Raw genomic sequence first — 57,671 nt, 5'->3', positions numbered from 1 at the left:
CACAATTAGCAAAGGTTGATTTTAACAACCTAAAGTTTGGACAAATTTTATCTGACCATATGTTAGTGGCGGATTACGATGATGGTGAATGGAAAGAGGTCAAGATTGTCCCTTATGCTAACCTTAGTCTGAGCCCTGCCACTTCAGCCCTTCACTACGGGCAGGCTATTTTTGAAGGCATTAAGGCGTATAAATTTGAAGACGGTCGTGTTAGCATTTTTCGGCCGGACAGAAATTTTGACCGCTTTAATAAGTCTGCCGTCCGGTTGGAAATGCCTGAAGTCCCTCGAGAGATCTTTATGGACGGGCTAAAGAAATTGATTGATATTGATCGCAGTTTTGTGCCACCAACTACCGGTGCGTCCCTTTATATTCGCCCGTTTATGTTCGGTACAGAACCGGCTTTAGGTGTTCATCCCTCAAAGTCCTATAAATTTGTGATTATTACGGGGCCGGTTGGCGCCTACTACAATAAGCCATTACGTGTAAAAGTAGAAACCTATTTTACCCGAGCTGCAGCGGGAGGTGTTGGCTTCTCCAAAAATGCCGGCAACTACGCCCTTTCGCTCTATCCTACTCGGTTAGCACAGGACGAGGGCTTCGATCAACTAATTTGGACAGATGCCAAGGAGCATAAATACATTGAGGAAGCAGGCACTGCCAATTTAGTATTTATGTTGGGAGATACGCTTATAACCCCAGGGTCTGAAACTGTTTTACAAGGCGTTACCCGTCACAGCATTATGGATCTAGCTAAGAGCTGGGGAATCAAAACCGAAACACGGGATGTAAGTGTCCAAGAATTAATCGAAGGCATAGAGACAGGCAAGGTAAGTGAAGCTTTTGCTGCCGGTACTGCTGCTACTTTGACACCAATCTCGGAGATAGGATATGAAGGTAAGATTTATAAGCTCAGCGACCCCGCCACCCGTGAGTTTTCGAACAAGGTATTGGACTATCTTAACCAGTTACGTTACGGTAAAGTTGAAGATCCTTTCGGTTGGAACTTCATTGTAGGATAAAGCTAACCATCGGCTATCGGAATCAGCTGATAGCCGATGACTAATCATTGACGTTTAAGACTGTCTTGTTGTTCTTTTTTTTCCTTTTTATGGAATATTCCTTTAAAGAACTTTTTGAGCTTTCCAACTGCCTTATCAGCCTCTTCTGCCGTAGCTGTTAATTTAGCCTCCCGCTTCTTATCAATTCCGACGCTAGCCTTGACCCCTTCAAAGAGGCTCTTCCATAGGAAATTAAAGAAGGAAGCGGTTAAAGGTCGCCTATAATTAATAGGCCCGGGATGGAATTTCTCGTTCGCGTCGGGATTACTATCATTGATCAGAAATTTATTTGTTAGGATTGACACCATTCCATTTTTAGATTTTGACCCATCGCTCTCTTTGGTTATTATCTGTACCGCCAAGTTTCTATAAAAGAAGTCGACTCGTCCCACTGCTTTGTACTCATTCGCTTTTACATTAAAATGGAGTCGATCAAAATATCCCGACGATACCTCTACCATTGCCAGCGGTTTTGTTAACGGATTTAATGCTTTGGCATTCATTGCAGTTAATGAACCTTTATAAGTAAAAGCCCCGAGCTTATCAAGCATATTAAACCCGAAATTAATATGGAGTTTACCGTTGTTCATGAATTTCGAGTGAATATCAGCGGTCATATAGGGATTATGGATCAGCGCCAGCGAATCGTTCGTTATATTATAAAAAGTGCCATGCGTATTGTGAAAACTTACTGTTCCAATTTGCCCGCTTTTCAGATTATATTCTTGATAAGTAACCAGCGCTTCTTTTAGCGTGAGTGTGTCTATTTTAATCGGAAAAGCCAGTTTTCTTAACTCCTGGTGCGGGAATTTTCCGATTTTTTCTTTTGCTTTCTTCTTCGGATAGGCTGTATTTTGGTAGATTTCAACTTTTGATTTTCCAAGTACAACTTCGCCTGCATATAATCTCTGTTGTTTTAAAAATTTAAACAGGTCAATGTGCTTGATACTGATGGTATCAAATCGCAATTCAAAACGCTCTTTCGCTATTTTCGTTTTTTTATGGAAATCCACTTTACTATAACGGGGCATCATTTGCAAACCACTTAATACCATCGTTCGATTAGTGGAGGTAAATTGAATTCCCTTTAGGTCGATATAATATAAACTATCACCGGTGGCAATGCGGTAGTCATTCATTTTAAAATCTACCGAGCGAGCATTATAAAAGCGCAAGCTATCTTCCTGAGAGGTGGAATCTACGCGCAGATCGGTGATGTTGATATTTACATTTTTCAAACGCGTCGTCTTCTCCTTCTTTTCGTTTCGATTGGTATAGGCAATATTTACGTTTTCGAATGCGATATGTTCAACGGTTAACTCATTTAGTATTTTTGAAATCTTTTGATATAGGGTACGTTGATCCTTCGGCTGAACCTTATCATTGTACGCCTGCGTTTGATTGACCACCTTAATATCCGGGTTTTCAATCATGATTTCATCAATATTGAGCTTCCTTTCTGTGTAAATTCGTTTGGGGTGAAAATCATGAATAGCTAACCGGGCTACGGAAATATCGTATATATTATCCGGGGCTTTTCGCTGCGCTTTCAATTCATTGTATACATTAGTATCGGGCGTGAGCTTAAAATTATACAGATAAGCATTTCCTGTTACCATGTTGAAGTCAAGATCATCATAAGAGACCTGGTATAAGCTGTCGCTCGAGCTCAAAACGATCTCGTGTATCTTTTCATTTAAAATAGGTCGCCAGTGATTTCCCAGATACCATAGACCAGCGATAACAACGAGTATCAGCGTTAACAAAATGCCGATCACCCACTTCCAAACGGGTTTCATAGATTTATTTCTTTCGAATGTATAATATGCAATCCATAACCTAAATATAGGCAAAAAGTTTGCGCTCACTTATCATATCTCCGGCAAGCCTAAATTAACTTTTAATCCGGAATAGAGCGCTTTCCACATTAAATTAAAAAAAGTCTTTTCCTGCGGGTGTTTATAATAGTGCCGCGCAATACGAGGCGGCTTCCCATCCTTTGAAGGATTGTTCGCTTCTATTGCTAACCAGTTTATAAACAAGGAGAGAAAGCCTTTTTTCTCCAGTTTACCACTACTTGCATCCAATACGGCCACTTTCAAATCATTATATAACATTTCGGTTTCGACATTAGCGCCATAACGATTTGCCGTTATATTGAATCGAACGGAATTCACATAACCCTTTTCAGCTCTCGCTAAAGTAATAGGCTCGAGCAATTGGTTATAAAAGCTTGCCGGTGCTCCTCCCAAAACCCCTCTATAGTGAAATGCGCCAAGCGTATCAAGCATATTAAAATCTACATTCAATGTGAGTTTTGGTTTTCCTAAAAAGAATGTTGAGAAAGATCCTTTAATCCAGGGATTTTGTTTAAGCTGCAGACTATCGTTGCTAACATGTTGCAAATGAACATTTAAGTTGTTAAAGAACACCAATCCTGCTCTACCGGATTTTGGGTTTAGTTCCTTGTAATACACATCCGTGTTTCTGATATGGATATTGTTAATTGTAATCGGTACTTTTAAACGTTGAAAAGCAAGGGATGGAAAATTATTTGACGCTATCGTCTTTTTTTCCCGCATCCCTTTGTCGGCATACACACGGATAATTGCTTGATTAACAACAAGGCTATCCATTTTTAAACATCCTTCGTCCAGCCACCGTTTCAGATCTAGCCCACTAGCCTCAATCTTCGGAAAAAACATGTCATAACGATCTCTTTTATATTTTAGCGTCTTTGACCATTGCTTCTCCGTGTATTTAGGAACAACTGAAAACGAATCAATACCAAGCGTATTTTTTTCAGTAGAAATATCTAAACGGGCTAGTTGCAATTTATATAGCTCATCGTTCGATAAGTAGATTACTTTCTTGCCATAAAAACGAAAGCTCTCCACAAGTCCAAGCCTTGTCAAATCCTGCTGTTTAGCCCACTGGCCTAATTTAATATTACTTGCATGAAAATTAATATTTTTTAGCCAAGTTTCCTTCTTCGACTGCATATCGATGGTGCGGTATTGAATTCCTGACAGGGTAATTTTCTTTATAACGATTTTATTTTTTATAGCCCGCAATTGCTGTCTTATATTTTTTCCATTTTTTTCCGTTTTAGATGAGATCTTGTATTGTATAATGATTGGCTGACTTACAATTACATCGGAGGTATTGATCTCTTTATGCCAAAGGAGCTTCAATAGCTTAAATCCGGCAATACTTATGTACTTTGCTTTTAGCTCAAACAAAGTTGTCTGTCCTCCTTTTTTCAATCTCCCATTCCTGGCCGTATCCGGTATTAAGTGAATATTCTTGGCTATAAACTGGCCTCTCCATAAGTTTACCTTAGTATATCCGAAATGGATTTGATATAGCCCTTCACTTTCTTTGCTTATGGCTGATTGTAAACGTTTAGGCAGCTTATCTTCAATAATTTGCTCTGCAATTAAAGCGCTTATTAAAAAAACAAGGAGGGCGAATCCTACCCATAACCACCCTTTCGTACCCCTTCTTTTTCCTTTTATTGGTTCTGGCATATAGTATGATTAACACGTCCTAATTGCAAGTAAATGCTACCTTGACGAATAGGTTTAATATTACTAGTAAAATAAAAACACATCTAAGTTAAATATCTTCTTTTCGATTAACACCGATTTATACAGATTGTTCGCAAAGGTTGGTAATGTCACTTCATTCAAGCAAGAAGTAGCCTGATGATCGTATTTTAGTATTCGTCTATACCGCGGCGCTGTTAATGCTATGAATAACCACCTTTCCAACAATAGCTGACAAAGTGTCATTAAAACCAAAATTATTTCGTAGTTTTGTAGCCTTAAATCATGGCCATGATAGAGACAGAAATGAGTTTAAAAGAACACGACGAATCGCGGCAAGGCGAAGCAGTAATGTTATCTGATAATAAAGAGCAAAATGGACGCAAACTTTATATTGAAAGTTATGGTTGTCAAATGAACTTTGCTGATAGTGAAATCGTTGCTTCTATACTACTGGATAAAGGTTTCAGCACTACTCCCGATTATAAAGAAGCGGATGTAGTTTTTATCAATACATGTTCCATTCGAGAAAACGCAGAACAACGCGTGCGCAACCGCCTAAAAGAATTTGAATCCGCTAAACTAAAAAAGCCGGGAATGATTGTAGGTGTACTGGGATGTATGGCCGAGCGTTTAAAATCAAAATTCTTAGAGGAGGAAAAGCTAGTTGATGTAGTTGTTGGACCGGACGCCTATCGGGATTTACCCAATTTAATCGAAAAAGTAGATGATGGTAGCCGGGCTGTTAATGTGTTACTCTCGCGCGAAGAAACCTATGCTGATATCAATCCGGTACGATTAAATACCAATGGCGTTACTGCGTTTATATCGATCATGCGCGGTTGCGACAATATGTGTTCCTTCTGTGTAGTACCTTTTACCCGTGGGAGAGAACGCAGCCGTGACCCCTATTCTATTGTTAAGGAAGCGCGAGACTTATTTAAAGCCGGTTATCGGGAAGTTACTTTGTTAGGACAGAATGTGGACTCCTATAAATGGTCGCCTCAAGAAGACGATGCTGCTGCAAATCATACGACGATTACTTTTGCAAAATTACTGGAAATGGTGGCAGCTGTTGACCCCTTACTCCGCGTACGATTTTCCACCTCGCATCCCAAAGATATTACCGATGAAGTACTATATAGCATCGCTAGGCATGAGAACATTTGTAACTATATACATCTACCCGTTCAATCAGGCAATAGCCGGATACTGGAACTAATGAACCGCACTTATGATCGCGCATGGTACATGGAACGTATTGACACCATAAAACGAATTATCCCTGACTGTGCGATATCGACAGATGTGATTACCGGTTTTTGCAGCGAAACGGAAGAAGAACATCAGGATACACTTTCCATGATGGACTATGTGCAATACGATTATGCTTATATGTTTGCCTATTCGGAACGTCCCGGAACACTGGCTGCCAAGCGTTACGCTGATGACATTCCGGAAGAGATAAAGAAGAGAAGATTAACAGAAGTAGTAGAGAAACAACGGGCACACAGTCTTTTCAGGTTACAGCAACAGGTCGGAAAGATACACAAAGTTTTGATAGAAGGTTTTTCAAAAAGATCTGACAAGGACTATTGCGGCCGTAATGATCAAAATGCTATGGTTGTTTTTCCCGTTGATGCCCGATATAAAGTTGGCGACTATGTCAATGTAATGGCAGAGACATGCACATCAGCAACCTTAATCGGTAAGATTGTTGGATAACGCATCTATATGTATCCAGTAGGATTGGCAATTCAATTCTGTGTGGCGTAAAATATTAGTAGAACAAATGGATATACAAGATATTAAGAATAGATTTGGTATTATCGGCAATTCGCCTTTATTAAATAGAGCCATTGATGTCGCTAGACAGGTGGCTCCAACCGACATCTCTATTTTAATCACCGGGGAAAGTGGCAGTGGTAAAGAAGTATTTTCGCATATTATCCATCAATTAAGTAGCCGAAAACACGGTGCTTTTATTGCTGTAAACTGCGGTGCTATCCCCGAAGGAACGATTGATTCCGAACTATTTGGACATGAAAAGGGTTCCTTTACAGGTGCCCACGAAGCAAGGAAAGGTTATTTTGAGGTGGTCAACGGTGGGACCATCTTTTTAGATGAAGTGGCCGAGCTCCCTTTAAGTACGCAAGCGCGTTTATTACGTGTGCTTGAATCCGGTGAGTACTTACGGGTAGGCTCGTCGAAGGTACAGAAAACCAATGTGCGAGTGATTGCCGCAACCAATGTAGATGTTTATGATGCGGTAAAGGCCAACAAATTCAGAGAGGACTTGTACTATCGTTTAAATACTGTTCCGTTACGGATCCCGCCGTTACGAGACAGAAGGGAAGATATTCATTTACTTTTTCGCAAGTTTGTTGCGGATTTTACGGACAAATATAGAAGTCCGAGTATTCAGCTTACCGATGATGCCCAACAATTGTTAAGCAATTACAATTGGCCGGGTAATGTAAGGCAATTAAAAAATATTGCGGAGCAGATCGCCGTACTTGAAAAGGAGCGAGTGATTACTGCACAGATATTACAAAGCTATTTACCCAACGAGCGGACAAGCACCTTACCTATGCGGTTAGAGAACAAAGCCAACGAAGATTTTTCAGAGAGAGACTTGCTGTATAAGGTTTTGTTTGACATGAAGAAAGATATGGTGGAATTAAAAAAATTAGTTGTTGAGCTATTAAAAAATGGCATCAATTCCAATACTATTTCCGACAATTCTCCGTACTTAAACCAATTATATCGGGAAGTGCAGCCAAATACATCATCAAGCAATGAAACCTTCTCGCCATTAACGATCCATCAACCCCCTGCAAATAAAGAGAATTTTGAAATCGCTCCCCATGCAGAAGAAATAGAAGAATCGTTATCGTTAGTAGAAAAGGAATCCGATTTAATTAAAAGGGCCTTAAAAAAATATAAAGGTAAGCGAAAATTAGCGGCTCAAGAACTTGGAATTTCAGAGCGTACGCTGTATCGTAAAATCAAAGATTTGAATTTAAGTTAAGAGTTCACGATTGCCAGAAAGTAAAAAGATGCTTAGAGCTGTTAGATTATCATTTTTATTGGTCCCGTTTTTAGTGCTTCTCCAGTCGTGTGGAGTATATAAACTTAACGGGGCATCCATTCCCGAAGGAATGAAAACCTTTAATGTGCAATTTTTCGAAAATTCTGCTCCCATTGTAGTGCCTTATTTAAGTCAGCAATTCACCGAGGCATTAAAAGAGCGTATTCGCAACCAATCGCGATTAAGCCAAGTGACCTCCGAGGGCGATGCCATTTTTGAGGGACGCATTACCGGCTATGCCATTACTTCGGCAGCGGTTGGGGGTCAAGATCGCGCGCAGGCCAATCGTTTATCGATTACGGTGAGTGTAAAATACGTTGATAACATCAAGCCGGACAACAGCTTTGAACAGAGCTTTACACGCTATCAGGATTTCACCGGTACAGTGCAGGCGCAGGAGCAAACGCTTATTGAAGCAATCAATAGACAGTTAACCGAAGATATTTTTAACCGCGCTTTTGCCAATTGGTAAGCGTAAAATCGTCGACAGTGGAGCAACAATCATTAAGACATAAATTTAATGGATTACTGGCAGATTCTACCCAGATGAAGCAAGAAGATTTGGCATTACTTCTGCAAGCCTATCCTTACAGTCATATCTTATGGTTTTTAGAAGCTAAACGCTGTTCACAGGACAAGGGTGATCAACAAGCTATCTTTAAGAAGGCAGCGCTATTTGCAAGCGATCCGGAACAGCTCTATAACTTTATTTACAATTCTCCTTTAAATGACCTTACGTTAAGTCAGGACGATGCTGTCGCAAAACTCGATCAGGTTTTGGGGCAAGACCGCCTTAAGGAACATGCCGTGGAAAGTGCGTTTATTTCCGAAGCAGCCATTGTAGAAGAAGATGTAATTGATGAAACCATTGAATCTGTGGACGAGCCTGAGGTTATATATACAGAAGAAGACCAAAGAGTACCAACAGGTGTAGCTCCCCCTTCTCCTGAAGAAACAGAAGCCTCCAAAGAAGATGTTTCGAAATATGACGACGATTTAATGCCGTACACGTTTGTATGGTGGCTTCACAAAACTCGTTTAGCTTATGCGGACACTTATCAACCTTATGCCACAAACCGAAAGCCTTCGTTAAAAAAATTACAAAACGATATTAGTGATTTGGTGTTAGATCAGCAGATCCGAGAAAACATCTTTCATCTGCAGGAGCCTGAAGAAAAGCTAAGTATTAAGGAAAGCAGAACCATTACTTTTAAGGTTCCGAAAAAAACCGATGAGATTATCGAACGCTTTATTAAAGAAGAACCGCAGATTCGACCTCCCCAAGCCAGTCAGATCACACTCGAGAATAAGGCTAGGCAAAGTGCCGAAGATCAATCTAACTTTGTTTCGGAGACCTTGGCTCAAATCTATGAAGAGCAGGGGCTTTATCATAAGGCAATCGATACTTACATGAAATTAAGTTTGAAATATCCCAAAAAAAGTGCTTATTTTGCCGACCGTATTAAAGCGTTAGAAAGTAGAATTAATTAACCACATAAAGAAATGTATACATTACTTATCGTATTAACCATTTTAGCCTGTGTGCTTTTGGTATTTATTGTTTTAATCCAGAATCCGAAAGGAGGCGGCTTAGCCTCAGGTTTTGCCGGGTCCAACAACCTCATGGGCGTGCAACGCACAGGAGATATTTTGGAAAAAGGGACATGGGTTTTGGTAATTGCGATTATGGTGTTTTCGCTATTGTTGAATATTACGAACCCGGGCGCGGGTACTGGTTCTAATCCCGGATTAGAACTGCAAAAACAAATTACACCGACGGCTACACCGACTGCTCCTTTACAGAAACCGGCGACGACCCCGGCTACTCCGCAAGGGCAGAAACCAGCGTCTGTCGACACTACCAAGTAATTATATTAAAACCCATAAAAAACAAAAGGGCATTGCACATTCTGCACTGCCCTTTTTTCTGCCAAATATTCAGCCAAGCTGACAAGTTGAAAATAAATTTCTATTATCACGAGCCTTCGAAATGAAAAAATGACAACAAAAATCGTCTTTTTGATTTTGGCACAGTTCATGACTTAAAATTTCCCGGAAACGTTAATCTAATATTAAAAACAATAATATCTAGTACAATTATGGCATTAAGTATCAAACCGATTGGAGACAGAGTAGTAGTAGAAGCTGCTGCTGCTGAAGAGAAAACTGCATCAGGTATCTACATTCCTGACACCGCCAAGGAAAAACCGCAACGCGGAACCGTTGTTGCTGTTGGCGAGGGGAAAAAAGATGAGCCTATTACTGTTAAAGTGGGCGACCAAGTGCTGTACGGTAAGTATGCCGGAACAGAAATAACCTACGAAGGAAAAGAGTATTTAATTATGCGCGAATCCGACATCTATGCTATAATCTAGTCAGTATAGCTTTTTAGAATAGATTAAAACGAACATTAACCATTAAAAGCGCGTATAATTAACTAGAGAAGATCGATGTACGCAATTTTAAACTTTAAAAACTATGTCAAAACAGGTAAAATATAACGTAGAAGCGCGTGATGCCTTAAAAAAAGGTGTTGACATCTTAGCAAATGCTGTCAAAGTAACATTAGGTCCAAAAGGACGCAATGTAATTATTGAGAAAAAATTTGGTTCGCCTGCCATTACTAAAGATGGTGTTACTGTAGCGAAAGAAATCGATTTAAAAGATGCGCTAGAGAACATGGGTGCACAGATGGTGAAAGAAGTAGCTTCTAAAACCGCTGACCAAGCAGGGGACGGAACAACAACGGCTACAGTTTTAGCACAAGCCATTGTGACTGCTGGTATTAAGAACGTTGCAGCCGGTGCTAATCCAATGGATTTGAAACGCGGTATCGACAAGGCTGTTGCTACTATTGTTGAAAACTTAAAAGCACAATCGCAAACAGTAGGAGAAGACAATAGTAAAATTAAACAAGTTGCTACTATCTCTGCAAACAATGACGAAGTCATTGGTGAATTGATTGCAGAAGCGATGGAAAAAGTTGGAAAAGACGGTGTTATTACTGTAGAAGAAGCGAAAGGTACTGAGACAGAAGTAAAGACCGTAGAGGGTATGCAATTTGACCGCGGTTATTTGTCGCCTTATTTTGCTACCAACACGGAAAAGATGGAGGCCGAGCTTGAGAATCCTTACATATTGATCTATGACAAAAAAATCAGCAATATGAAAGAGTTGCTTCCGATTCTGGAAAAGCAAGTACAGACAGGCAAGCCGCTATTGATTATCGCTGAAGATTTGGATGGCGAAGCATTAGCTACATTGGTAGTTAATAAAATTCGTGGTTCATTAAAAGTTGCTGCCGTTAAAGCTCCTGGCTTTGGCGACCGTCGTAAGGCTATGCTTGAGGACATCGCGATCTTAACAGGTGGTACCGTAATCTCGGAAGAAAGAGGTTACAAACTAGAAAATGCAGACCTTTCTTACTTAGGACAAGCTGAAAAAGTTGTTGTTGACAAAGACAACACTACTATTATCAACGGTTCAGGTGAGGTAGAAACCATTAAAGGTCGCGTTAACCAAATCAAAGCGCAAATCGAGACGACTACATCTGACTATGACCGTGAAAAACTGCAAGAGCGTTTAGCGAAATTAGCAGGCGGTGTGGCTGTACTTTATGTTGGTGCTGCTACAGAAGTAGAAATGAAAGAGAAGAAAGACCGTGTAGATGATGCTCTTCACGCAACACGCGCAGCTGTTGAAGAAGGTATTGTTGCAGGTGGTGGTGTAGCCTTTATCCGCGCTATTGAGTCTCTTGAAAATCTTAAGGGAGAAAGTGAAGATGAAACTACAGGTATCAACATTATTAAACGTGCTATCGAAGAGCCGTTGCGTACAATCTGCAACAATGCCGGCGTAGAAGGTTCTATTGTTGTACAGAAAGTAAAAGAAGGTAGCGGTGATTTCGGTTACAACGCTCGCTTTGACAGATATGAAAATCTAATTAGCGCAGGTGTAATTGATCCTACGAAGGTTTCACGTGTTGCCTTGGAAAACGCAGCTTCAATCGCTTCGATGCTCTTAACGACCGAATGTGTATTAGCAGATGAGCCAGAAGATGAGAAAGCTGGTGCCGGTGCTCCTCCAATGGGTGGCGGCATGGGCGGCATGATGTAATATAAATCATTCCCATAAAAAAAGCCATGGTATAAATATCATGGCTTTTTTTATGGGAAATATGTTATTTAGTTGTTAGCATCAGCACTTTCCAAGTTACTGCTTCGGCAGTTAGCTAATACGTTTCACTATCGGGCGGGATACCGAAGTTATAATCACTTCGCCTATTTTTTCCGGATTTTGCAGTATGGCTTTTCTTTGTAGACTTTCTTATCCACGACGTAATGGCATCGACCCCTTGAGCGAGGCGTTCTTTATTAAAGAACCCAGCAGCTTGGCTTGAGAGCAACCCCATTAAAATACGTTTGACATAACCTGCTTTTCTAAAAAAGACGCGATTAACAAGGAAAGGTAACCCTACCCGCAAGCTCTTTGTCAGCCAATCGCCTTGAAAAGCTCCCCCTTTTGTACCAATCTTGCTAAACAAGCTCGCCGTATTGGGAAGAAAGGCAAACATGTTTTGAAAAAAATGAACGGGCTTATTGATTTTATTCTTCAGGATCCCAAACTGATGCTCCAAATAGGCTTCCTGTTCCATCTTTACTGTCTTCAATCGTGCAATTTCAGCTTGTAGCTCTTCTATATTAGTTATTTTGTTCTTCATCGTCATCGTCTTTACGTAGACTAATAAAAATTTTTATAAAAACATTGGCGATCATCTTTTTGATCGTTTGTCTAAATGCTGCTACAAGCAATATGAGTAAGATGAACACCAATCCGGTGACGGCAAAGCCCAATGCGTAGCTATCTAAAAGCTCCCCAATAAAAAAAGCGAGCGCCATACTTAGATAGAATACCACAAAAAAAGCAAATAAGAGGCTTATACCACTAACAGCAATTCCGGGAAGTATTTTGGAAATGCGTCCAACAAATTTTAGATAAGCTAAGTCAGTATAGTTTTCTACATATTCTTTTAGCTTCTGGACAACACCTTTAATTGAAAATGTATCTTTTTCTTCCATAGATAATATTTTTCCATTATAGATGCTATCAACATCTATAATGGATTTCATTTATATTCACGCATGTTCTTCCAATGCTTCTTCCACGCTCGCCTCGCCTTTATTCACTTTTGACTTGATTGTAGACACTAAACGTTCTTTCAAATCATTAAACTGCTCCACCTGTTCTGCTGTGCGCTCTTTAATTGCGTCGCCCAAATCTTTTAAGGAGTCGCTTAGTTTATCTCTAGTATCAGAGCCTTTTTCAGGTGCGAATAAGATTCCTAACGCTGCACCCGCAGCCAAGCCTGCTAGCAAAGCAGCTACTATTTTACCATTATCATTCATGACTTTTAAAAAATTAATGTTAATTATCAATTAATAGTTTTTAAAGGCTACCTGAAGCGACCTTATATATATACAAAATAACAAGCAAACAGTTTGCCAACAATACTAATTGTCATTACTTTTTTTCCTTAAGCGCATTTCAGCCAACTTGTTTGTTTCATAAATTTTCACAGTGATCAAGAAATAAGAAAGCAGCAATGGCCCGAAAACAAGCCCCATAATGCCGAACATGGGAATTCCTATAATAACCCCTACAATGGTAATAATGGGATGGATATCGCCCACACGCTTTGCAATTACCAAGCGAAGTACATTATCGATATTCGACACTAAAAGGATGCCCCATAGCAGCATGGCGATTGCATTGAATGTATCGCCGTCTATAAATTTTATGATACAAGCAGGAATAAAAACCATGGGAGCACCTACCACTGGAATAAAAGACAGGATAACGCAAATCACTCCCCAAAATAGAGGATCAGCGAAATCAAACATCCAATATCCAAAGGCGACGGCACCTCCCTGTATTACGGCAATCAGACCTTGACCTAGCACATTCGAATAGGTAATATTTCTTAATTCCACACCGAAGCGTATTGCGTTCTCATCCGAGAATGGGGAATAACGCAATACACCTTTCTCAAACTCCCTACAACCTACAAACAGAAAATATAGTAGAAAATACATGACCGAGATGTCGAGCAAAATATTGGCGGCACCACTTAAAATAGAAGTCATCAGATTTCCCGCATAAGCCACCCCTCGTTGCAGGTTATTCGTTATCAAATCAGGCTGTTGTAATTTGTCTCCTAAAAAGCGGTTAATCTCATCGATTACCCGTTGGATTTTATCAGGATGTTTGGTGAGCTCTATTACTCGTTTGGCAATCATGTTAATGAGGCCATAAAAAGGGAATACAATAATAAAAAAAGAAGCAATGATGATCAATACCGCTGAAATTGATTTCCGCCATTTCAGTTGCTCTGTTAAGTACAGATTTAGCGATCTGAAGATGGTGTACATAATCATAGTTGCCAGCAAGGCACCGAAAATGCCTCGTAAAGAATATAGAATAAATGCACCTAGCACAACGATAATCACTAAAGTGATATTATTCCGCTGTTTCTGATCGAACAAAGCTAAAGACATGCTTTTTTTAAATTCAAAATTAAAAATTAAAAATTAAAAAACTTGCCTCCCGTAGGGATGGTAAAAACTGACCTGGGTAATCAGGTGAGCTCATTTATGGTTATAAAAAGTAAAAGCAGTTATGCAAATACTTGATATCTCATTATTCTTTAGGAAATTGGGGTTGTCGTCTTTCAAGAAATGCAGCTACGCCCTCCTGAAAGTCAGCGGTTGCGAAGCATTTAGCAAATTCATTAATTTCAACATTAAACCCTTGCTCACCAGCTACTAGGGAGGCATTAATTGCTCGAATGGCTGCGGCTACGGCACGTGGTGATCGCTTTGCTATGTCATTAATGATCTCTTCCGACTTGCTAATTACTTCGTCAGCCGGTACCACATGGTTAACTAAACCAATCTGCAAAGCCTTTTCAGCATTAATCATATTTCCGGTTAGTATCAGCTCCATCGCATTTCCCCTGCCTACTAACTGGGTTAAACGCTGCGTTCCCCCATATCCCGGGATTAGCCCAAGAGAAACCTCAGGCAAGCCCAAACGTGCGGTATGACTAGCAATGCGTATATGGCAGGCCATTGCAATCTCAAGCCCACCACCCAATGCGAACCCATTGATAGCCGCTACAATGGGCTTTTCTGCATGATGAATTAAGTTAAAAACCTCCAATTGCCCCTTAGTTGCCAGATCTCGACCCTGCGATTCGTCAAAGCCGGCAAATTCGCTGATATCGGCCCCTGCCACAAAAGCTTTTTCTCCGGCCCCGGTAATAACTATACCGGTTACGTTTTTATCCTGCAAACCTGTTGTAATTGCCTGGTTTAATTCTCGCAGCGTATCTCTATTCAATGCATTAAGCTTCTGTTCACGATTGATGGTTATTTTCAAAATCTCTCCCTCAATCGTCGTTAACAAATATTGATATGTCATATGAATTTCAGTTTAGTTCCTAACAATCAAACGAGCGAATGTTTTTAAATTCTGATAAATATAAAGCCTTCTCGCTTCGTTTTATATATAAAACTTCTGTTTTGACATTTTTCTTGGTATCCTGTTATTAAATTGTCAGAATAGTTAAAATATTTCTTACAATGAATGAGTTTTAAGATATTTATTGTATTTTTGTCACACAATAAATTCGGGGCAATTGTCGTTTTCAAAAAAACGTCTTTTGACTCTAAATGGAAAAGAGAAAAGTGGAGAGTATATGAAGTTGAGAAAGAGCATTTTAGTGCCCAGTATTATTTTTTTATTTTTAGCAATCGTTATTAATACCAGTTGGCGATCCATCCATTCACCCAGACCTATAAACCATAAGGTTTTTAACAAAAAAAAGAAGACCAATCGCGGTTCGCTCTTATCCAACACGTTTGAATCTGTTTACGAGCATGTGCAAAAGCTTGCACCTACATTAGATAGCGTCGTATTCAGGCAAGCGTATATTGGCTATTTGAATTTAAGAGAACAAGGAAAGACCGATTCACCCATTTTGACCATCGCAGACCTCAGCATACACAGTAGTAAGCCTCGTTTGTGGATTATTGACTTGGAGCGGGATAGTCTATTGTTAAATACCTTTGTCGCGCATGGCCGCGGGAGCGGTATTCAAGAGGCTAGGTTGTTTTCCGATCGCCCGAATTCGAATCAGAGTAGTTTAGGATTTTATTTAACGGGAGAAACGTATCAAGGAAAGCATGGTCGGTCGTTAAAATTAGACGGCTTAGATCGTGGATTTAATACAAACGCGCGAGCGCGGGGCATTGTGCTCCATGGCGCTTGGTATGTAGGGGCCAATATATTGAAAGGCCAAGACCGAATGGGAGTAAGCCAAGGCTGTCCAGCCGTATCCGAACCTTTAAAAGATAAAATCATTGATCTGATCAAAAACAAATCGGTTCTTTATATATACGGTAAATCAGCAAAATACCAGTCCGCCTATCTAAATGAGCAGACAGCAACACAAAGCTTAATGGCGGCCAACATGGATGAATCCAAATCAGAAATACCCGATTCAATGTCATTAGCCGAAGCAGGCAACCTACTTTAGCGATCGGTACAATAGGGAGTCTAGTTTATATACGTCCGGATAAAACTTTAAAGTGGAAGAACTATCCATTTTACAAGTAACATAGTCTAATACCACGGGAACTTGTGGCTTAAGTCCAATTGTTTTGGCTACAGGTTCCTCACTAGACATCTCTTCCTTGATGAGGTCGTATTTTTCGCCTTCGCCAAATAAAGCACGTGCCAGATCCAGCGGCTTTTCTACCCTTACGCATCCATGACTGGCAGCACGCATTGATCTACTGAACACTGCCTTTGCCGGTGTATCGTGCAGATAGACGCTGCTTCCATTTTTAAACAGAAACTTAATAAGTCCGAGTGAATTAGTGTTCCCAGGCTGTTGCTTAAAGCTATAAGGCAGGTTTTCTTCATTATATACGCTCCAGTCGATCGTATCCGGATTTGCGATTTTTACGCCCCTTCTATACACATCCATTCCATGATTGGCCAGATAATATTTGTCGGCCTTCGCCTGTACTAATATCTCCTTCTTTGCAATACTTGTTGGTATATTCCAAATCGGATTCACTTGTACACTATGAATTTTACTTGCCAGCATCGGGGTTTCGTGACCGTCTGCCTTTCCTACAACCACCTTCATTTGACCCTTTGTGCTTCCGTCACGGATAATATATAATTGATAAGCTGGAATATTCACATATATCAAATGGGTGCTGTCCATTTTGTACTTCCATCGCAAACGTTCCATATTTGCGATCAACGCTATCTTTTTTGCTCCATGGTTCTCATTAATCAAAGCTTTTTGCATCGCTCTGTAAGCACCACTTTTAGGCTGTATACTATCTAGGTAATGCTGCAAATTTTCAACGCTCAGAACCCGGTCAAAGGACACGCTATCGGGTCTGCTTACAGGAATATAATAACGAGGTAATACTTTCCTTGGATTCGTCACCCCATACTCCAATGCAAAAGCATATCGAGTAAGCGCCTCCGCCGCGAGCAGCTCCGCACGAACAATACATGCATAGGCTTCATCGACCTTCATATCCTTTCGACCCGACAGCCGAACAAGTGCATCGTATAGGGTATCCGCTTTATACGATCGGGTTGAAAGGCCATGTTCTTCGACACGCTTTAGAAAATCTATCAAACGAAAAAGTGAAGAATCCGCGTAAAACTTGGTAATTAGTACCGGCTCAAAATTTGCGTTTGTATAGAAGCGGGTTAAATACTTTGGATTCTTAAATAGATTTGTGTTTGTCTCCAAATAGTTTTTAAAGTAAGTATGTAACGAATCGGTGTTTACTTCTTTATAAACTTTATTTTTGGTTTGCTTAAATAACAGATCTCCGATAGGCGAGCCCGATTGTCTGCAAGCTGCCAGTAATACAAAAAATAAGATATAGAAAAGCTGTTGAGGTAAAGTTTTGTGCATAGACAAATTCTGGCTTTTTGTCTTTATTAAGACATAAATCATGCCGATTATTTTGCAACACTTTCGGGAAGCACACAAATTCCCACGTCGCTAACTCCTTTTAAAGGACTATCTCGCATGTTTTGCTCAATTTTAAAATAATAAGTCCCTGTATCGGGAAAATGATAGTTGGTATTGTAAGCAATCTGATAACTATACAAGCTTCCGATACCTTTGCCCAGCCAACGGCCGTCTTTATCGGCCACCTGCAGCTCGATCCGTTTGCTGCTCGGTTTATGTTTTGCACTTCTTTGATGTACCAAAACAAATAGATTTGCGTATCGGTACTCCGACGTCAAGCGTACATTCACTTTCAATCGATAGGGTATCGTATTATCTTTTACTTCAACTTTAAACGCTGGTGTAAAGGCATAATTCCATGCCTGGTTGGGTACGGGTCTAAACTCGTCGACCAATGCGCCATGATTACACGAAAGCATACAGCTCATCATAGCCACCAAGCAAATAAGGTTACGAATTTTAGGGTTTTTCACCATTTGATGCCCCTCCCTCCTTATTTGTTCGTTTACCTCTGTATCGTCTGCGACTGTTTTTTGTTTTTTGCGCGTTTGCCGCGTCCTTAGCCGCTCCTTTATCCCCCCCTCCCGCATGATCCGCTGAAACCTTGCTTTCTTTTTTTGGAGAAGTGGCTGTCTTCTGTTGCAGTTTCTGTCCGGAATTTAGTGTCTGTCCGGCATCTGTCTGTCTATCGGAGGCTGGTTGTTTGTTTTTATTTCTTTTCTTGGACGGACGTTTCTTCTTTTTGCTTTTGTCATCTAAACGAGTTAAGCTATCCTGTCCTACTACATTTTCATAGTCGTAAGTTACCGGTTTAACAATGGCTACCTCTTCCTTAATCTCCACCAGATCATCTGGTTTGATGCCCTCTTTATTTCCTTCAGCTATTATACGCACCTGATCTATTTCGAGGGGAATCCAGTTTTCATCTTCCGGAAAGGAAAACCACATTAGTCTCCTAAAGATATCCGTTTTCTGCAAACGTGCGGTACCTCTTTTTGTTTCCAAGCGGTCAATATCGTTAGGAATATCTTTTAAGGCGTCCATATAGGTATCCAATTCATAGTTGAGACAACATTTGAGCTTTCCGCACTGGCCAGCTAATTTCAGCGTATTCAGCGATAAATTCTGATATCGTGCAGCAGCGGTGGAGACCGTTTTAAAATCGGTCAACCAAGTGGAACAGCAAAGTTCTCTTCCGCAAGACCCGATGCCTCCCAAACGACTTGCTTCTTGCCGCATACCAATTTGGCGCATCTCAATACGAATACGAAAAGCTTCCGCCATCTTTTTAATGAGTTCTCTAAAGTCGACCCGGCCCTCAGCTGTATAGTAAAAAGTTGCTTTTGTCTTATCTCCTTGATAGTCTACATCACTTAACTTCATGGACAACCCTAAATCAAGAGCCAATTTTCGCGCACGATGCATAGTTTCCCATTCTAAGTCTTTAGCCGCCTGATATTTATCCATATCATTATTGGTTGCCTTACGAAATATCTTGCGTTCAACGCTATTAGGGTCAACCTTGTTCTTTTTAAGTTGCAAGCGAACTAGTTCACCTGTGAGTGAGACAAAGCCAATATCGTAACCGCCTGTTGCCGTTTCTACTGCAACAGGTTCGCCCATTTCCAGATAAAGATTATCCTGATTGATATAAAAGTCTTTTCGAGATCCTTTAAATCTTACTTCTACAATGTTAAACGGTATATAATTTGTTGGCATATCCATATGGCTTAGCCAATCGTACACATCCAATTTATTGCATCCATTCGTCATGCATGAACCGTTGCTCTGGCAACCTGCAGGGGCACAACCTCCTCCGGATGAACAATTATCACATCCCATATTTCTATATATTGAGTCCCGTTTATCACGGGAGCGTTTAGTGTTTAAATAATAAAACTAATTGCAAAGATACATCTAAAAATAAGATTTTAGGGTTTGCATTGCGTTCTACGTAATAACTTGTTTTTTCAAATATGCTGACACAAGCTTCCAATTTAGCCGTTTCATAAAGCGGGCTAAACTTTTCAACAAAAGACATTTCCGCCTCCGGTAGGTGTACGAGCGTTTTTGCACCCTCTTTAAATAACACTACATCACGCATCATTTGAATAGCGTAAAGTAAGAAACTTTTTTGATTTTCACGTCCAAGCTTGGACAAATCTTCTTCAACCAGTTGCAAAAGATCGAGTACACGTGCGCCAAAACAGAAGCGCAACCATTGTACAAAAAGCTGAAAATATCCCCCGCCCGGATCATCGGACAAAAGGGACAGCGCTTGCTGCACATTACCCTCGCTAATATAAGCCAGCTGCAAAGCCTTTTCATGTGACACACCCTTTTCACGAACCAAAAACTCCGCCAGACTAGCTTTATCAAGTGCATTTACTTTTACTAATTGAGTTCGGGATATAATGGTGTTCAGTAATTGATCCTGATTTTGCGTTACCAGCAAGAATAGCGTTTTTTCAGGCGGCTCCTCAATCAACTTAAGTAAGGTATTCCCTTCTTTATCCAAAAATTCGGGCAACCACATAATAAGCACCTTATAGGGAGCTTCAAAAGCTTTGAGACTTAATTTTTGGATAATGTGATGGCATTCAGCAATGTTGATATTCGCCTGTTTATTTCCTGCATCCAGGCTACTTCGCCAGGTTTCCAGATTGAGGTAGGGATTTCTCAGGAAACTGTTTCGCCATTGATCAATGAAAGTACTGGCCGTGTCCTCTTTATGCGACGCAAAAAAGGGGTAGGAAAAGTGCAGATCGGGATGAATAATCTTCGCATATTTTCTACACGAACTGCAACTACCGCAGCTATCGTTCTCTTGCTTGTTTTCACAATTAATGTATTGCGCGTAGGCGACAGCAAGTGGTAAACTTCCGCTTCCTTCGGGACCAAGAAAAAGTTGCGCGTGGCTTACTCTATTTTCCTTTACCGTATTGATCAGGTGCGCTTTTACTTTTTCCTGTCCTATTATATCTTTAAACTGCATATTTTCCTTTATGGGCTTGTACTACTCGCTCTTGGCCTTCTTAAGCCTAAAATAGATTAGCTTTCCGTATCTTTGCGAACAGATGTTCAAAAATAAGAATTTATGCGGATAATGGCTTTTGATTATGGCACAAAGCGAATAGGTGTCGCAGTGACAGATCCTTTACAAATTATCGCGACCGCTTTAACCACCATTCATCCAAAAGATGTTATTGAATACCTGAAAAAATATGTATCACAGGAACAGGTGGAATCTTTTGTCGTAGGTATGCCCAAGCAACTGGATGGATCTGATTCTCAATCGGCCGTACATGTAAAAGGTTTTATTAATTTACTGAAGAAGTCCTTTCCTCAAATGCCAATCGTTACCATGGACGAGCGGTTCACCTCAAAAATGGCCTCGGCCAGTATTGCAGAAAGCGGACTAAGACGATCAAAAAGACAAGAAAAAGGCTTAGTGGATGCCATTTCTGCTGTCATTATCTTGCAAGATTATCTTAAGACGATTCAGTCTTAATAACAGACCATTATTATGTTCTCAAAAAAACGTTCTCTTAATACTAGCACAATAGCAGATTAAAAGCGCTTCTCGAAAGAATCTTTGTATAGCTATAATTTATATTGTGGTATTCGAAAATACCGAGCATTTTATATAAGTTTGCTTCATGGAGATAATGGATAACTTGCTCAATGCCTATTTAACGAGTACCTGTGATGATGAGCCTCCCCTTTTGAAAGCAATTAATCGGGAGACTTATTTAAAGGAAACTCAGCCTCATATGCTTTCCGGACATTTCCAGGGGCGTTTTTTGAGTTTAATAAGCCACCTCTTAGCTCCGAAAAGAATTTTAGAGATTGGCACCTTCACAGGTTATGCGAGTCTTTGTTTAGCAGAGGGGCTTGTTTCTGATGGGATCTTGCATACCATTGATATCAACGAAGAGTTGGCTGAACGAGTTCAGGGGTATTTCGATGCTTCACCTTACGGTGCCAAAATACGTTACCATATTGGCGAAGCCCTGCAGATTATACCGACACTTGAGGAAACCTTCGACCTAGTCTTCATCGATGCTGATAAAAAGAATAACCTTAATTATTTTGAACTCGTGCTTGACAAAGTTAGAAGAGGCGGGCTGATTATGATCGACAATGTACTTTGGAAGGGAAAAATTACAGACGCATCACCGGATAAACAAACCGAGCAAATCATTGAACTCAACAAAACCATCGCACAAGACAAACGGGTACAGAAATTGATTTTACCAATCCGTGATGGTATATTCCTTATCAGAAAATTATAGTAAATGAAAACCCTTCGGTTTCCCATATTCTTGTTTTTCCTTTTTTTCTTGTCGCAAACCAGCTATGCGCAAGGGGGGGCGCATGCCTATATAGAGGCTCACAAAGAGTGGGCTATCGACGCGATGGAAAAATTTGGTATTCCGGCCAGTATTATTTTAGCGGTAGCTATGCATGAAAGCGCGAATGGTAGTAGTAAGGTTGCAATCCATCTCAATAATCATTTCGGCATTCGTGGTGCCAATAACAGCAGAAAAATCCGATCGTCTTACAAGGGCTATGATAGCGTTAAGGCTTCTTACGATGATTTCATTAATTACCTCAAAACCCGTAAGCAATTTCGGTCGCTTTTTGATCGATACAGTGCGTATGATTATCATTCTTGGGCCTATGGCATCATGCACGGTGGTTACGCAGGTAGCAAGGCCTGGGCAGCCCACATTGTTGCCATTATCAAGAAACATCAACTTTTTTTATTTGACAATAGACCAGCGGATTATATAGAGCCGCAGGATGCCCCTTTCGAAGAGAAATCCACTGCTTCCGAAAGCAATCTACGCTATACGGTAAAAAAAGGCGATACGTTGGGAGCAATTGCCAAACGATACAAAACCTCCGTTAGCCGTATTAAAACCAAAAATCAACTTCGGAGTGACCGGCTAAGAATTGGTCAACATTTAAAAATTTAACGTAGATCGCAAAATGAACAAGCAGCTGCAGCATATCGCTTTACCATCGTTCGTATACCTCATTCTTTTTTTTTGTATTTCCTTGAGCCTAACATCTTGCCTACCTAAGCAAAAAGTGCTACAGAGTTCCAAAACTCGACAACAGGGATCGTACGGAAGCAACAACGAGGGACGGCCGCATAATCATCCGCATCGGCCGAGTAACAAGCCTGCCGTGATAAGCGCTTCTGCACAAGATTATATCAGTCGTTATAAAACGATTGCTATTCAAGAGATGAACACTTACGGGATACCCGCCAGCATCACGTTGGCACAAGGCCTTTTAGAGTCGGCTAACGGAAATAGTACATTGGCTAGAGAAGCCAACAATCACTTTGGTATCAAATGTACCCCCGATTGGAAAGGTGAATCGTTTTTTAAGGATGATGACGCTATCAATGACTGTTTCCGCGTGTATCGTTCACCGGAAGACTCTTTTCGAGATCATTCTGAATTCCTCTTACGAAAACGCTACGCTCCTTTATTTGAGCTTGACAAAGACGACTATACCGGGTGGGCTAAAGGGCTGAAAAAGGCCGGTTATGCCACCAATCCTCGCTATGCAGAATTATTGATCGATTTGATTGAACGTTATGGACTATATGAATACGATCGTGGAGAAAAAGCACCGGAGAAAATAAACAGGGAAGAACGGGTATTAGTTGAAATTGCTGATAACAGTCCGAAAGAACCTGAAAAAGCCGAAGCCAAACCACCGGTAGAAATGAAAATACATGAGGTGCGACAAGGCGATACAATTTACAGTATCAGTAAACGTTACGGGCTCACCACCGACGAACTAAAAAATCTTAACAGCTTGGATAGCGATGATCTCGTTGTTGGACAATTGCTCCTCGTTTCGAAATAAAATCAATAAATTCCCGTTAGTCGTGTTAAAAAGTGCAAAATGTTTTTCAATGACATAGGCCATTCCCTATCTTTGTTAACTTGAAAATTCTTGCAACCATAATCGTTTTACTATTAGCTTCCATCTTCTTTGCTTCGGCACAAGAGCGGGAAGGTATTGTATTTGACAGTTATACCAAACAACGGATTGCACGCGTCTATATCTACAATACAGCGAACGACGAGATGAAGTATAATGATAAGCGCGGAGAATTTGCAATTAAAGCGAGTCCGGGCGACACCCTGATTGCCATTGTTAAAGGCTACCATGCCGATACGTTAATCGTAAAGAAAGATCCCGTCATTGTTTTTAACTTACAACGATCGACTATCTGGCTAGATGAAGTAAGTATTATTGCGAAGCGTTCACCTGCGGAAATACTTGAAGATCGTAAACGGGAATACAGTTCGGCTTATCGAAAGGGAAATCCGGGCAGTTTATTATCGACCGGACCTACCGGAGCAGGCCTAAGTATTGATGCGCTGTACTCTTTATTGAGTCGACAGGGTAAAAATGCACGTTTTTTACAGGAGCTTATCCAACGTGAATACGAAAACAATATGATCGATGCCCGATTTACGCAAGCTATGGTAAAGCGCTTGACTAATCTAACAGGCGTAGCTTTAGAAGACTTTATGCATCAATATCGGCCATCATACCACTTTATTATGCAAGCCAATGATTATGAGCTGGGCAAGTATATACAGAGCTCCTATAATATGTACCGTAAAAACCCCAGTGCATATCGACTACAGCCATTACCCAGAGTGCAGCCTAACAAAGAAGAGGTAAAGATCGAACGATTGGATTCCAATTAGAGGCATTATTATTGCTTAAGAAAAGCAGATAAAATGCTTCCGACGATACGGGCATTAGTTTGGGTCGGAAATTATACGACCGAAGAGAGCCTCATCGTACAGTTTTCGGTAATTATGTGCTTGGCATATAAGATCATTTTATCTAAGTTTGTGGTTTGGATTGGAGTCAGCTGAGCATAAAGTATTCGGCAAAGGCAAACCAGCGTTAACAATAAAACTATTCTGATGAACGTACGACATTTACTTGTTGCATTTATTCTCACGGGCGCATTTTTCTTCGCTAACGCGCAAAATTATGATCTCAATGATCTTCGCCAGGCCCCGCCAAAAAACAGCCTACCCGTTAGAACTCCCCAAATGGGCATTCATGATGTCGAGGTACAAAATCCTAATTTGGATCTAAAAGTCAATTATTGGCGGAATTGGACGACTTTTGGAGTTAACGCCAACCAAGCTTCCTTTAGCGATAACTGGCAAAATGGTGGGGTAAACTCTATCGCTTTAGGGGCTGCCTTTAACACCAAGTTTGACTATACACGCGAGAACAAAAACTTCACATCCGAACTGGATTTGAAGTACGGAAAAGTAAAGAACAAGGATCAGTTGGCAAGGAAAGCGAATGACCGTATACTTTGGGATAATAAATATGCCATTAAGTTTGCTAAGAAATGGTCTTTCTTTGCTTCCCTAACTTTCGAGTCTCAATTCGACAAGGGCTTTTCTTATAAAACAGTCAACGGGAAAGATACCATAGATAGGAGAATATCGAATTTTATGGCACCTGGCTATTTAACAGAGTCTATGGGTATCGAAGTACAACCTTTTACGGGGCTTTCCATTCGCTTTGGTACAGGCACAGCACGTCAAACATTTATCGCCGATGACAACGTACTATATCCTGATGACGCAACATTAAATGATCCCGCAGCATTGGCAGAATATAAAAGGTTCGGTGTCGAGTGGCCAAAGAAATTCCGTAACGAACTTGCGTTTCAGATCGTCGCAAACTTGGACCGCAATCTAAGTGACAATATCAATATTAAGGCCCGCTATGCCTTCTTTGCTAATTATGGCCAATGGGGTGATGCCAGTCACCGCTTGGATGCTACATTGACAGCGCGGGTTACCAGAGTCATAAGCGTAACGTTAAATGGTATTGCATTATATGACCCGCTCCAGGAGGAAGCAGACGGAAAATTACAAACAGCGCAATCTCTAGCAATTGGTCTTTTATACAAATTTCCTCGATAATGTTAAAAACCGTTCATTTTGTATATGCAATCATAAGTTTGCTATTGCTAGGCGCCTGCGCTTCAAAAAAGAAATTTGCAGAGACTAATAAAATATATGAAAAGCAGGTAGAACAATTGGCTGAAGTAATTAAGCAACCTTTACCGACTCCGCAGCACATGGCTTCTGCCGGATTGCCGTCTCCGGGAGTAGAAGGCCAGCGAAAAGATTTTGAGTGGGTGGGCACCGTTAATTTCAATATGCGCAAACCCAATTTTGTTATTTTACATCATACAGCTCAAGACAGTATTCAGCAAACCTTACGGACGTTTACGCTAGAACGTACACAAGTAAGTGCTCATTATATCATTGATAAAGAAGGTAAAGTTTATCAATTGCTCAACGATTATTTACGAGCTTGGCATGCGGGTAATGGAAGGTGGGGATCCGTTACGGATATGAATTCCGCATCTATAGGTGTCGAAATGGACAACAACGGTGTTGAACCTTACACTGAGCCACAGATAAACAATTTGCTCGTATTACTGGATACCCTCAAAGCTAATTATAAGATTCCTTCAGAAAACTTCATTGGCCATGGTGATATCGCTCCGGGACGCAAAGTAGATCCCGGCATCAATTTTCCATGGAAACGCTTAGCAGAAAAAGGGTTTGGTTTGTGGTATGACGACGTACTGCAAGCACCCCCCACCACTTTCAACCCGCTAGATGGTTTGCGTATTCTAGGCTATGATACCCGAAATGCTTCAGCCGCAATCTTAGCTTTTAAGAGACATTTTATACCTGAGGAAACCACTGAAGAGTGGACTCCTTTTGCACTTAGCGTGCTTTACAATCTTTATATCAAGAAAACAACCTTATAAAAAAGGAATCATCTCTTACCCAGATGGCTCCTTTTTTATAAGGCTCCAATTAATTACTTAAGCTTCTTTCTGTGATTCTTTCGCCCATGTGTCGCGTAAGCCAACCGTGCGATTAAACACCAATCGATCCGGTGTTGATCGTGTATCGAGCGTAAAATAACCCTTACGAATAAATTGATACCCCTTCCCCGGTACGGCATTTAATAAATCAGGTTCAATATAGACCTTTTCTAAAATCTCAAGACTATCCGGATTAATAGATTCTTTAAAATCACCGGTTGTGGCTAAAGGGTTTTCAGCCTTAAATAAACGATCGTAAAGTCTTACCTCCGCTGTTTTCGCATGTGGTACACTTACCCAGTGAATTGTTCCTTTCACTTTTAGGCCACTTGTGTCCTCTCCACTTTTTGAGTTTGGAATATAGCTACAATGGATTTCTGTGACATTACCGTCTCCATCTTTTACGAAACTATCACATGTAACGATATAAGCATGCTTTAAACGAACACTTAATCCAGGGCCTAAACGAAAGAATTTCTTAGGCGCATTTTCCATAAAATCCTCGCGTTCAATCCATAGTTCACGACTAAAAGGAATCACTCTTTCCCCCTCACCACCTTCCACCTCCGGATTGTTTTCTCCATGTAACAGTTCTTCTTTTTCCTCCGGATAGTTTGTTATAATCAGTTTTACCGGATCCAGCACCGCCATTCTACGCCAAGCCGTTTTGTTTAAATCTTCGCGGATGCAAAATTCCAACAGGCCTACGTCAATTACGTTTTCCCGCTTTGCTACCCCAATTCGCTCGCAAAAATTACGGATACTTGCAGGCGTATATCCTCGTCTTCTTAATCCGCTGATGGTAGGCATTCGAGGATCATCCCATCCTTCCACATGCTTTTCGTTTACCAGTTGTAGTAATCGGCGTTTGCTCATGACGGTATAAGTCATATTCAATCGTGCAAACTCATATTGTTTAGATGGGAAGATACCAATATGCTCGATTAACCAATCATATAAAGCCCGATGTGGTATAAATTCCAGCGTACAAACAGAATGTGTGATCCGCTCAATCGAATCACTTTGTCCATGCGCGAAATCATACATCGGGTAAATACACCAAGCATCCCCCGTACGGTGGTGATGCGCGTGTTTTATACGATAGAGTAAAGGATCGCGCATATGCATGTTTGGATTGGCCAAGTCGATTTTCGCCCTCAACACTTTACTTCCATCGGGATATTTTCCATCCTTCATTTCTGCGAATAAACGAAGGTTTTCCTCCACCGTCCGGTCTCTATAGGGAGTCGGCTTACCTGGTTCGGTAGGTGTCCCTTTACTTGCAGCGATCTCTTCCGGTGTACTATCGTCGACATAGGCTAAACCCTTTTCTATCAAGCTCACGGCATATCCGTATAGCGTATCGAAATAGTCCGATGTATACAGCTCCTCGGCCCATTGGAAACCAAGCCATTTGATATCATTTTTAATACTTTCCACGTATTCAATGTCTTCCGTAACCGGATTGGTATCATCAAAACGCAGATTAGTTTTACCATTATATTTTTGTGCCAAACCAAAATTTAAACAAATCGACTTCGCGTGACCGATATGTAAATAACCGTTTGGTTCCGGCGGGAATCGCGTCAGCACCCTACCGTCATTTTTCCCATTTTTTATATCTTCCTCAATAATTTCCTCCAGGAAATTCAATGATTTCTCTTCGTTCATAAGGCACAAACTTAGCTAAAATTCTCTGATGAAAAAGTATGCTGAAAAAATTTAATGCTTTCTGTTCTCTACATTAAAAACAAGAAAGGCCGTCCTCTTCGGACAGCCTTCATACGATTTATATTATTACTATCCTAGATAACTTTAACATTTACCGCATTTAAGCCTTTCTTTCCCTGTTCAACCTCGTAAGATACGTGGTCGTTTTCACGGATAGAATCGATAAGGCCAGATGAATGAACGAAGATATCGCCTCCACCAGCATTTGGAACGATGAAACCGAAACCTTTCGTTTCATTAAAGAATTTTACTACTCCTTCTTGCATTGTATCGTATTGAATTTATTAATAATTAGAGCAAAGGTAAGGATATTAATCTAAGATTTTCTTAATAAAATATTTATTTATAAAATCTTAACAAAAAATTAGCCTATTCTATTCCCTTTTTGTGCGTTGGCAGGCCTGAATCGGCGTTTTTTCCGATTTTTATTTGTTGACGCTTTTTCTGATTTGTTCTGTAACGGTCGTTTCGGGAGAGGTACAGCCACAAACTTATCAGTCGCAGGAAAAGGATGCTCATTGATCACGGGAATGGCCTGATTTGTTAAATTGTTTATACTTTGCAAATAGGGCCGTTCCTCCAGATCGCAAAATGAAAGAGCTTTACCGCTCGCACCCGCCCTACCGGTACGGCCAATACGATGCACGTAAGTTTCAGGCTCGTTTGGGAGATCAAAGTTGATCACAAATTTAAGTTCTTCAACATCGATTCCACGAGCTGCGATATCCGTCGCAATAAGTACTTTTAGCTGGCCGCTCTTAAAAGCTTGAAGTGCATTTTGTCGGGCATTCTGCGATTTATTTCCATGAATAACTGCTGCTTGAACACCTTGTTTCGCCAAGAACTTTACCAAACGGTCTGCACCATGCTTCGTCCGCGTAAACACCAGCACATGATCACGCACTTCACTCTTTAAAAGGTGTAAAAGCAACTTCGGCTTATTTGCCTTATCAACAGCGTATACTACTTGAGTCACTTTTTCGGCTGTTGAAGAAACCGGTGTTACCTCTACACGTACCGGGTTCTTTAAAAGCGTATTCGCGAGTTTCGTAATTTCGGGCGGCATGGTTGCTGAAAAGAAAAGCGTCTGTCGCTTTATTGGCAAAAGAGCAACAACTTTTTTAATATCATGAATGAATCCCATATCCAACATTCGATCCGCCTCGTCCAGCACGAAGTGAGAAACAGCCCGAAGGGTAAGCACCCGCTGTCCAACCAAATCCAAAAGACGTCCGGGAGTCGCTACCAATATATCGATTCCTTTTTTTAATCCTGAAATCTGCGTATTAATATTAACCCCTCCATAAACGACTTGATGTTTTAAGGGTAGCAGTTGGCCATACGTAGCGATACTCTCGTTAATTTGGATAGCCAATTCCCGCGTGGGGGCCAACACCAAAGCTTTCACTGCTTTCTCTTTATTAGGCAGGCTGTTCAGTTGCTGCAAAATAGGCAGAATAAAAGCCGCAGATTTGCCCGTACCTGTTTGGGCGCAACCGAGTAAATCTCTTCCTGAAAGTACAACGGGAATCGCTTGGGACTGTATAGGTGTGGGGGTTTCGTACCCCTCCTTATGGATTGCCTTCAATAAAGGATCAATAAGCTTCAGTTCTTTAAATGACAATATATCAGTGTATTAGTTGTAATAAAAACCATAATCCGTTCTAGGATATGCATTGTTGCAAAGATACGATTTAACTTCCATAAAGCTTCAATGAAAACAGATAGTTGCTTTATGACCGTATTTATATAGCTGATTTCAGGGATCTTCTCACCTTATTTTGGAGCTATGAAAGGTTTTATGGTATGTTTGTCTCGACATCGGTAATTACTATAAAACACCCATATGAAAACAATTAAACTTGCTATTCTTTCTGCACTAACAATCATGTGCATTCATGCTCAGGCACAATTTAAATTAAATACAAAAAGTATCAAGGCAGCGACTACAGCAGCAAAGGCAATTACCTTATCAGACGATGAGGTAATAGGTTATGCAAAGGAGTACATGGTTTGGATGGACGAAAATAACCCCGTTGCACCGGAGGATCATGAATTAGCCCAACGCCTAGCCAAACTAACGAAAGATTTAACTAACCACGATGATTTAAGCCTGAACTTCAAAGTATATTTAGTTCGTGACATCAACGCATTTGCCTGTGCCGATGGCAGTGTACGCGTATGTGCAGGTCTAATGGAAGTGATGGATGATAACGAAGTATTAGGCGTTATCGGTCATGAAATTGGTCACGTAAAAAACAAAGACTCGAAAGATGCTTTCCGTACTGCTCTATTAAGCTCTGCCTTAAAAGACGGTGTGGGATCACAGGGAGGCACAGCCGGAGCACTTAGTGACTCTAAGTTAGGAGAATTGGGTACTGCTGTTGCTAATTCGTCTTTCTCCCGTTCGCAAGAAAGTGCCGCGGATGTCTACGGTTATGAACTACTAAAAGCGCAAAAGGTCAACCCGTGGTATATGGCCACCGCTTTTGAGAGTCTGGCTAAACAAAGTGAAGGCACTGAAAAAGCGTCCACCATGCAGCGCTTGATGTCTTCCCATCCAGATACAGAAAAACGCATTAAAGTAATGTCTGAAAAAGCGACTAAAGAAGGCTTTGAAAAACCGGTTAAGTAAAACGAAAAGAGGGAGCTTGAAACTCCCTCTTTTCGTTTTACTTTTGTCCGTATTTATACTCAAATCGCTCAAACAACTGTTTATGCAAATTATCTAAATTAATATCTCTTCCCCCAATGAACGCCTTTTCCAACTGATTTCCTTTCATATCAAGAGCGTCTCCTACGGAGAGAAATAGATTCGCATCCTTCCCAAGTTCTAAACTACCCGTTGTTTGATCAATTCCCAAAATTTTCGCGGTGTTTAAGGTAATAGTAGCCAGTGCTTTTTCTTTATCCAAACCAAATGCAGCCGCGGTACCGGCCATAAAAGGCAAGTTACGTTGTTGCCAAAAACCATCCATTCCGTAAGCGACCAGAAGTCCTGCATCTGATAAAAGTTTCGCTTGCTTATAGGGTAAATTAACATCATCATCTTCATTCGCAGGAAGCGAATGCGCTTGATGTATGATGATCGCAATATCATTTTCTTTCAAAAAAGCACTGACAAGATGAGCTTCCGCTCCTCCTACTAATACCGGCTTCAATCCATAATCTTTGAAAAATTGTACCGCTGCAATGATATCGTTCTTTTTATCAACATGAACCATGAGCTTTCTTGAACCGTCAAAGACCTTTCGAAAAGCTTCTAACCGCCCATTGAACACGTCTGGTTTATCTACGGCGCAATAAGCGCTTGCATCGGTCAATAAATCCGCCAAGGTAGTGCGTTCCTTTCGGATCCGTTCCTTTTGCTCCTCTTCATTGGTTGCACCAAAACGTGCATAGCGAATACTGGGCCAATTAATATGGATCGCATCGTCCTTTTTATAAGCAGCGTCTTCCCAATTCCATGCATCGAGTTGCACTATGGACGACTGACCAGTAACCAATCCTCCTTCGGGCGTCACTTGCGCCAATAATATACCGTTAGTGCGCAAGGTATTAATCACCTTAGAATCGGTGTTATAGGCAATCAGCGCACGCACGTGCGCGTTATTTTCCCCTACTTCTGTATTATCAACTGTCGCTCTCACCGCTTCGATTTCCACTAACCCCAAATTGGTAACAGGCGCAATAAATCCAGGATAAAGATGTTTTCCATGGGCATCAATGGTCTCCGTGGCATTAGGTGCTCCGGACTCATCGCCCACATAAGTGATTTTTCCTTTATCAAAGACTAAGGTACCGTTTGTTATTACCTGTCCATTGCCTATGTGAATAGTGGCACCTTTTATGCTAATGGCTGAAGTTTGCGCCTTTGCCGGATAAACGGTTGGCTGCGCCTGAGCCCAAAGTCCGGCCAGCAGGAATAAACTTAGGCTGTATATGTATTTAAAAGTGAACTGCATCGTCATTGTATTAGTTATGGTTGACATCCTCGTTAATATCTCCTGAAAGCGTTTCGCAATGATAAATAATGGTTGGCTTTTCGACTGCTTTTTGTGTTGCATTCCCTTTATCCTTTTCTTCCAACGATTTAGCAATCAATCTAGCTTTCTCTTTTTGTTGAAAATCTCGAATCTTCTCATCTTCCTCTACATCCCAATATTTTACACCATCTACAAAGGTCTTCTCGGCACGGGCATAAATACTTAAAGGATTACCACTCCATATCACCACATCTGCATCTTTGCCGGCTTTCAAACTACCCACCTTATTATCGATGTGCAACATTTTGGCCGGATTGAGGGTTACTAATTTCCATGCCTCTTCTTCTGTCAAGCCACCATACTTGATTACTTTTGCAGCTTCCTGATTTAAGCGACGAGCCATCTCAGCGTCATCCGAATTAATGGCCGTTACCACACCCTGCTTTTCCATTAAATAAGCATTATAGGGTATTGCCTCCTGTACCTCCATTTTATAGGCCCACCAGTCTGCAAAAGTAGCTCCTGCAATACTTCTTGCGGCCATACGATCCGCTAACTTATAGCCTTCTAAGATATGCGTAAAGGTATTTACCTTGAAACCAAGGCTATCAGCCAAATGCATGAGCATATTGATTTCAGACTGCACATAGGAATGACAGGTGATAAAACGCTTATTGTCTAATATCTCCACCAAAGCATCCAATTCGAGATCACGACGCGCATTGCTGCCTTTCATCGCCATTTTTGCCTTATATTCCTTCGCTCTTGTAAAAGCATCTACATACACCTGCTCCACACCCATTCGTGTTTGCGGGAAACGCACCCGTGCAATATCTCCCCAATTGCTTTGTTTTACGTTTTCGCCAAGGGCAAATTTTATGAAGCCATCGCTCCCTTCGAATTTAAGCTCCTCAGGTGATTTACCCCAACGCAGCTTAATTAATTGAGATTGCCCGCCAATTGCGTTAGCTGAGCCATGCAATATATGCGAGGACGTTACCCCGCCTGCCAATTGTCGATAGATATTAACATCTTCCGAATTTATAATATCACCAATACGCACTTCAGCAGTAACTGATTGCGTTCCCTCGTTTATGCCTCTAGAAATAGCGATATGTGAATGCTCGTCTATGATACCTGCCGTAATGTGCTTGCCGGTAGCATCAATGAGCGTTGCGCCGGAGGCATTGAGATTTTTACCGACCGCTTTGATTTTTCCACCGGCAATTAATACATCTGCTCCTTCCAATATGCCTTCTTTTTCATTAGTCCATACGGTCGCATTTTTTAACAATACATCGGCAGCAGCAAGAGGTTGCTCATGACCATAGGCTGCAAAAGGATAAATTACCTTGCCTAATTCAAGGGGCTTGTCCGCTCGCTTCGTTTCGGCCTTTTCCGTGTAGGCCCCCGTATAAGAAGCTGACCAAGGAATAGTACCACCATCCTCACGATTAATTTCACCTTTTAATTGAAGTGGTTTTACTGTTGCAATATAGGCGCTAATCCGGTAGCTTTTCTTTACCCCTTTCGGATTAAAGCTCAGACTTAACAAATCACCATCTACTACCAAATTCGCTTTGATTTTTGTCGTATCGTTCGGCTTGCTAATGTAAGCTTCATACTTTCCCTGCTTCCCGCCTATCAGCAGTTTTATTGCACCGAAATCATCCACATTGCTTGCGTACTCTCCTCTTAGATCTTTATTACTGCTATGGTTAGCGATAAATTTTTCTCCTTCAATCCAATTTTCATAGATGATATTCCCTTCTTTGAACAAACTATCCGAAGTAATAATAAAACTAGCCAGTTTTCCTTTCTCCAAAGTTCCTAAACGATCACCCGCTCCCAACAACCTAGCAGGAGTCTCCGTCAATGCACGTAGAGCGGCATCTTCACTTAATCCATATTTAATGGCTTTGCGTAAATTGGGCCAAAAGTCCCGGACGTTATCTAAATCGCTAGCTGTTAAGGCAAAAGGAATGGATGCCTTTTCCAAAGCGGCGGGATTGCCTGGAGCAAGCTCCCAGTGCTTCAACTGCGCAAGCGACAATTTATTAGCCTCGTAGGGGTCTGCTACATCATATGTTTTCGGAAAGTTAAGCGGAACGATAAGACTTGCCCCTGTAGCTTTCACTTCTTGAATACGTTGATAGTCATTTCCTCCCGTTTTGATAATATAGGATTTCCCAAATTCTTTGGCTATTTTATCAGCCCTTAAAACATCCAATACATCGTTCACTTCAAAAAATTGTGGTAGCGACTGCCACTTATTAAACGCTTCTAAGGAAATGTTGTATTCTTTCTTCTGTTGCTGATACCATTTCGCATCGTAATATGTTTGACGCAAAAGGGCAATGCTTCCCATTAAAGAAGAAGGGTAAGACGTTTTTGCAGAGCCTTTATCGAAAGAATACTGTGCAGCGGCGTCGGGAATGATGACAAGTTCATTATCTTTATTGGTGTTCAGTGCAATCAATGCACTACTTCCCCGCGCAATTCCGTCTTTTACTACCGTGTGTACCGCTCCAAAGCCAATTTTCTTAAGTTGTTCTGCTTTCTTTTCATCCTGTGCAAAAACATCAATCGCCCGAGTCTCCGGTCGTATTGCCTCGTTCCAGGCGTATGGGCCGTTCTTTGTAGAAGTGAGTACCTGGGCAGCCCTCCCAAAAGCGCGTGATTCCTTGTTTTCAGGTACGCCGTAGGTAGTAAAAGGATCAATCAGAGATGGATAGATAAACTTGCCTTGCAAATCAATCGTTATGTAACCTGCGGGCACTTCCTGTCCCGCTCCTACGGATTCGATCAGTCGATCGTTCACCAGTAGCGTCGCATTTTTCAGACTCTGCCCAGCTTTTGTGATAATATGAGCATTTATAAACGCGTACTTTTTCGGTCGCTTATCGTGCGAGCCGTTAACAGGAAAAGTTTCCTGGCTTTTCAGGAAGTAAAAGCTAAATAAAAAGAGGCAAAAGGGTAAGATTTTTCGCATAATGCACATCTAATTAAAGAATAAAAAGTTCAAGTTGTCAAAAAGAGAATCCATTTTGCGGATTTTTTTGTTGTTGACGATAAAAACCAAGCGTTCGCCAAGTTTTTCACTAAAATACCCTTTTTAATTAAAAAAAATTTGTTTTAGCCTTCTCTCATAAGAATGTTACCTTTTTTACATTATAAGTTATACCTTCGTTCAAAAACATTGGTATGGGAAATCCAATAATACAAGCGCTTCATCATGTGGCTATTATCTGTTCCGATTATCAACGATCCAAGCAATTTTATACTACCGTACTTGGGTTTGAGGTCCTTAACGAAACTTATCGAGATGAACGGGAATCTTACAAACTAGACTTGGCCTTAAATGGTCAATACGTCATTGAATTATTTTCCTTTCCTGAACCTCCGAGACGGGTGAGCAGGCCTGAAGCTTGCGGTTTAAGACATTTAGCCTTTGCTGTTGACAATCTAGAGAAGGCAATCAAGCATCTAACGATGCATCAGGTACAAACCGAACCGATTCGGGTAGATGAACTAACCGGAAAACGCTTTACTTTTTTTGCGGATCCCGACGACTTGCCTTTGGAGTTCTACGAAATTGACCATTAATTGTCATTCCAGTGAAATAAAGTAAAAGATGATCAAACACCTAATTTAGTATGATTGTTATCAACTCATATCTTATCTAAACGAAGTAGCTTTGATAAAGCTCGGGTTCTTGATTAATTTTATTCATATGACAGCATTTATACAGGAGATTAAACGTGAGGTCAAAAATTGGTGGCTTTTCACTGTTATTGGCATCTTGTTATTGATTGCCGGTTTTTATACAATATCGAATCCGCTGGCGAGCTATTTAGGCTTATCGGTTTTCTTTGGTGGTCTTATTTTTGTTAACGGTATTATGGAGCTTTCCTTTGCATTCGGGAATCGACACCGTTTGCATCATTGGGGTTGGACACTGTCTGCAGGCATTCTGGACGTTGTACTGGGCTTCGTTTTATTATTATATCCGAGTTTATCGATGAGCGTTCTACCTTTCATAGTGGGTTTTTATATACTCTTATTAGGAGCTTCACTTTGCAGCTACGCCTTTCAGCTGAAGAACTTAGACGTAAAGGGCTGGGGATGGATTTTGGCCGGAGGTATCTTAACGGTATTATTCGGCCTAAGTATGATTTTCAATCCAGTGATCGGTATTGCGACTATTGTTGGGTGGACGGCCTTTGCTTTTATCGTTGCCGGCGTGGTAAATATCATTTTTTCTATGCAGCTCAAGAAAATCAGGGATCATATGAATCCCTAACAAAATGAACTATAAATATCTTAATGAACTCTAATAAACTTTTATCATGGCACTCGTAAAAACTGCTAAAATTGACATTGGCATCTCTGAAGATAATCGCCAAGCGGTAGCAAACAAATTGAATCATTTATTAGCTGATGAATTTGTATTGTATACCAAGACTCGAAAATTCCACTGGAATGTAAAGGGCATCCACTTCCACGACCTCCACTTATTCTTTGAATCGCAATATAAAGAACTTGCGGAAATGATGGATGAAGTGGCAGAGCGTATCCGTAAATTGGGTCATTATTCATTGGGAACCTTACAACAATTCCTTAATGAAACCAATCTTTTGGAGCATACAGATGATGGATCATCTGCTGAAGTAATGATTGAAGCGCTTTTAGAAGACCATGAAACCATCATACGAGAGATTCGCACATCGATTGATCCTATTCAAGATAAGCATAAAGATGCCGGAACGGCAGATTTCCTGACAGGCTTGATGGAGCAGCACGAATCAATGGCTTGGATGCTGCGTTCTATGGTTCAATAATAAAAAAATGGGGCGGGGCGTTATAAGCCTCCGCCCAACTTACCACCCCTCTTCGTGTAAGCGTAACCTGCTTTTTAACAGCTTAATTTCTGTTTGCATACTTCTAATCTTTCCAATTAAATGGCGCATGGCGTCAATGCCTTCGACATTAATGTGTAAATCGTAATGCCATTGCCTAAATCGTTCCAACGCCTCAAGGTCTTCTTCATGAATATACCATTCATCTGCTTGCAAAGTGAGCTTTATTAACCCTTCTTCATAAAGCGAACGAATAAAACCTTCGTCCACCGTGCTCTGTGCACAATATTCCTTAACCAAAATGAATGTGGTTCCCATTTGTCTAATTATTTAGTCCTTAAATTGGCTAGCTGCTGAAATAGCGTTTTTTGTTCTTCACTCAATCCGGTTGGTATTTTGACTTGATAGGATATGATTAGATCGCCAAATTGACCTTCTTTTTTATATACGGGAAAGCCCTTCCCCTTTAGACGCACTTTGGTACCATTCTGGGTTTCCGGTTTAACTTTTAATTTAACTTTTGATCCCAGTGTATCGACCATAACCTCTCCTCCCAAAACGGCTGTGTATAAATCAATTTCCTGCGTCAAATACAGATCGTCCTTTAATCGCTTAAACACCGGGTCATTTCCAATAACGAAAGTGATGTAGAGATCGCCCGCCGGCCCGTTGTTTACACCGGGTCCACCCTGACCCTTCAAACGAATTTCCTGTCCATTTTCCACACCCGCAGGGATGGTGATGCGCAACTTCTTCCCATTTATTGTTAAGGTTCGTTTATGCGTTTCTGCAGCATCCCTCAAGCTGAGATGTAATTCCGCGCGGTAATCCTGCCCTTTAAATTGGCTTCGGCTCCTTCTTCCTCCACCGAACATGGAGGCGAAAAAATCTGAAAAACCGCCTGAAGAAAAATCGCCTTCCGATCCGTCAAAACCGCTTTCGAATGGATTTTGATTGCCAAAAGGATTTCCACGTGCATAGTAATCGCCTCCAGGCTGTGACTGTCTCGCCTGTTCATAAGCTTCCGCTTGCTTCCAATCTTTCCCATATTGATCGTACTTCTTCCGCTTGTCAGGATCACTTAGTACCTCATTGGCCTCATTTAATTCCTGAAATCGTTTATGCGTTTCTTTATCATCCGGATTTAAGTCGGGGTGCAACTTTCTGGCAAGTTTACGGTATGCTTTTTTAATATCATCTTGAGATGCATTCTTATCAACGCCCAATATTTTATAGTAATCAATATATTCCATAATTAAACCTTCAACCTAGATACAGCTGTGTGTCCCTTTTTGTTTGGGACTTTCATATATTCCTATTTTCCTTTTAAATTGAAATGAATCGTGGTTTTAAAAGAAAGTTTATTTTATACATCCCACTTACTGCGCCCATTAGCAAGGTGGATAACCTTGACTTTATTCACTTGCATTTATTTTCAAAAGCGTTCATAGGAGCTCGAAGGCAAACTTCTCGGTTTCGTTCTTTTTGCCAAGAAAAAGAACATATATTAAAAAGAGTAACTCAAGGAAACCTTTCTTTAATACTAACATCGTAATATCGCTTAAAAAGAAATTCCATAACGCAAAGCACAGGCAGTAATCCCAACGAAAATTATTAAGTTTGCACACATGTCGCTTTATGTTACCTCGATCAATTCCGGAAGTAATGGCAATTGTTACTATGTTGGCAATGGAAGAGAAGCTGTTCTAATAGACGCCGGCATTTCATGCCGCGAGATTGAGCGACGAATGACCCGTTTAGGTTTATCCATTCCATCTATCAAAGCGATTTTTATATCCCATGAACATAGTGATCATATAAAGGGCTTGTGCAGGTTAAGTTTAAAATACCGCATACCAGTCTATATCAATCAGCGGACATTAACAGCAACCGGCTTTTTTATTGCTCCCGAGCTGCTCCACCTATTTCATGCATCCGATCCTATTCAAATTGGCGATTTTCAAATCACTCCCTTTGCCAAGTATCATGATGCGGCTGATCCTTATAGCTTTGTGGTAGAAGGAGGAAGCATTCGGATCGGCGTTTTTACGGATATAGGAAGGGTGTGCGAGCGTGTACAGCATCATTTCAGCCAGTGTCATGCGGTTTTTTTAGAAGCCAATTACGACGACGATCTATTAGATCGCGGGCGTTATCCGTATTTTTTGAAAAACAGAATTCGCGGGGGGTATGGTCATTTGTCCAATAAGCAAGCTTTAGAGCTCTTTCTAAACCACAGAACGAACAATTTGAGTCATCTTTTTTTATCTCATTTATCCAAAGATAATAATTGTCCGAATTTAGTTACCGAGCTTTTCTCAGCACATGCCAATGGCGTAAAAATAGTGGTTGCTTCGCGATACGAAGAAAGTCCTATTTTTGAAGTAAAAAGATGGTCACAGCCGGCAGATCTTATTCCCGAAATTCCGCTTTTTCCCAAGACTCTTTTTTAAAAAAATGTAATAGCAGAAAGAATGTACCGACGGTAAGGCTAGCAAGTGCCCACACCAACCACTCATAATTAACAGCTAAATAATGCCCAAAGCCGATCGCGCTGATTAATCCTATCAAAAGCAGATTGGCAATAAAGCGCCCTTCTGTCTTTTTTATCGGTTGACTAAAAGGATAGCCTGTTACGGTAAACAGACAAATTAAAATGGCCGCTACTCCGCCTACAGCCGTAGATAAAAGGAGGTCATTTATTACCGGCAGACCAATAAAGGCTAGTCCCAGCACGGAAAAAACCATCATAAAAGGCATATAAAATTTAACAAACGCAGCTTTCAATACACCGGACATCAAAAGGCCCGGTTGTTGGATAGGGGCCACAAAATAAATCCAGGCAGCTTTATATTTTTCGCTTTGTGTGATAAATTGGAATACGGTTAATAACGTAAATAAAGAAAAGTAAAAAATGAAGAGATAAGTATGTTGCGCGAGGATATTCTTCCATTTTTCCGTCCACGTTCCTTCTGCGTTTCCTCGGTTACGTACAAAAAACATGAAAAAAAAATACACCGGGACATAAGCCAACGAAGGGTACACTTTAGTTTTAAATTCACGTGTGCGTCCCGTTACATTCCAAACTAATCTAAAACCGGCATTTTCCAATGGGCTACCGGTTAATATATTCGCTAATTTATCGCTAAGCGTTTGCCTAGGGGTGGCAGCTGTTTCGACCTTATCCGAGTCGTCGCTTGTCTGCAAAGCGCTCAACGTAGCGTTCAATCCGGTAGAGAAGTTTTTGCTCATTATCCACAAAGCCACCAACGGCGATAAGAAAGCTGCTAGGGACAGTGCAATGGTAAGTAATGACGTATCTCCCCTTCCGAGTTCTTGTAGTCCGCTGATCCAAGCGCTTGGTGTCAGCCATAACCAGGGCACCGCTGCAAAGTCAAGCTGCTGAACCATGGCACTTTCCAGCACATTTGGCATCGTGTAGTACAACATAAAGATCAGCACCGAAAATACAATTTGTAAATACGCTACAATGTCTTTAAAGCGCTGCACCGAGACGAATTTCATGGCAATCAGGTAAAACAAGTTTACCAGTAATACACAAAGTACGGTTGCTATTGCCGCTTGAAAAATAAAAATAACACCGGCAAATCCTCCTCGACTAATTATTGTAAAAATAAGTCCCGGGAGCGCTAAACCAACCGCTTGTTTAGCTATACTGATTCCGATGTGCAGGATGCGTGTTAAGGCAAACGTTCGATCATCAACGGAACGTGGCAATATGATAAAATTATCTCTACTGTCTAACAGGATGACGGAAAAGTCAGCGATCAAGCTGAGGCATAACATTGCCATAAACACACCGAAGTAGATCGTAAAAGACAGATAAGGTTGGTTGACGGAAAAAAGGAAAAGCAGCAATACGCAACCCATCACTGCTAGCAGTAAAAAATTAAGCCAGGAGCTGTAGTTGTTTTCCTTTTTCGATCTGTTTCCAAATGCCGTTAGCGGTCTTCGGTCATCCATCAGTAATTTGACACGTAATATAACCTCCATCTGAGCGGTATTTACCCCGATTTTACGATATAGAGGACTAAAAAGTAAAGCCAGTTGGACAATGAAATTATTCATGGATATAATATTTTGCGATCATTCTCGCTATTCGAAGGCAGACATGATACTAGAAGCACTTCCTGAAGTTTCCGCATGGCCGGTGAGCTTAGCAAAAATATGTTCGAGGGAATCGCCATGCTCAGCTTTCAATTGCTCGAAAGTACCATTTGCCACAATACTGCCTTGATTAATCAATAGAATACGGTCTGAAACCTTTTCAACAATGTCCATCATATGCGAACAATAAAATATCGTTTTGCCTTCCTTTGCCAATAGAGAGATCAGCTCTTTAACAACAATTACTGCATTTGCATCTAAGCCAGACAAAGGCTCATCTAAAATGAGAATTTTTGGATTATGAATAATTCCGGAAGTCAATAACACTTTTTGCCTCATACCTTTCGAAAAGGTATCCATTCGCTTATTAAGTGATTCACTCAGGCCAAAAGCAGTAAGCAACTTAGTTGCTCTGGCTGCAATGAGCGAAGTTTCCATGTCATATAGCTTACCCACGAAGTCCAGATATTCCAAAGGGGTTAACACATCGTATAGCTCAGCATTCTCCGGAACATATCCTATAATGGATTTAATTGGAAGTGCATTCTCTTTTAAGTTGATGCCATCAACAGTGATATGACCCTCGAAATCACTTATTAATCCGGTAAGGATCTTAACGGTTGTTGATTTACCGGCACCATTTGGGCCGATATAGCCAATCACTTCACCGGGATATATTTCAAGATCAATCCCTTTCAAAACCTGTTTATCATCATAACTTTTATGAAGATTTTCAATGCGTATGATAGGTTCATCTTGGTTCATTCTTATCTTTCTTGATTAATGTAAAGCAAGATAAGAAATTCTTTATATTTTGTGAACTTTGAAAATAAGACGCGGAGCAACTGCTATTAAAAATGAAGGGCTTTTACTTTTAACCGTGCGTACTAGCTTTAGCTTTGTATATAGCCAGTGTATTGGGAAAAACGGCTTCGGAGGAAACCGATGGAACGAGCAGCAAAGCAAATGGTTTCCCTAGCATAAAGCTATAAGCCATCTCCATATTTGAAAAAGCTGTTAATGGTTATCGGTAATTTACCGGTGGCTTTTAATTGCCCGCTTAATAACTTTGCCGCTGCTTTTTGAAAGGTTCCGTCATTTTGATAGGCTACCACCAAACCACCGGCGTGCTCCAAGCCGGGGAAGGAAGCAATAGTATAGGGGTTTGCAAAGACATTAAATAGCACATTATGACTAGCAAGTTCGCTAATTAACATGTTAAGCTCTTGGCTATAGTTTAATTTACTTTGCGGACGCAAACGTGTGTCATGAAGTGCTACAATCACCTGTTTATAGTTCTTCAGCTCATTAGCTACCTTTGACACTTCTGCGCCAGTAGCCTTAGCAGATAAGATGAAATTTAAGCTATTATCAAAATGTCCACCAAGTATTTGCTGAAATGTAGTTAAACTATCGACGCCAATACTAACCAGCGCCGTCTTTTCTGTAAAATCTAGCTGCTTAATGAGTGTATCCCCTTTCAACAGTGTAATAGCAGCATCCGCTAATTGTTGATTTAACTGCTTGGCAGAATCATTATTAAGATCCTGGTATAAATGTTCTGTGATGACCGCTTGCCGTTGATTCAGACCCATCCAGTATTTAGCTGCTAGTATTTTTTTTACACGCGCGTTGATATCATCCCAAGATAATCTCTTTTTACGGATCGCTTTTCTTACTTTTTTGATTGCTCGTTTACTGTTTTCTGACAATTCAAGCACGTCATTTCCGGCAATAATCGCCCTTACATCAGCCTCACCATCCGGGAAGTACTTTACAACGCCTTTCATATCCATCGCATCGGTAAAAGTGAGTCCTTTGAAGCCCATACGCTCTTTCAGCATACCGGTAATTACATTTTTTGAAAGTGACGAAGGCAGATGCGCGGTTGTATCCAAGGCGGGGATATTCATATGGGCCACCATTACCCCAGGGGCCCCCTGTTTGATCAATTCTTTAAAAGGGTACATTTCCAGTGAATCCAGGCGAGTTATCGTAAAATTCAAACTAGGCAAGTCATAATGAGAATCCACATCGGTATCACCATGGCCTGGAAAATGCTTTAAAGTAGTCATTAAACCGCCATCCATCATCCCCTTCATATAGGCACCCCCTTTTCGCACCACATTCATTTTATTCTCGCCGAAAGACCGGTAGTTGATTACCGGATTATTCGGATTATTGTTTACATCCACATCGGGAGCGAAATTTACATTTAAGCCAATTCGTTTAAAATTTTTGGCAATCTCCTGCCCCATCTGATAGATTAATCGTTCGTCCTGTACGGCTCCCAAAGCCATCTGGTAAGGAAAGGAGATGGTCGAATCCATCAAGCGCATGCCCAATCCCCATTCTCCATCCAGCGCCATTAACAACGGAACTTTTGCAAGTTTTTGATACCTATTTATAAGGTTAGCATGCCTAACAGGGCCGCCCTGAAAAAGCACCACTCCTCCTAACTTTTGCTTTTTTATCACTTTGGCTACTGAATCGCTATACGCATCACCTAAATTTGTATGCGCACGCACCATGAACATTTGCGCAATACGATCTTTTTTGCTCAACCTGTTAAAAACTGAGTCCACCCATGTATGTTCTTGATTAATGAAATCTATAAAGTTTGAAGACGATTGAGCAGAAACTATCTGCGATGCGGTCAAAACGATGAGGAGTATTAGGCTGGCTTTTCTTAACATAATGAAACAATGAAATCAAACTTAGTTATAATTGCCGTTTTATGCAAAAATTTCAATAAAAAAAGATAATCAAAAGCAGAATATCTCTCTATAATACTTTTAAGCAAAATGAAAACCGCAAAAAAACGCATTTTAAAAATTACAATCCATCTCCGTATTTGAAAAAAGTACTGACAGTTACGGGCAATCTACCAGTCGGCCTTAAGCTTTTCAATATGACTTTTGCTCCTGCCCGTTGCAGTTCATCACTATTTTGGTAACCTAGAACCAAACTTTTACAAGCCTCAATACCCGGCATGCCCGCTAATGCATAGGGATTGGTGAAGACACAAAAGATGCTATTCATGTTAGCTAATTCATTAATAAACAAACGGACTGTGCCACTGAAGTTAATTTTACTTTGCGGCGATCGGCGCGTATCATGCAAGGCGACGATCACCTGATTATATCGCAACAGTTCGACAGACACTTTTGCGATATCATTAGGTTTCGCGTCGGGTGAGATGACAAATTTCAGCGCATTATCAAATTTACCTTCCAATTCTTTTTGAAAAGTAGTCAATTCTCGAGCTCCTATGCTAATGATAGCGGTACGTTTGCCATAATCAATGTTCCGTATAAGGCTATCGCCTTTCAGTAATGTGACGGCTGCGTCAGCCAGTTCCTGATTCAGCTTTTTTGACGCTGACCGGTTTAGTTCGCGATACAAGCCATCCAGCATTACCGGTTCCCTTTTATCCAGTCCGAGCCAGAGTTTAGCCGCCAAAATTCTTTTTACTTTTGCATCTAAGCTTGCTTGGCTAATCCGTTTATCTTTAATGGCTTTAGCGATCATAGCAATGGCTCTTTTGCTATTTTGAGATAATTCCAATATATCATTCCCGGCAATAACGGCACGTACATCTGCTTCTCCATTTTTAAAATATTTAACCACGCCATTCATATCCATGGCATCCGTAAATACCAAACCCTTAAAGCCAAGTTCCTTCTTGAGTAATCCGTCAATTACAGCAGGCGACAGTGATGACGGCAAATTAGGCGTTTTATCTAGGGCGGGGATATTCATATGGGCAACCATCACACCCGAGGCTCCTTCACGTATCAATTGCTTAAATGGAAACAACTCCAGCGAATCCAGCCGACCTCTACTGAATGCCAATTGAGGAAGATCTTTGTGTGAGTCGACATCGGTATCCCCATGCCCGGGAAAATGCTTTAAGGTAGTCAATATATGTTCATCCATCATTCCCCGCATGTATGCGCTTGCTTTCCGCGTTACATTACCTTTATTTTCTCCAAAAGAGCGGAAATTAATGACAGGATTTCTCGGGTTATTGTTTATATCAACTACCGGTGCAAAGTTTACATTCAAGCCAAGTCGTCTGAAGTCTTTTGCAATTTCACGTCCCATATTATAGAGAAGCTTCTCATTTCTAATAGCTCCTAAGGTCATTTGATAAGGATAAGAAATGGTGGAATCTGCCAGACGCATTCCCAACCCCCACTCACCATCGAGGGCTATCAGCAGTGGAACTTTTGAGATGGATTGATACGTATTAATAGCCTTTGCATGTCCAAGGGGGCCACCTTGAAAGAACACTACACCGCCTAATTTCTCACTAGCAATTATTTTCGCTACAGAATCTATATACCTTTGTCCTAAGTTAGTATGCGCTCTTACCATAAAGAGCTGTGCAATCTTTTCGTTCTGGTTTAAACTATTAAAAGTAGAATCCACCCATCGATGAGGAGAATTGATAAAGGTGATAAAATCTGCAGGCTGCTGAGCAAAAGATTGCCAAACAGATATAAGAAACAGATATGTGAATAAATACTTTTTAACCATGAGTATTATCTACCTCAAAGATAATACCCATGGTTAAACTTTCTCGAAAATATTTTGGCTAAACTTTATTTCGCAAACGATCTCTATCTATAAAATCATGCTTATCTCTCCATAACACTAATACAAGCGCGCACAGGATAGCAATACTTACCCAAACGGCAGCATAGGGATTAAGCACATCCTTCGCCAGATCTCTGAACAGTAAGGCCATCAGAATAACGGGCATCTGAAGAATACAAGCAATACGAACATAACTCCCTGTAAACAATGCTATCGCACCAAAAATATGGGCTACGATGATTGTATGTACGAGCACACTCATCAGAATAGCAACAGGTACCGAACTATTCATCATGATATCCGTAAACACATGTATATTAGCAATGAATTCAATTCCCTTCCAAAGAATAACCAATGAAAGTACAATTCTGGTTATTTCCAACCAAAGTGGGTGATGCCTTTCACCCTTGTGGGAGACGTGATGGGTAAGCATAGCATTCAGTTTTAAGTGTTTATATTAAGTTAGCTTTAATGTAATATTAAAGTTACGTTTTTTTTATAAGAATAACAAATGAAAAGCGAAGAGGTTTTTAGAGCAGGGAATAGGGAGCAGGGAATAGTTAATAGGGAGTAGGGAATAGTTAATGGGGAGCAGGGAGTAGTTAATGGGGAGTTGGGAGTAAGAAAAAAGCAAACTTAATATGGCTGTCTGCAGATAGCTGTTAATTAAGCGTTTTTATTTAGCAATCAATAATTTCTGTAGTTCTTTTTGTGTGATTTTAAAAATTGTACCATGCCGGATTCCATTTGGCATGGTAATCCTATCAGACACGTCTTTCCAATTTTCCAGATCGGTAGATGCGATGGCTCCATAGCGATGTTCGGTATACTTATCGAAATACAACAGCCAAGTAGCGCCTACTTTTGTAAGTGTCGGGCCTTCCGCCCAATAATTCCCTGTGATGGGCTTACTTGCTTTTGAATAGGGGCCTTGCAGCTGATCAGCATAGGCTATCTTTATATTCTTTTCGACAGGTTCTTTCGTCTCATCTTTCAAGAACATGATCCATTTATCGTTTATTTTAGCGATCGTTGCATCGATCACATTAAAACCGGGATCATATAGTAAGCGTGTATCACTGTATGTTTTAAAGTCTTTCGTGTATACACGATACATTCTATGATTATAGGCATTTTCTGCCTCGATTTGCGTTTCGGGAAATTTTCCCGGAATAGTTGTTGCCCAATAGATCATGTAGTTTTTCGAGTTGGGATCGTAAGTTATTTCGGGCGCCCAACAATTCCTCGCCCCTTCTTCCGTCCGCATAACCGGTATATATTGCTGCTCTGACCAATTGATCAGATCTTTCGAAGAAGCATAGCCGATTCCTTTGTCTGTCCAACTGACTGTCCAAACCATATGAAACAGTCCATCACCACCTCGAATAATACAAGGATCACGCATCAGCTTATCCTTGCTTAATTTTGGTTGTAAAAAAGACTCATCATTCTTTAAAGCATCCCAGTTATAGCCATCCTTGCTATAAGCTAAATGAAGTCCATCTTCTCCATTGCCCTTGAAATAGGCAAATATATAAATCTCTTCTTCTCTATTCCCTGCAAGCACATGCAAGCCATTGAACAGAATCAGTGATAAAGTTATAATCCTAAACAAATTATTATAAAGTAACATAGACAAAATTTAAGGTTTCCATTCCAGTACGTTAACCATCTGTGGAGGAAAATCCGTCTGGCCCTCCAGATCTGCTTGTTCAACTTTTTGCAAATAGAGATTGACGATTTTCTTCTTTTTCCAAAGTTCTGTATCAAGTGTTGGTTCCCACGCCCCCATATCCTCGTTAAATAGATCGATAATCTCCCAGTGGTTATTCTGATCGTTCGTTACTTTGAGAAGTGACACTTTTCCTTTCCGTTCTTCATCCCTAAAAATCATATAAAATACCGATCTACCACCATATCGGCTCGCCAAAATTTGCGGTCGCGAAACAGGGATACGTTTAGTTCCAACACCACTCAAAGTAAAATTCGTCTTCCTAAAGGGCAATATCTTCACGTTCCATGAATCGTTTTGCAAATAAATCAGGTGATATTGCGGCACATCTTGAGCCGACTCTTTCCAGTAGGTGGCAATTACCGGATTTCCTATATCGTCCGTGGTCATGGATGTCTGATTAATCAACTCGCTATTAGGTGGAATACGCGCCGCCACTTCTGCATTACCCGCTGTTATTGGCAGTGTGTAACGCTCACCATTGCTTTTTTCCCAGGTGTGTCCACCATCTCTCGAACGTGCATAACACATATTGTGATTGGTTGACACGTCCGCACTACTCCTCCAAACCCAGGATAAATGAATGACGCCTTCCTTATCTACTGTAGTCTGGATATAAGCGTTTCGTTGTCCTTCACCATTAATCAAATTATCATGTAGCGTTGTCCATTTCTGTTGTTTACAATCGTAAAGGTTCACAATCAGATTTCCTTTGCCGGATTCCCCGTTTCTATAAGTAAAAAGCAAATTGCCATTGGCCAGTTTGTAAAATTCAGGATAGGCAACGCGACTTTCCTGACTGCCTGTCATCGCCATTTTTGGTCCTAATTTTAACGACTCCGGCTTTGTGCTGCGACAATAGTTTAACGGATTATTATGATGATCCCAAGAAACATGCAAATAACCCGTACCATCTACCATTATACTGATCACGTTGTGAGCATCCTTTACATTCCCGGAATAGCTAGTGGTTATTAGTGACCAATTTTCAGAACCAAGCCTCCTTTTGCCCAACACCACTTGTCCTTCTTCATCATAGAAGGCGATATATTGATGCTTTTTATAGGTCACCAATGAATTCTTCCTAAAAATAATCGCGTTAATTGAGTTTTTTGACCACGCCTTTGCCACGGGATAGATTTTAGTAAGTGGCTTTACTTGTGCCTGCACATTAGTATTTATAAAGACACTGCCTAGTATACTTAGTAGTATAAGTTGAAAAGCATGTATCCATAAGAAACGCATGCTCAATAATATCAAGGATGGAAAGGATCGCTGTTTAACTTGTCGGACCGAAAGCAGTAAGCACGCATGCCAAATCGATAGGCAAACAGGACGAAAAGGTATCATTACCATTATTTCACATTAACTAGTTGATTCATTTCACCCCTTCTATCCCATGAAGACTTGGCTTAACCGGTAAAATCCGCCCCTCACTGTCAAAAGACATTTTATCAATACATACTTCTCGATGGTAACCGGCTGCTTCTCCCATTTTGATCCCATCGGGCCTGCTAAAGCGATGATAAACCATATACCACTCATCTTTACCCGGAACCTGCAACACGGAATTGTGTCCAGTGCCATAGATGCCCTGCGATGGATCCTTTGCCAGTATCAAGTTGTTTTGGGGAATTTCTATGGATCCGAGTGGTGATTTGGCGATACCGTATCGTACGCGATAATTTTCGCTTCTCGTATCATCTTCCGACCAAAGAAAATAATAAAGTCCCTTCCTATAAAAGACATACGTTCCTTCACGGAAAGTTTTGTCGGGTGTTATGACCTTTACCGTACTTTCCTTAATCGAAACCATATCTTTATTCAACTCTGCTACAGCCATATATCCATTGCCCCAATATAAATAGCTCTTACCCGATTTTGGATCTGTAAACACATCGGGATCAATCTCTTGTCCACGGTTTATTCCCTTTGGTTTAGAAGCAATTAAAGGTTTTCCAATGTCCCTAAAGGGACCTGTCGGTTCATTAGCTACCGCGACACCGATTTTTTGTGCGCCGGAGTAATAATAAAAATACTTGTATTTACCATCTATCTTCTTTTCTTCAATAGCCGGGGCCCAAGCGTTGCGGCCGGCCCAAGGCACGTTCTTTTTTAAGTCGAGGATAACCCCTTCGTCCTTCCAATCGACCAAGTTGTCGGACGAGAACGTTTTAAAGGAATAACCGCCCCAATGATCAAATCCGTCACTAGTAGGGTACAAATAATACTTTTTCGTTTTCTGAGCGTATAGTATTTCCGGATCGGCATAATAACCCTCCAACACCGGGTTTTGACGAAGCGATTCAAGGTCGATACCAGGATTTCCCCATTTATTTGTGAGACGTTTCAACTCTGTTCTCGTTATTGGCATCACCGTTCCATGCCGCGGGTGGAAATTCATTGACACTTCATTATCAATAACTGAGAAATGTTCCAGATCGGTGCTCTTTGTAAATTGATACCTGCCCTTTCCATATACGTCATACATCAATACATAAGTGTCCGTTCCGATTAACTTAAATACGCAGGAGCCTTCCACCGCATCTGTAGTTTGTTGTTTATAATCTACCGATTCTTCCCAGTTACCATCCGTAAGCGAAGCAGCTTTCGCTACTTTGATGCCATTACCATGTCCTTCCGTCTTATAAAATAAGTAATAGGTATTATCCTTCCGTACAATATCTCCATCTATACACGATTTCCCATTCGAAGGAAAAAACAATTGTTTCGGCTCGCCTTCCAGATCCGAGAAATCCGGATTGGCGTAGGCATAATAAATCTTGTCCGGTTCATCACCATATTTCATTGACCAATATACCATATACTTCGCGGCCTGTGGGTCGTAAATTGTTTGCGGAGCCCATACGCGCAACAACTTATCCTGATTAGCATATCTTTGCTGTATATTGACAACGTGCGAAGTCCAATTGATCAAGTCAGTAGACTTCAGCAACACCATCGCCCGATTGGAGTCCCATCCTTTTGCTGAGACCATATCTGTCAGTACCATATAAAAGGTTTTCCCATCCTCTCCACGAAGGATGTGAGGATCGCGCACTCCACCGGTTGAGCTGATCTTTTTGGAATCCAGTATTGGTAAGTCATTATTAAGCGCCTTATAATGGTAGCCGTCCAAGCTAACAGCAAATCGCACAGCCTCTTCCTCCATACGGTTTCCGGTAAAGTAAGTGAAAAGATAGGCGACATAATCTTTTTCAGCTATCGCCTTTGGCCCCTGTTGAGCAAAAAGCAGCTGCCTGCCAGCAGGTGCTAAAAGGATTAGTGAAATAATAATCAGTGTACGGAATGAGTTGGTTGATAACATGAACAACTAAATTGTTAGACTTGAGGTATTGTATAACCGTTATTATAAGACGCTGTGATTAGCTTATCGGCATCTGTATCATTAAAAGAACCTTTTTCTTCGTCCCAATAAATCTTTTTCCCTGTACGGTAGGCAATATTACCCATTTGGGAAAATATCGCAATGTGAGCTCCCGCTTCAATCGGCGTATTGAGTGAAGCCTTATCACGGCTTTTCACCGCTTCGATAAAATTAACGGCGTGCAGATCCAACCCATTATCCACTTTCTTCTGCAATGGCACCGCTTCCATCCGATCACCTTCGGGTATTACCTCCCAACCGTCACGATTCACCACCAATGTTCCTTTATTTCCGATAAAGGCAACCCCGTGGTTTCGACCATAAGGACCTCCATCGATGCCATTGGCATGCTCCCATTGGATGTTAAAGTCATCAAATTCAAAGACCGTTGTCAGTGTATCCGGTGTTTCGGCGGCATCCTCCGGATAGGCGAACTTTCCACCTGCAGCCATAATGGATTTTGGCGTAGTTGCCTTCATACCGATGAGTGCATAATCAAGCATATGAACACCCCAATCAGTCATCAATCCCCCTGCATAATCCCAGAACCACCTAAACTCAAAATGGAAGCGATTAGGATTGAAAGGACGTTTTTTTGCCGGACCCAGCCAGAGGTCATAATCCACACCGGCCGGTACAGGGGCGTCCGGTTTAATCGGAATACTTTTCATCCATCCTTGGTAAGCCCAGGCTTTTACCAAACGTATCTTACCCAGTTTTCCCGAATGAACAAAGGCCATTGCATCTTTAAAGTGCTGCTGGCTACGTTGCCACTGTCCTACCTGCACCACTCGGTCGTATTTCTTTGCAGCAGCCACCATGGCTTTACATTCCGTAATCGAGTTGCCTAAGGGTTTTTCTACATAAACATCCTTCCCAGCTTGACAAGCTTCAATCATCTGCAAGCAATGCCAATGATCCGGTGTGCCGATTACGACCGCATCCACATCCTTGCTGGCCAGTAGGTCTCGATAATTATTATATCCTTTCGTTTTTATACCACGATCGGCAAGTTCCTTCGTTCGTTTATCCAATACATTTTTGTCAACATCACAGAGTGCCGTACATACTACATCCGGATGTTTTAAAATCGCATTCAAATCCGCCCAGCCCATTCCGTTAATCCCAATAGCCCCTATTCTGATTTTTTGCTGAGCATGTCCTGCAGCAATGCTGTAGAGATTAGGGAAAGCAGCTGATAAGCCTGTTGCTGCGGCAAGCGCCGTTGATTTTTTAATAAAGTTTCTTCTTGCGTTGTTCATAAATGGTTGCGTTATGGTTACCATTCAAAAATATATCTTTTTTTCAACAATGCCAACGTTTTCAAAAAATGTAAATAAGACATTTATTACAACCTTTATATCTTCACAAGCTATCACTTAGTTCGCTCCAAATAGCGGAAAAGCTCGGCCGAAGCCAACAGAAACGCTCCTACACCGAAATTTGCTTCCGATTTGATATCGACAACCTGACCAGGGATTGCTTTTTCGCCAATGGGCTGAACATAACCTACTTTACCATCAGGCTGTAGTGCTACCTCGCTCAGATAAGTCCATGCTTTTTTAACGGTAGGCAGATATTGCTTTTCACTCAACAAACCATTATTAATCCCCCATAAGTATCCATAAGTAAAAAAGGCCGTGCCACTTGTTTCATAACCAGGAGCATGTTGTGAATCCAGCAAACTTCGCGTCCAGTATCCTTCGGGTTGCCGGGCCTTCCGAATAGCCTTCGCCATCTCCTTAAAAAGTTGTTCATATTCCTTTCGATGGGCATCATCCTTCGGTAGATCGGTTAGTACCTTTGCTAAACCTGCAAAAAGCCAACCATCTCCCCGTGCCCAAAAATCCTTTTTCCCATTGCTGGTCTTATGCTTTGGATAAATGTATTTAGCATCGCGATAAAACAGCTTGGCGTCTTCATCATACATTAGGTTTTTTGCAAAACTGAAATACGCATACAACTTGTTCAAGTATTGCTGATCTTTTGTGACGGTATATAGCTTTGTCATTACAGGCATTACCATATAAAGACCATCAACCCACCACCAATAATCGTTTTTACCGGTGCTCATTTGATATTGCATAACCTCTTTTGCACGAGCGATTTTCCTTTCGTCCGGATTCAATTTATACAAATCAATATACGTTTGGAAACAGATCTGCCAATCACCAAACAACACATATTCGTCCGTTTCTCCATAGGAATACTTCCAAGTCGCTTTATCGGTGGATTTTGCGCCTTGCCACTCGTTGTGTATGGCCCAATCTTCCGAGTATTTACGATAGCGTTCCTCCTGTGTAACCTGATAGGCTTCCATATTACCCGTATGATAAGCGGCATTATCCCAAAAAGCCCGTACATTGGCGGGGTGTTTACTTTGCCAATAATCATTTACCTGGCGAATGATATTAATTACTTCCACTTTATCTGGCAGCTCCTGCGCATTTAACACAGTATATAGTAACGATGAAAGTATGACTCCTAAAAGAATAAAATGCTTTTTCATTTAATATTTTATTTGCGTTAAGATAGTAATCCACTCGATGGTTAGCAAACCTTATTCAGGAAAAAGAAGCTCCCTAAGGAGCTCCTCGATGTGAACAACAAACAACCCGATCTTTATTAACTATAGAGACTCTCTATGAAGCAGACCTCTCTTAACATTAATTATAACCTGGGTTCTGCTGTAAAACAGCGTCTCTATTTAATTGTATCTCTCTCAGCCAAAGGTGTCATTAGGATCAAACTGAAATGTGCAACCAATTCGGTTACACATTCGATCATTATAACCAAACACAACATACATTTATAAAGATTGATACACCCGAAGTTCCTATATCCAGCGAATCCAATTTACGCTTCTTATTACAGCCTGTCGGCATATTAAGTGTCTCAATACTTAGTACAATATAAAATAGGTGACTTTATTTATGCATGGATTTCTATGTTATTAATTAAATTAAAAAGCCGTAGTGGACCCTGCTACATAAATATTTCTTGCTTTCATTAAAGCTTCTTGCGGCCCGGGTTCTCCGCTTGATCCTTCCATTTGCATATTAATAATCAACCAAAATGGCTTATTCATAAAATCGGCGCGGTGTGTGGCCATGAGTTGATTGTCTATATAGTAATCTAAATCGACATGTGTCGCCGACACGCGACGTATGCGTAGCATATAATTATGCCAATTACCGGCGTTGGTTACCGGGGTAATCTTATTTTGCCAAGTAACATTTTGCCAACTAGGCCCCGTAGCGGTATTCTGCCAATTTCGGCTATCGCCCTTAAACTCCATTATATCGCTTTCCGGAGGCCAGCTATCGGCACCTGTTAACCAGAAGGCCGGCCAAGAACCACGAACCGTTGGCACTTGAAAATCACCTCGGATTTCCCAATAGGGAAGCGCGTCGGTAAAAGTTATCTTCTCCTTTAAATGAATAGCACCCGAATGGTAGCGAATGGGTAGATACGGATCATGCGGACTATTTCCTTCATTCCAGTTTATTCGGGTAGCCAAAATATTTAAGTCCGTTCCTGTTAAATAAATGTGATTATGATCGGTAGAACTTCCGTACATGCGTGCCGTCCCATTATGATCACTGCCCCAGGGATAAAGATAATTCCATTTTTGCTCAAAGGTTGTGTAATTGTTAAATGAAGAAGCGTCAACCAAGACCACGGGACTTTGCTGTAACACTACATTCTCCGTGTTGCTTAATTTGCCATCAACACCTGAACTTGTTTTTACTTCACCCAGCTCCTGCTTTGAACAGGCAAAGAACAGCGATCCCACCGGAATCATCCATCCTAGCTTTTTAAATAAAATAGGTACATTCATTTTGGTTCATATTTGTGTTTATACTAAAAATTGGTTTTATCACACAAACCTACGGAGTGCACTCTGCAAACAAGGGGGGTATACTCATACAATTCAGGGGGCAAATCCGTTAACAGAAACCATAACGATGATCAGTTTGCCGTCGGAATATTTATATAAGTGTACAATATAGTTTAATACAGTAAATCATCTAAATTAGCTGCTTCAAGGGGTAGTTTTTTGCCTGTCTCATCAATATAGAACCATTTATCGTCGTTGAAGACCGGTACCGGAAACATATCGACGCTGTCCGAACTCGTATAAAAAGCACCATTTCCCAAGCCCATGTTTGCATACTGCACCGGAACTATAATCTTTCCTTCAAAGGTGGCCAATCCGAATTTAGCTCCTTTCTTTAGTAAAAGTAGGCGATTATTCTTCGTCGGAATGATGTCATTGTAAATCGGCTCCAATAGCACTTGCCCCTTACTATCGGCTAGGCCAACGCGCAATTCGCTGGTATGTGAAAGCATTTTAAAAAGCAATATTTTATCGTTCAGAAACAGTTCAGAAAAATCCGAAAATTGTAGATCAGGCGCTACATAACCTTCAGAAAGTAAAGTTCGCCCCCTCTTATCGATGATATTTACGGGCCACAGCCGGTTGTTATAACCCATTTCTTGCAGCTTCCGGGCATCCACTACAACGGCAAGCCCTGCTCCGTTGAAGTCCGATACCTTGGCATATTTTGGAGGTAGAAGTTCCTTTCCTTTTTCATCTATAAAACCATATTCTCCGTGTTTTACAATCTTTGCGAAACCATTTTTGAAAGGAAACAGCGTAACATAGGTGGTATTCCGTTCGCCATTCAATTCAAAGTTAAACTGACTGGCATCATAAACGGTCCCAAGCTCTCTATCCTCCAAAATATCAAAAAGCTTCCCCTTTCTCCCATCATCTGATACAAAGAGCAGACGCGACGAGCCCACCTTCCAAACATAAGCGTAATCTAAAAATCGAACTTGCTTCGTTTCTACATTAAACAGTGAATAACCCTTTTGATTGTTTTTTAACAGACAATATTGGGTGTTTATGGTGTCCTTGTCGGTGAAGGTTTTACCAATAATTTTTTGTCCCTGTAGGTTCCAAAATTCATAGGCGGGTTTATCATAGTCCCCTTTCGTTGTCATTATCAATTCGTGCTGCGGTCCCATCAGCTCAAAATGGTCGTAAACAGGCGGTATAACTTCCTTTTGTGATTTCACGTTATATAGGCCCACTTTCTTACCCCGCACAATTTCCGCTAACGAATCCGGTAAGCTTTCCAAAAAAGAGAAGCCATTATACTGTCCCGGTATCAACAAATTTCCATGAGCATCGAATACCGTAAAAAGCCCCTGCTTTTCCCCTACAATCAGATCGCGATTTTCACCATCAAATTTAGCTTTGATATCCACGTCATAAAACTCGGGCGGGTAATACCTTGCGTTGTCCACGAAATAAAGACCGTAGTAAGCACGCTGTTTAACTTTAAAAACGGCTAAACCATCACTACCGTTAGAGTAGAAATACTCGTTGGCATGCGTAATCTCTGCATTATTGACCTGCAATAGTTCTTTTTGATTCTTGTCAAATAAGATGGCCAGGTTATCCTTTCTAGCTACAAAATGATCATCATAAACCTTTACATCATCATATTGAGCCGGCAGTACCCATTTCCCCGAGTGGTCAACAACACCCATCTTACCATCGGCTTTTGCCAGAAGATAAGGTCCATAATACCCTAGGTAAGAATTAGCATTCGGTTCGTCGATCCATTCATACTGTGGCGGTGAAACCATTTCTCCATCCTGCCCGTAGATACCAATACCATATCGCGCCATAGAACCATTATTTCCTGTTTTAACAGTTTGCCGATGTGCTACGTTTATAATTTCTTTAACCAGCAAAAGACCTGCAACGATTTTAGGATAATCGTCCTGTTCATCTGCCAGGAATTCTTTTCTAGTGGGAATATGTACAATTAAGCGCTTCCCATTCTTCGTAAAAGATTCTACCCAATTATCGCTCCGCATGCCATAGTGACCATGTTCGTAAATAAAGGGAAGTAGTTCTTTTCCGTTCCAATCCAGAATACCCCACTTACCATTATGACTTGCATATACATAAGAAGGTTTTCTTCCACAACCACCGCAGTAATCGAAGGCGTCAAAGATGGCCGGTATTACCAACTTTTGCTCTTTGAAGCTGTAAATACCCCATTTTCCTTGTTGTTTTACATCAAAGTAATTACCATCTAAATAGCCGACATCCTCAAAAAACGGCAACATCTTTCCTCCTTTAAGGTAGAAGGAAATTTCGTTAGCCTTCTTCAATTTCCAGTAATAGGGATTATCAACTCCCACACTGTCATACGCTGCCTTCAATAAAACTTCACCCCGTGGGTTCATCACTCCCCACTTCCCGTCCTTTATAAAGGGGATTACTTTAGTTGGTAGCAGTTCACTTTTAACAGACTCATCATAGGCGGCGATATCGTCTTTATTCCCTAACGTGACATTTGCGTTCGGAACTACTGTATCAAAAGCCTTCCCGCCCTGTTTGTTTATATAGTATTCTTTTTCTCCTTTCTTAACGCGTGCATAACCATGATAAAAAGAAGCCAAACTGGTCAGCTGTTCAACTTGGCCAGCTATCGATCCTTGACTGTCATTTTCCTTCCCTTGCCCTGCGCCA

At 41.0% G+C, this 57,671-nt stretch carries 51 protein-coding genes (2 of these 51 running past the window's edge); 21 read left to right on the top strand and 30 right to left on the bottom strand.

Annotated features, from left to right (window positions below):
- Positions 1-1,022, top strand: the 3' portion of a protein-coding gene (locus M1D52_RS03040) for a branched-chain amino acid aminotransferase (RefSeq protein WP_041387921.1). 43 nt of this gene lie to the left of the window's left edge; 1,022 of the gene's 1,065 nt are visible here — the last part of the coding sequence; its start codon lies beyond the left edge, outside the window; the stop codon is at positions 1,020-1,022.
- 44 nt (positions 1,023-1,066) lie between these two features.
- Here M1D52_RS03040 and M1D52_RS03035 read toward each other — a convergent pair whose 3' ends face one another.
- A complete protein-coding gene (locus M1D52_RS03035; protein WP_437362178.1) occupies positions 1,067-2,860 on the bottom strand; it encodes a hypothetical protein in 1,794 nt (597 codons plus the stop codon).
- A gap of 72 nt (positions 2,861-2,932) precedes the next feature.
- A complete protein-coding gene (locus M1D52_RS03030; RefSeq protein ID WP_437393757.1) occupies positions 2,933-4,591 on the bottom strand; it encodes a hypothetical protein in 1,659 nt (552 codons plus the stop codon).
- Positions 4,592-4,900: 309 nt separating this feature from the next.
- On the opposite strand from M1D52_RS03030, the gene miaB reads away from it, so the two are divergent.
- The 7 genes from miaB (at position 4,901) to groL (ending at position 11,816) form a co-directional block, all read left to right on the top strand.
- Positions 4,901-6,334, top strand: a complete 1,434-nt coding sequence (miaB, locus tag M1D52_RS03025; RefSeq protein WP_013664052.1) for a tRNA (N6-isopentenyl adenosine(37)-C2)-methylthiotransferase MiaB — start codon at positions 4,901-4,903, stop codon at positions 6,332-6,334.
- A gap of 67 nt (positions 6,335-6,401) precedes the next feature.
- Positions 6,402-7,640, top strand: coding sequence for a sigma-54 interaction domain-containing protein (locus M1D52_RS03020; RefSeq protein ID WP_013664053.1), 1,239 nt, complete (start codon positions 6,402-6,404; stop codon positions 7,638-7,640).
- 28 nt (positions 7,641-7,668) lie between these two features.
- A complete protein-coding gene (locus M1D52_RS03015) occupies positions 7,669-8,172 on the top strand; it encodes an LptE family protein (RefSeq protein ID WP_013664054.1) in 504 nt (167 codons plus the stop codon).
- 17 nt (positions 8,173-8,189) lie between these two features.
- Complete coding sequence (locus M1D52_RS03010) at positions 8,190-9,191, top strand: hypothetical protein (RefSeq protein ID WP_437393758.1); 1,002 nt, start codon at positions 8,190-8,192, stop codon at positions 9,189-9,191.
- A 12-nt stretch (positions 9,192-9,203) separates the two neighbouring features.
- Complete coding sequence (gene secG / locus M1D52_RS03005; RefSeq protein WP_013664056.1) at positions 9,204-9,569, top strand: preprotein translocase subunit SecG; 366 nt, start codon at positions 9,204-9,206, stop codon at positions 9,567-9,569.
- 230 nt (positions 9,570-9,799) lie between these two features.
- Entirely contained in the window at positions 9,800-10,075 is a 276-nt protein-coding gene (gene groES, locus M1D52_RS03000) for a co-chaperone GroES (protein ID WP_013664057.1), read from the top strand.
- 103 nt (positions 10,076-10,178) lie between these two features.
- On the top strand, positions 10,179-11,816 hold the full coding sequence (groL, locus tag M1D52_RS02995; RefSeq protein ID WP_013664058.1) for a chaperonin GroEL: 1,638 nt from the start codon (positions 10,179-10,181) through the stop codon (positions 11,814-11,816).
- Positions 11,817-11,931: 115 nt separating this feature from the next.
- Here groL and M1D52_RS02990 read toward each other — a convergent pair whose 3' ends face one another.
- From M1D52_RS02990 to M1D52_RS02970, 5 genes are all read right to left on the bottom strand, one after another.
- Positions 11,932-12,420 (bottom strand): hypothetical protein, encoded by a 489-nt coding sequence (locus M1D52_RS02990; protein ID WP_437393759.1) that lies wholly within the window; start codon positions 12,418-12,420, stop codon positions 11,932-11,934.
- Positions 12,401-12,829, bottom strand: a complete 429-nt coding sequence (locus M1D52_RS02985) for a phage holin family protein (protein ID WP_013664060.1) — start codon at positions 12,827-12,829, stop codon at positions 12,401-12,403. Before M1D52_RS02985 ends, M1D52_RS02990 begins: the two co-directional genes overlap by 20 nt.
- A 6-nt stretch (positions 12,830-12,835) precedes the next feature.
- Positions 12,836-13,105, bottom strand: a complete 270-nt coding sequence (locus tag M1D52_RS02980) for a YtxH domain-containing protein (RefSeq protein ID WP_013664061.1) — start codon at positions 13,103-13,105, stop codon at positions 12,836-12,838.
- 105 nt (positions 13,106-13,210) lie between these two features.
- Positions 13,211-14,254: an AI-2E family transporter gene (locus tag M1D52_RS02975; RefSeq protein ID WP_437393760.1), complete on the bottom strand. Its 1,044-nt coding sequence runs from the start codon at positions 14,252-14,254 to the stop codon at positions 13,211-13,213.
- A 142-nt stretch (positions 14,255-14,396) separates the two neighbouring features.
- The gene (locus M1D52_RS02970; protein ID WP_130855120.1) at positions 14,397-15,179 is read right to left on the bottom strand and encodes an enoyl-CoA hydratase/isomerase family protein; all 783 of its coding nucleotides are present in this window, start codon (positions 15,177-15,179) and stop codon (positions 14,397-14,399) included.
- Positions 15,180-15,456: 277 nt separating this feature from the next.
- Here M1D52_RS02970 and M1D52_RS02965 point away from each other — a divergent pair, with 277 nt between their 5' ends.
- Positions 15,457-16,296 (top strand): murein L,D-transpeptidase catalytic domain family protein, encoded by an 840-nt coding sequence (locus tag M1D52_RS02965; RefSeq protein ID WP_049794946.1) that lies wholly within the window; start codon positions 15,457-15,459, stop codon positions 16,294-16,296.
- Here the strand turns inward: M1D52_RS02965 and M1D52_RS02960 are convergent.
- The 4 genes from M1D52_RS02960 to M1D52_RS02945 are packed head-to-tail and all read right to left on the bottom strand — an operon-like array spanning position 16,288 to position 20,764.
- On the bottom strand, positions 16,288-17,709 hold the full coding sequence (locus tag M1D52_RS02960; RefSeq protein WP_437393762.1) for a L,D-transpeptidase family protein: 1,422 nt from the start codon (positions 17,707-17,709) through the stop codon (positions 16,288-16,290). The two genes, M1D52_RS02965 and M1D52_RS02960, sit on opposite strands and share 9 nt — an antisense overlap.
- Positions 17,710-17,756: 47 nt before the next feature.
- Entirely contained in the window at positions 17,757-18,245 is a 489-nt protein-coding gene (locus tag M1D52_RS02955; protein ID WP_013664066.1) for a gliding motility lipoprotein GldH, read from the bottom strand.
- Entirely contained in the window at positions 18,229-19,611 is a 1,383-nt protein-coding gene (locus tag M1D52_RS02950; protein WP_437393763.1) for a PSP1 domain-containing protein, read from the bottom strand. The genes M1D52_RS02955 and M1D52_RS02950 overlap by 17 nt, the downstream gene beginning before the upstream one ends.
- 37 nt (positions 19,612-19,648) lie before the next feature.
- The gene (locus M1D52_RS02945) at positions 19,649-20,764 is read right to left on the bottom strand and encodes a DNA polymerase III subunit (protein ID WP_013664068.1); all 1,116 of its coding nucleotides are present in this window, start codon (positions 20,762-20,764) and stop codon (positions 19,649-19,651) included.
- 102 nt (positions 20,765-20,866) lie between these two features.
- Here M1D52_RS02945 and ruvX point away from each other — a divergent pair, with 102 nt between their 5' ends.
- The 7 genes from ruvX (at position 20,867) to M1D52_RS02910 (ending at position 26,629) form a co-directional block, all read left to right on the top strand.
- Entirely contained in the window at positions 20,867-21,280 is a 414-nt protein-coding gene (ruvX, locus tag M1D52_RS02940; protein ID WP_013664069.1) for a Holliday junction resolvase RuvX, read from the top strand.
- Between the two features lie 148 nt (positions 21,281-21,428).
- Positions 21,429-22,064 (top strand): O-methyltransferase, encoded by a 636-nt coding sequence (locus M1D52_RS02935; protein WP_437393765.1) that lies wholly within the window; start codon positions 21,429-21,431, stop codon positions 22,062-22,064.
- A 3-nt stretch (positions 22,065-22,067) separates the two neighbouring features.
- A complete protein-coding gene (locus M1D52_RS02930; RefSeq protein ID WP_437393767.1) occupies positions 22,068-22,751 on the top strand; it encodes a glucosaminidase domain and LysM peptidoglycan-binding domain-containing protein in 684 nt (227 codons plus the stop codon).
- 13 nt (positions 22,752-22,764) lie between these two features.
- Positions 22,765-23,658, top strand: coding sequence for a glucosaminidase domain-containing protein (locus M1D52_RS02925; RefSeq protein WP_437393769.1), 894 nt, complete (start codon positions 22,765-22,767; stop codon positions 23,656-23,658).
- A gap of 80 nt (positions 23,659-23,738) precedes the next feature.
- Positions 23,739-24,515, top strand: a complete 777-nt coding sequence (locus M1D52_RS02920; protein ID WP_013664074.1) for a hypothetical protein — start codon at positions 23,739-23,741, stop codon at positions 24,513-24,515.
- A 225-nt stretch (positions 24,516-24,740) separates the two neighbouring features.
- The gene (locus tag M1D52_RS02915) at positions 24,741-25,766 is read left to right on the top strand and encodes a DUF3078 domain-containing protein (protein WP_013664075.1); all 1,026 of its coding nucleotides are present in this window, start codon (positions 24,741-24,743) and stop codon (positions 25,764-25,766) included.
- Positions 25,766-26,629: an N-acetylmuramoyl-L-alanine amidase gene (locus tag M1D52_RS02910; RefSeq protein ID WP_437393771.1), complete on the top strand. Its 864-nt coding sequence runs from the start codon at positions 25,766-25,768 to the stop codon at positions 26,627-26,629. The genes M1D52_RS02915 and M1D52_RS02910 overlap by 1 nt, the downstream gene beginning before the upstream one ends.
- A gap of 57 nt (positions 26,630-26,686) precedes the next feature.
- Here M1D52_RS02910 and M1D52_RS02905 read toward each other — a convergent pair whose 3' ends face one another.
- From M1D52_RS02905 to M1D52_RS02895, 3 genes are all read right to left on the bottom strand, one after another.
- A complete protein-coding gene (locus M1D52_RS02905) occupies positions 26,687-28,360 on the bottom strand; it encodes a glutamine--tRNA ligase/YqeY domain fusion protein (RefSeq protein ID WP_013664077.1) in 1,674 nt (557 codons plus the stop codon).
- 134 nt (positions 28,361-28,494) lie between these two features.
- Positions 28,495-28,686 (bottom strand): cold-shock protein, encoded by a 192-nt coding sequence (locus M1D52_RS02900; protein WP_013664078.1) that lies wholly within the window; start codon positions 28,684-28,686, stop codon positions 28,495-28,497.
- A gap of 98 nt (positions 28,687-28,784) precedes the next feature.
- Positions 28,785-30,044 carry a DEAD/DEAH box helicase gene (locus M1D52_RS02895; protein ID WP_437393772.1) on the bottom strand — a complete coding sequence of 420 codons (1,260 nt, stop codon included), beginning with the start codon at positions 30,042-30,044 and terminating at the stop codon, positions 28,785-28,787.
- 222 nt (positions 30,045-30,266) lie between these two features.
- Between M1D52_RS02895 and M1D52_RS02890 the strand changes: the two genes are divergently transcribed.
- Positions 30,267-31,055, top strand: coding sequence for a M48 family metallopeptidase (locus M1D52_RS02890; protein ID WP_437393773.1), 789 nt, complete (start codon positions 30,267-30,269; stop codon positions 31,053-31,055).
- A gap of 37 nt (positions 31,056-31,092) precedes the next feature.
- On the opposite strand, the gene M1D52_RS02885 is transcribed toward M1D52_RS02890, so the two are convergent.
- Together M1D52_RS02885 and M1D52_RS02880 are read right to left on the bottom strand one after the other, a co-directional pair.
- Positions 31,093-32,385, bottom strand: coding sequence for an amidohydrolase family protein (locus tag M1D52_RS02885; RefSeq protein ID WP_437393774.1), 1,293 nt, complete (start codon positions 32,383-32,385; stop codon positions 31,093-31,095).
- A gap of 10 nt (positions 32,386-32,395) precedes the next feature.
- A complete protein-coding gene (locus tag M1D52_RS02880) occupies positions 32,396-35,398 on the bottom strand; it encodes an amidohydrolase family protein (protein ID WP_437362206.1) in 3,003 nt (1,000 codons plus the stop codon).
- A 212-nt stretch (positions 35,399-35,610) separates the two neighbouring features.
- Here M1D52_RS02880 and gloA2 point away from each other — a divergent pair, with 212 nt between their 5' ends.
- The 3 genes from gloA2 (at position 35,611) to M1D52_RS02865 (ending at position 37,247) form a co-directional block, all read left to right on the top strand.
- On the top strand, positions 35,611-36,012 hold the full coding sequence (gene gloA2, locus M1D52_RS02875; protein WP_437393775.1) for an SMU1112c/YaeR family gloxylase I-like metalloprotein: 402 nt from the start codon (positions 35,611-35,613) through the stop codon (positions 36,010-36,012).
- 127 nt (positions 36,013-36,139) lie between these two features.
- On the top strand, positions 36,140-36,709 hold the full coding sequence (locus M1D52_RS02870) for an HdeD family acid-resistance protein (RefSeq protein WP_041387069.1): 570 nt from the start codon (positions 36,140-36,142) through the stop codon (positions 36,707-36,709).
- A 46-nt stretch (positions 36,710-36,755) separates the two neighbouring features.
- Entirely contained in the window at positions 36,756-37,247 is a 492-nt protein-coding gene (locus tag M1D52_RS02865; RefSeq protein ID WP_013664086.1) for a Dps family protein, read from the top strand.
- A 39-nt stretch (positions 37,248-37,286) separates the two neighbouring features.
- Here M1D52_RS02865 and M1D52_RS02860 read toward each other — a convergent pair whose 3' ends face one another.
- A complete protein-coding gene (locus M1D52_RS02860; protein ID WP_013664087.1) occupies positions 37,287-37,583 on the bottom strand; it encodes a chaperone modulator CbpM in 297 nt (98 codons plus the stop codon).
- Between the two features lie 8 nt (positions 37,584-37,591).
- Positions 37,592-38,518, bottom strand: a complete 927-nt coding sequence (locus M1D52_RS02855; RefSeq protein ID WP_437393777.1) for a DnaJ C-terminal domain-containing protein — start codon at positions 38,516-38,518, stop codon at positions 37,592-37,594.
- A gap of 375 nt (positions 38,519-38,893) precedes the next feature.
- Between M1D52_RS02855 and M1D52_RS02850 the strand changes: the two genes are divergently transcribed.
- Complete coding sequence (locus tag M1D52_RS02850) at positions 38,894-39,718, top strand: MBL fold metallo-hydrolase (protein WP_437393779.1); 825 nt, start codon at positions 38,894-38,896, stop codon at positions 39,716-39,718.
- Here the strand turns inward: M1D52_RS02850 and M1D52_RS02845 are convergent.
- The 12 genes from M1D52_RS02845 to M1D52_RS02790 all read right to left on the bottom strand — a co-directional run.
- Entirely contained in the window at positions 39,678-41,354 is a 1,677-nt protein-coding gene (locus M1D52_RS02845; protein WP_437393781.1) for a hypothetical protein, read from the bottom strand. The two genes, M1D52_RS02850 and M1D52_RS02845, sit on opposite strands and share 41 nt — an antisense overlap.
- 27 nt (positions 41,355-41,381) lie before the next feature.
- Positions 41,382-42,158 carry an ABC transporter ATP-binding protein gene (locus M1D52_RS02840; protein WP_013664092.1) on the bottom strand — a complete coding sequence of 259 codons (777 nt, stop codon included), beginning with the start codon at positions 42,156-42,158 and terminating at the stop codon, positions 41,382-41,384.
- 221 nt (positions 42,159-42,379) lie between these two features.
- Positions 42,380-44,089, bottom strand: coding sequence for a glycoside hydrolase family 3 protein (locus M1D52_RS02835; protein WP_437393783.1), 1,710 nt, complete (start codon positions 44,087-44,089; stop codon positions 42,380-42,382).
- A gap of 139 nt (positions 44,090-44,228) precedes the next feature.
- A complete protein-coding gene (locus M1D52_RS02830; RefSeq protein ID WP_437393784.1) occupies positions 44,229-45,935 on the bottom strand; it encodes a glycoside hydrolase family 3 protein in 1,707 nt (568 codons plus the stop codon).
- A 58-nt stretch (positions 45,936-45,993) separates the two neighbouring features.
- Complete coding sequence (locus tag M1D52_RS02825) at positions 45,994-46,428, bottom strand: hypothetical protein (RefSeq protein WP_013664096.1); 435 nt, start codon at positions 46,426-46,428, stop codon at positions 45,994-45,996.
- Between the two features lie 243 nt (positions 46,429-46,671).
- Positions 46,672-47,628 carry a glycoside hydrolase family 43 protein gene (locus M1D52_RS02820; RefSeq protein WP_437393786.1) on the bottom strand — a complete coding sequence of 319 codons (957 nt, stop codon included), beginning with the start codon at positions 47,626-47,628 and terminating at the stop codon, positions 46,672-46,674.
- A 9-nt stretch (positions 47,629-47,637) separates the two neighbouring features.
- Entirely contained in the window at positions 47,638-48,972 is a 1,335-nt protein-coding gene (locus M1D52_RS02815) for a BNR repeat-containing protein (RefSeq protein ID WP_437393788.1), read from the bottom strand.
- Between the two features lie 133 nt (positions 48,973-49,105).
- The gene (locus tag M1D52_RS02810; RefSeq protein ID WP_437393789.1) at positions 49,106-51,055 is read right to left on the bottom strand and encodes a family 43 glycosylhydrolase; all 1,950 of its coding nucleotides are present in this window, start codon (positions 51,053-51,055) and stop codon (positions 49,106-49,108) included.
- Between the two features lie 14 nt (positions 51,056-51,069).
- Positions 51,070-52,377 (bottom strand): Gfo/Idh/MocA family protein, encoded by a 1,308-nt coding sequence (locus M1D52_RS02805; RefSeq protein WP_130855096.1) that lies wholly within the window; start codon positions 52,375-52,377, stop codon positions 51,070-51,072.
- 113 nt (positions 52,378-52,490) lie between these two features.
- Positions 52,491-53,624, bottom strand: a complete 1,134-nt coding sequence (locus M1D52_RS02800; RefSeq protein WP_437362228.1) for a glycoside hydrolase family 88/105 protein — start codon at positions 53,622-53,624, stop codon at positions 52,491-52,493.
- 453 nt (positions 53,625-54,077) lie between these two features.
- Positions 54,078-54,956, bottom strand: coding sequence for a LamG domain-containing protein (locus M1D52_RS02795; RefSeq protein ID WP_437393791.1), 879 nt, complete (start codon positions 54,954-54,956; stop codon positions 54,078-54,080).
- A 173-nt stretch (positions 54,957-55,129) separates the two neighbouring features.
- Positions 55,130-57,671, bottom strand: partial view of a WG repeat-containing protein gene (locus tag M1D52_RS02790; protein ID WP_437393792.1) — the 3' portion only. The gene runs 47 nt beyond the window's last position; only the last 2,542 of its 2,589 coding nucleotides appear in the window; the start codon falls outside the window, past its right edge — the gene reads right to left on this strand; it ends in the stop codon at positions 55,130-55,132.

The organism is Olivibacter sp. SA151, assembly GCF_054130995.1.
Note: the sequence above shows the minus strand (reverse complement) of the source record. Positions and strands in the feature narration are given on the sequence as shown.

Bases quoted from the DNA above. Each gene is read 5' to 3' on its own strand.
- M1D52_RS03035 (WP_437362178.1), bottom strand. From the start codon at position 2,860: ATGAAACCCGTTTGGAAGTGGGTGATCGGCATTTTGTTAACGCTGATA.
- M1D52_RS03030 (WP_437393757.1), bottom strand. From the start codon at position 4,591: ATGCCAGAACCAATAAAAGGAAAAAGAAGGGGTACGAAAGGGTGGTTA.
- miaB (WP_013664052.1), top strand. From the start codon at position 4,901: ATGATAGAGACAGAAATGAGTTTAAAAGAACACGACGAATCGCGGCAA.
- M1D52_RS03020 (WP_013664053.1), top strand. From the start codon at position 6,402: ATGGATATACAAGATATTAAGAATAGATTTGGTATTATCGGCAATTCG.
- M1D52_RS03015 (WP_013664054.1), top strand. From the start codon at position 7,669: ATGCTTAGAGCTGTTAGATTATCATTTTTATTGGTCCCGTTTTTAGTG.
- secG (WP_013664056.1), top strand. From the start codon at position 9,204: ATGTATACATTACTTATCGTATTAACCATTTTAGCCTGTGTGCTTTTG.
- groES (WP_013664057.1), top strand. From the start codon at position 9,800: ATGGCATTAAGTATCAAACCGATTGGAGACAGAGTAGTAGTAGAAGCT.
- groL (WP_013664058.1), top strand. From the start codon at position 10,179: ATGTCAAAACAGGTAAAATATAACGTAGAAGCGCGTGATGCCTTAAAA.
- M1D52_RS02990 (WP_437393759.1), bottom strand. From the start codon at position 12,420: ATGAAGAACAAAATAACTAATATAGAAGAGCTACAAGCTGAAATTGCA.
- M1D52_RS02985 (WP_013664060.1), bottom strand. From the start codon at position 12,829: ATGAAATCCATTATAGATGTTGATAGCATCTATAATGGAAAAATATTA.
- M1D52_RS02980 (WP_013664061.1), bottom strand. From the start codon at position 13,105: ATGAATGATAATGGTAAAATAGTAGCTGCTTTGCTAGCAGGCTTGGCT.
- M1D52_RS02975 (WP_437393760.1), bottom strand. From the start codon at position 14,254: ATGTCTTTAGCTTTGTTCGATCAGAAACAGCGGAATAATATCACTTTA.
- M1D52_RS02970 (WP_130855120.1), bottom strand. From the start codon at position 15,179: ATGACATATCAATATTTGTTAACGACGATTGAGGGAGAGATTTTGAAA.
- M1D52_RS02965 (WP_049794946.1), top strand. From the start codon at position 15,457: ATGAAGTTGAGAAAGAGCATTTTAGTGCCCAGTATTATTTTTTTATTT.
- M1D52_RS02960 (WP_437393762.1), bottom strand. From the start codon at position 17,709: ATGCACAAAACTTTACCTCAACAGCTTTTCTATATCTTATTTTTTGTA.
- M1D52_RS02955 (WP_013664066.1), bottom strand. From the start codon at position 18,245: ATGGTGAAAAACCCTAAAATTCGTAACCTTATTTGCTTGGTGGCTATG.
- M1D52_RS02950 (WP_437393763.1), bottom strand. From the start codon at position 19,611: ATGGGATGTGATAATTGTTCATCCGGAGGAGGTTGTGCCCCTGCAGGT.
- M1D52_RS02945 (WP_013664068.1), bottom strand. From the start codon at position 20,764: ATGCAGTTTAAAGATATAATAGGACAGGAAAAAGTAAAAGCGCACCTG.
- ruvX (WP_013664069.1), top strand. From the start codon at position 20,867: ATGCGGATAATGGCTTTTGATTATGGCACAAAGCGAATAGGTGTCGCA.
- M1D52_RS02935 (WP_437393765.1), top strand. From the start codon at position 21,429: ATGGAGATAATGGATAACTTGCTCAATGCCTATTTAACGAGTACCTGT.
- M1D52_RS02930 (WP_437393767.1), top strand. From the start codon at position 22,068: ATGAAAACCCTTCGGTTTCCCATATTCTTGTTTTTCCTTTTTTTCTTG.
- M1D52_RS02925 (WP_437393769.1), top strand. From the start codon at position 22,765: ATGAACAAGCAGCTGCAGCATATCGCTTTACCATCGTTCGTATACCTC.
- M1D52_RS02915 (WP_013664075.1), top strand. From the start codon at position 24,741: ATGAACGTACGACATTTACTTGTTGCATTTATTCTCACGGGCGCATTT.
- M1D52_RS02910 (WP_437393771.1), top strand. From the start codon at position 25,766: ATGTTAAAAACCGTTCATTTTGTATATGCAATCATAAGTTTGCTATTG.
- M1D52_RS02905 (WP_013664077.1), bottom strand. From the start codon at position 28,360: ATGAACGAAGAGAAATCATTGAATTTCCTGGAGGAAATTATTGAGGAA.
- M1D52_RS02900 (WP_013664078.1), bottom strand. From the start codon at position 28,686: ATGCAAGAAGGAGTAGTAAAATTCTTTAATGAAACGAAAGGTTTCGGT.
- M1D52_RS02890 (WP_437393773.1), top strand. From the start codon at position 30,267: ATGAAAACAATTAAACTTGCTATTCTTTCTGCACTAACAATCATGTGC.
- M1D52_RS02885 (WP_437393774.1), bottom strand. From the start codon at position 32,385: ATGCAGTTCACTTTTAAATACATATACAGCCTAAGTTTATTCCTGCTG.
- M1D52_RS02880 (WP_437362206.1), bottom strand. From the start codon at position 35,398: ATGCGAAAAATCTTACCCTTTTGCCTCTTTTTATTTAGCTTTTACTTC.
- gloA2 (WP_437393775.1), top strand. From the start codon at position 35,611: ATGGGAAATCCAATAATACAAGCGCTTCATCATGTGGCTATTATCTGT.
- M1D52_RS02870 (WP_041387069.1), top strand. From the start codon at position 36,140: ATGACAGCATTTATACAGGAGATTAAACGTGAGGTCAAAAATTGGTGG.
- M1D52_RS02865 (WP_013664086.1), top strand. From the start codon at position 36,756: ATGGCACTCGTAAAAACTGCTAAAATTGACATTGGCATCTCTGAAGAT.
- M1D52_RS02860 (WP_013664087.1), bottom strand. From the start codon at position 37,583: ATGGGAACCACATTCATTTTGGTTAAGGAATATTGTGCACAGAGCACG.
- M1D52_RS02855 (WP_437393777.1), bottom strand. From the start codon at position 38,518: ATGGAATATATTGATTACTATAAAATATTGGGCGTTGATAAGAATGCA.
- M1D52_RS02850 (WP_437393779.1), top strand. From the start codon at position 38,894: ATGTCGCTTTATGTTACCTCGATCAATTCCGGAAGTAATGGCAATTGT.
- M1D52_RS02845 (WP_437393781.1), bottom strand. From the start codon at position 41,354: ATGAATAATTTCATTGTCCAACTGGCTTTACTTTTTAGTCCTCTATAT.
- M1D52_RS02840 (WP_013664092.1), bottom strand. From the start codon at position 42,158: ATGAACCAAGATGAACCTATCATACGCATTGAAAATCTTCATAAAAGT.
- M1D52_RS02835 (WP_437393783.1), bottom strand. From the start codon at position 44,089: ATGTTAAGAAAAGCCAGCCTAATACTCCTCATCGTTTTGACCGCATCG.
- M1D52_RS02830 (WP_437393784.1), bottom strand. From the start codon at position 45,935: ATGGTTAAAAAGTATTTATTCACATATCTGTTTCTTATATCTGTTTGG.
- M1D52_RS02825 (WP_013664096.1), bottom strand. From the start codon at position 46,428: ATGCTTACCCATCACGTCTCCCACAAGGGTGAAAGGCATCACCCACTT.
- M1D52_RS02820 (WP_437393786.1), bottom strand. From the start codon at position 47,628: ATGTTACTTTATAATAATTTGTTTAGGATTATAACTTTATCACTGATT.
- M1D52_RS02815 (WP_437393788.1), bottom strand. From the start codon at position 48,972: ATGCGTTTCTTATGGATACATGCTTTTCAACTTATACTACTAAGTATA.
- M1D52_RS02810 (WP_437393789.1), bottom strand. From the start codon at position 51,055: ATGTTATCAACCAACTCATTCCGTACACTGATTATTATTTCACTAATC.
- M1D52_RS02805 (WP_130855096.1), bottom strand. From the start codon at position 52,377: ATGAACAACGCAAGAAGAAACTTTATTAAAAAATCAACGGCGCTTGCC.
- M1D52_RS02800 (WP_437362228.1), bottom strand. From the start codon at position 53,624: ATGAAAAAGCATTTTATTCTTTTAGGAGTCATACTTTCATCGTTACTA.
- M1D52_RS02795 (WP_437393791.1), bottom strand. From the start codon at position 54,956: ATGAATGTACCTATTTTATTTAAAAAGCTAGGATGGATGATTCCGGTG.